The organism is Rathayibacter sp. AY2B3 (genome assembly GCF_002931755.1).
Classification (GTDB): Bacteria; Actinomycetota; Actinomycetes; order Actinomycetales; family Microbacteriaceae; genus Rathayibacter.
Genome location: NZ_PSUG01000013.1, coordinates 1 through 56,884 on the forward strand (window position 1 = coordinate 1; position 56,884 = coordinate 56,884).

The window sequence follows — 56,884 nt, forward strand, 5'->3', positions numbered from 1 at the left end:
GGCGGGGGCGTTCCGGCGGGGACGGACGGAGCGGGCTCGCCCCGCGGCGGCGCCCGCCCCTAGGCTCGACGGCGTGACCGCCTCCGTCCCCGCCCCTCAGTCCCGCCCCCGCGACGTGGTCGGCATCGTCGGCCTCGTCCTCGCGATCGTCCTCGTCCTCGCGCAGATCGGGCGGACCGCGCTCACCACGGCCATCCCGGTCCTCGCGTTCCAGGGCGGATTCGACACCACGCAGATCGGGGCGCTCTTCGCCGCCCTCGGGGTCACGATGCTCGTGCTCGCGACGGCGACCGCGATCGTCGGCGTCATCGGCGTCGCTCGGAAGGACCGCGCCCGGCTGCTCTCGGCCGTCACGCTCGGCGTCGGAGCGAGCGTCGCGATCGTCGAGCTGGGCGCGCTCGTCGTCCCGCCCCTGGTCGGCCTCTCGCTCCAGTACTGACGAGGCTCGCTGAAGCGGATCCGTCCCTCCGCCCTCGCAGGATCCGCACGGCGCCGCGCCCGTTCCTCGGGGTCTCCCGCGCCGCGGCGGCTCCCCCTGCGATGCGCCAGGATGGGGGCATGACGACACGCGTGGACGGCCTCTTCGTCTACCCGGTGAAGGGCCTGACCCCGCAGCCGATCCCCCGCGTCGAGCTCACCGCCGGCCGCGGCGTCCCCTTCGACCGCACGATCGCGCTCGCCCGCCCCGGCGGCGCCTACCGGCCCGGCCTGCGGCACGGCATCTCCAAGCGCGAGTACTTCGTGCTCGTCGCCGAGGCCCGCCTCGCCGGGCTGACCACGCACCTCGACCCCGGCAGCGGAGTGCTCACCGTCGACGTCCGCGGCCACCGGGTCCTCTCCGCCGACCTCGGCACGGAGGACGGACGGGCCGCGCTGCGCTCCTTCGCCGCGCGCGTGCTCGACCTGCCGCCCGGCGTCGAGCCGGTGATCGCGCAGGACGAGGGGCGCCGCTACACCGACACCGCGCACAACTCCGACGTCGAGATGGAGTACGTCTCCCTGATCAACCTGGCGAGCGTCCGCGACCTCGCCGAGCGCTGCGGCCGGAGCGTCGATCCGCTGCGGTTCCGCGGGAACATCCACCTCGAGGGGCTGCCCGCGTGGAGTGAGCTCGAGCTGCTCGGGCGCGAGCTCACCGCGGGCGGGCTGCGGCTGCGGATCACGAAGGCCACCGAGCGGTGCGCCGCGACCGAGGTCGAGCCGGGCACCGGTCGGCGCGACCTGCCGGTCCCCCGGCTGCTGCACGAGACCTACGGCCACGAGCTCCTCGGCGTCTACGCGGAGGTCCTCGACGGCGGCACGCTCGGCGTGGGCGACGAGCTGGTGCTCCGTGGCTGAGCTGCTGCTCGTGGTGGCCGAGCGCGAGGCGCTCACCCCGGCCGTCACCCGCTTCGTGCTGCGGAGCGAGGACGGCGCCCCGCTGCCCGGCTACTCGGCCGGCGCGCACCTCACGCTCACCACCCCCTCCGGCGAGCGCCGCAGCTACAGCCTCGTCGAGCCGGGATCCCCGGAGCCGTCGCACTACGCGATCGCGGTGCGCCGGGAGCCCGAGGGGCGGGGCGGATCGCGGAGCCTCCACGACGACGTCCGCGTCGGCGACGTCCTCGCCTCCGCGCCTCCCGCGAACACCTTCGCCCTCGAGCCCGCCGCCCGGTACCTCCTGATCGCGGGCGGGATCGGGGTCACTCCGATCCGCGCGATGGCCGCCGAGCTCCGGGCGCAGGGATCGGCCGTGCAGGTCGTGTACCTCAGCCGCACCCCCGAGGACACCGCGTGGCTCGACGAGTTCTCCGCCGACGGCTCCCTCCTGCACCACAGTGCGATCCACGGCCGGCTCGACCTCTGGCCGCTCGTCGCCGCGCCCGACGACGACGCCCGGATCTACTGCTGCGGTCCGTCCGCGCTGATCGACGAGGTCCTCGCCCTCACGATGCACTGGCGCCCGAGCCGGATCCACGTCGAGGACTTCGCGGGCGTCGACGCCGTCGGCGACCGGGCCGTCCCCTTCGCCGCCGTGTGGGAGCCGACGGGAGCCGCCGTCGAGGTCGCGGCCGACCGCTCGCTCCTCACCGCGCTCCGCTCCTCCGGGATCGACGTCGACTCCTCCTGCGAGTCGGGCACCTGCGGCACCTGCCGCCTCCGCCTGGTCGGCGGCACGGCGGAGCACCGCGACCTGGTGCTGACCCCGGAGGAGCACGAGCGCTGGATCATGCCGTGCGTCTCGCGCTCGGCCGGCGGCGCGCTGGTCGTCGCCCCGGAGTGACGGGGTCGGTCCCCTGTCCGCGCGCCGGCCGACACTCGTCGGCCGTCGTGTGACGCCGCATGACGCGCACGCGGCGCCCGGCTCGTCGCGAGCCTAGGCTCCCGGACGGGGGACACCGACCGTCACGACCGAAGGACTTCCGATGACCAGCACCTCCGTCCGCACGCAGCTCGACGAGTTCACCGTCGGCTTCGACGACACGGTCGGCCCCGAGCTCGCCGCCGTCTTCTCCGGCGAGCGCGACGACCTCGTCGCCGCCGGCGCTCCGAGCGGAGCCGTCACCGCCGGCGCCGCGCTCCCCGCCGCCTCCGTCGTGACCGTCGACGGCGACACCGTCGACCTCGCGGACGTCCTCGGCGCGGGCCCGGCCGTCCTCGTCTTCTACCGCGGCGCCTGGTGCCCGTACTGCAACATCACGCTCAAGCACTACAACGAGACCCTCGCCCCCGAGCTCGCCTCGCGCGGGGTCGCTCTCGTCGCGGTCAGCCCGCAGACCCCCGACGGGTCGCGCGCGGCCGTCGCGAACGGCGACCTGGGCTTCACCGTCGTCTCCGACCCCGGCAACGCGCTGGCGAGCGCTCTCGGCATCGTCACCGCCCCCAGCGGCGAGGCGCAGGAGGCGCACACCGCGCTCGGCTTCGCCGTGAAGGACAGCAACGCCGACGACACCCCGGCCGTCCCGTACCCGACCGTCCTGGTCGTCGACGCCGACCGGATCGTCCGCACGGCCGACGTGCACGTCGACTACACGACGCGCACCGAGACCGAGGACGTGCTCGCCGCCGTCGACGCGCTCTGACGCCTCCGCTGGCACCCTGAGCACGCGCGGCGGTCGAGCGCACCCCCTCGCCCGCCGCGCCGCCTCTCCCTAGGCTCGACCCGTGACAGCGGAGACGGACGTGCTCGTGGTCGGCGGCGGTCCGGTCGGACTCCTGCTCGGCGCGCTCCTGGCGCAGGCCGGGGCGGGTGTGCAGGTGTGGGAGCGGCGCTCCTCGGTCCCGCGCGGCTCGCGGGCGATCGGCATCCACCCGCCGTCGCTCGACGTGTTCGCCGCGGTCGGCGCCGATGCTCCCGTGCTGGCCGAGGCCACGCGCGTCCGCGAGGGCGTCGCGCGCAGCCGGGGCCGCACCCTCGGCACGCTCTCGTTCGCGCGCGCGTCCGCGACGCACCCCTACGTCGTCACCCTCGATCAGCACCGCACCGAGGCGATCCTCCGCCAGCGCCTCGAGGCACTGGCCCCGGAGGCGCTGCGCCCCGGGATCGCGCTGACCGGCCTGCTCCGCCGCGGCTCCGGCGTCGAGGCGACCGGCACCGGACCGGGCGGTGAGCCCGTCTCGGTCCGCGCCGCCTTCGTCGTCGGAGCCGACGGCGCCCGGAGCACCGTCCGCGACCTGCTCGGGATCCGCACCACCGGCCGCGACTACCCGGACCGCTATGTGATGGGCGACTTCGCCGACCCCGAGCCCGGCGGCCTCACCGGCACCGCGCTCGTCGACGTCGGCCCGGCGGGAGTCGTGGAGTCCTTCCCGCTGCCGGGCGGACGGCGCCGCTACGTCGCGCTGAGCGGGCCCGACCGCTCCCTCGGCGCCCCCGCCTGGCGACCCGAGGAGGCCCCCGACCAGGAGGCCGCGCGCGCCCTGGCCGCCGCGGTCCGCGATCGGACGGGCGCCGACGCCGACCCGGAGACCTGCACGATGCTCAGCGGCTTCCAGGTGCGGCGCCGCGAGGCCGAGCGGATGGGGGTCGGCCGCGTCGTCCTCATCGGCGACGCCGCGCACGAGATCAGTCCGATCGGCGGGCAGGGCATGAACCTCGGCTGGCTCGACGCCGCCGAGCTCGCTCCGCTCCTGGCCGGTGCCGTGCGCCGCGGCGAGGCCGGCCCCTGGCCCGGCTTCGCCCGGCGGCGCACCACCGCGGCCCGGCGCGCGGCGCGGCAGGCGGAGGCGAACATGGCGCTCGGACGACCGCTCGGCACGCTCGCGCACCGCGGCCGCGAGGCGTTCCTGCGCACCGCCCTCACCCTGCCGACCTCGGACCTGCTCGCCCGCGTCTACGCAATGCGCTGGTCCTGAGGTCGCGGGCGGCCGGTCAGCCGACCAGCCGCGCGCCCGCCAGCCCGAGCTCGACCACCAGCACGAGCGACGCCGCGATCACGAGCCGGAACAGGGTGCGCGTCGGCGGGCCGCTCAGCACCAGGCGGACGCCCGCGGCGGCGAGCACGACCACCGCGAGGGTCCCGATCACCGCGAGCACCACGCCCGTCCCGCGCACCGGCTGGTCGCCGACGAGCTGTCCGACGAGCACGAGCAGCGCGGCTACCACCAGCGATCCGAAGGCGACGACTCCGGAGAGCCGCAGGCCGAGGCGGTGGGGGAAGCCGCGGACCCCGGTGGCCTCGTCGTCGACCAGATCGGGGAGCACGTTCGTGCAGTGGATGGCGACGCCGAACACGGCCCCGGTCGCGATCGCCCACCAGGCGGGGAGCCGGCCGTCGCCCGCCGCCACCGCCACCACCGGCAGCAGCCCGAAGGCGACCACGAACGGAGCGACCGACCAGACCGTGCGCTTGAGCCCCGCGTCGTAGGCCCAGCCCGCGGCGACCAGCATCAGATGCGCGACCGCGGCGACCGGTCCGAGCAGCAGCGAGAGCACCACGGCGGCCGCGGCCGTGCCCAGTGCGGCCGCGCGGACGGCGCCTACGCCGATCAGCCCCTGCGCGACCGGCTTGTCGGTGCGCCCCACCGCGCGGTCGCGGTCGGCGTCGATCCAGTCGTTCGCGAGCCCGATCGAGAGCTGCCCGAGGAGCACGGCGAGCGCCACCAGCACGACCTGCCCGAGCGGATGCCCGGACGCCGCCGCGATCACGGTCGCCAGCACGGTGACCGTCACGGTCGGCCCGGGGTGCGACGAGGCCAGCAGGAGTCGCACCCGGGACGTCATCCCGCCAGCCTACGGTCGCCGGCGCGCATCCGCCCGCGACGGGAATGGCCCGGGATGGGGCAGGGTTGCACCACCCGGCATCCCGATTCAGGAAGAAGGCCTCGTGGACCTCGTGCACTGGCTGTTCGACGCGCAGATCGTCATCGGCGAGCAGACCGTCCTCTGGCGGGAGGTCATCGGCAACGTCTTCGGGCTCCTCAGCGCCCTCGGCGGGATGCGGCGGAAGGTCTGGGCCTGGCCGGTCGGCCTCATCGGCAATGTGCTGCTGTTCACGGTCTTCATGGGTGCTCTGTTCGGCACTCCCAACCCCGTCAACCTGCTCGGGCAGGCCGGGCGGCAGGTGATGTTCATCCTGGTCAGCGTCTACGGCTGGTACCGGTGGACCCACCGCCCCGACGACTCCACGACCCTGATCGAGCCGCGCTGGGCGTCGTGGCGCACCCGCGGCCTGCTGGTGCTCGGGATGGTCGGCGGCACCGCGGTGCTGACCCCCGTGTTCCGCGCGCTCGGCTCCTACGAGCCGGTCTGGAGCGACGCGTGGATCTTCGTCGGCTCCGTCCTCGCCACCTACGGCATGGCGAAGGGCTGGACCGAGTTCTGGCTCATCTGGGTGGCCGTCGACCTGGTCGGCGTGCCGCTGCTGTTCTCGGCCGGCTACTACGCGTCGGGGCTGATGTACGTCTTCTACGGCGCGTTCACCCTGGTCGGCTTCTTCGTCTGGATGCGGCAGGGCACCCGTCCGTCCGCCGCTCCGATCACGGTCGGCTAGCTCCAGCAGGCCGCCGCCGCCGGGGGAAGTGGCCGTGCGAGCGGCCCCGTCGGTGGTCCACTGGGAGCGGAGGCGCCCGCCTCCCCCCACCAGGAACGGACGCCGTGCTCTCCCTCGTCTACTCCAGCCGCACCTCCGCCGGCTTCGCGGACGCCGACCTTCCCGCGCTGCTCGCCCAGTGCCGCGCGACCAACGAGCGCCTCGGCCTGACCGGCATGCTCCTGCACCGCGACGGCCGGTTCCTCCAGGTGCTCGAGGGGCCGGACGAGGTCCTGCGGGAGCGGATGGCCGTCATCGCCGCCGACGAGCGCCACGCGCAGTTGCGCACCCTCCTCGCGGAGCCGATCCAGGAGCGCCTGTTCCCGGAGTGGTCGATGGCGTTCGAGTCCGCCGCCGACGCCGAGGCCGCCGGGCTCCGCACGTCCTTCGACGACCTCGACGACACCGAGGCCGACAGCGCGACGCTCCCGGCCCTGCGCGAGCTCATCCGCTTCTTCCGCGGACGGGACTAGGCGGCGCGACTCGGGACGCCGGGATCGCCGCCTCTCCACCACCGGGACACGGCGCCCGTCACTCCTCCGCCGAGGGAGGCGCGAGTCGAGCCCACTCCTCGTCGTCCCCGATCTTCGTGGATTCACGCCTTCTCGAGGTCTTTCTCCACCTTCGGATCCGGCTTGTCGAAGCGCAGAGGAACCACCTCTCCGACTGCTTATCGCTCCCCCGCGAGAAAGGAGCGGACATCGTCTCGGGTCAGCCCCGAGGCGACGGCGAGCCGGTGCTCTCCGGCCCCGAGTCGGGCGGCTCCACGGAGTGCCGATTCCCGCTCCCCGCCTTTCCAGGAAACACCGTTCCGGAATGCCGCGAATTCCGCGGAGACCCGATCGAGAGCGTCGACGACATCGCTGGACACGCTCTCCGGCGGCTTGCCGAGATCGATGTGCCAGCCTCTCCCGGACTTCTCGTCACTGTCGTCCACACGAAGGAGAATTTCCCGGACCGCAGGGCGGCGCCTGTGATCGCTGTGCGATCGTCACGCTCCGGATGACGCGCGACCCGCACGCTGGGTAGTGCCAGGCCCTGCGAGGCACGGCGTAGTGGTCCGCACGGCGACGGACGCGGAGAAGATCCTCACGAACCTCCGGAAGGGACCCTCGCTCGGCGGTCGCGACGCGAACTGCTCGAGGACGCCTCGGAGCACGTCGCGGGCGACGAGTCGGAGCTCGCGCGCTCCTTCGGCGATCCTGTCGAGATCGCCCGCGCCGCACTCGCCTGCGCGGCCCCTCTCGGCGGTCGCCCTCCTCCGGGCCCCGCAGGTCCTCCGCGCCCGCTGACGAGGCGCGTCGGGCAGGATGGGCCGGGTGTCGATCAGCAGGGCGTGGAGAGCAGCGGCGGTAATGGCGTCGATCACGGCGCTCTCGGCGTGCGCGACGGAGTACCACGGCCACGACAGCGGGATCGACGGCAGGCTGTGGCGGCGGATGGCCGCGGTCGAGGATCCGCTCAGCACGAGTGTCTACGGGTCGCTCGACGAGACGATCGGCATACTCCACGGCTTGAATCCGGAGGCTTATCCACCGCCTCTCGAGGACCCGTCCGCCTATCTCTCGGGAATCGACGTCCCCCGCTGGAACGGAGAGGCCGAGTCGGTCGATCCCTCGATGCTCGAGGACGGCGGAGTGGTGCTCTACGACGAGGACGTCACGGACGGCGAGGCCCGCTTCTCGCTCTTCCTCGCGTCCGGTCCGATCCTCGGAGAGGAGGATGAGGGCGGCTGGTTCAGCGGTCCCAGCGAGGTCTACACCTGCTACGGACTCGTCGTCGACTTCGCAGCGGAGACGCCTCCCCAGCCGGAGAGGACCGTCTTCGAGGACTGCCCCGCGGAACTCGTCTCCGTGCTCCGCTCCGACGCGGCCTTCGCCTCGGCCGAGGTCTTCGACGGCTGACCCGACCGCGGCGACCACCCGCGCGACGACCGCGGGGCGGAGATGCGGATCGCGTCGATCCAGCACGCCCGCACCGGCGGCGCCGGAACCTCCAGCCGATCCGGGGGCGGCGCCCCGTCCGAGCCGTCGAGGTTCCGTCGGTGTGCAGGCCCCCGCGCCGAGGGACGTAAAGTGTGCTCACACGCGCCCGCGGACGGGCGAGCCGCCCGTGAGGGCGCCCCGGTCCTGCGTCGGAGGCGCCGATCACAGAGAGCCGCGGTGCCCGATGCCGGAAGACAAGCCCGCGTCGCGGGCGCCGAGCATCTACGACGTCGCCCGCGCGGCCGGCGTCTCGCACCAGACCGTCTCCCGGGTCCTGAACGACCACCCGAGCCTCCGCGCCGAGACGAAGAAGCGCGTGCTCGAGGTGATGGCCGAGCTCGACTACCGCCCCAACCTCGCCGCGCGGGCCCTCGTCACCAGCCGCACCCGCACCGTCGGCGTGCTGTCCTCGCAGAGCCTCCAGTACGGCCCGGCCTCGAGCATCCAGGCCATCGAGGTCGCGGCGCGCGACGCGGGCTACCTCGTCGTCACGGCCAACGTCGACGGCACCGACGGCGCGTCGATCCAGGCCGGGATCCGGCACCTGCTCAACCAGGCGGTCGAGGGCCTCGTGGTCGTCGCGCCGCAGATCCGCGTCTTCGACATCCTCTCCGGAGTCGCGCTGCGGATCCCGCACGTGACGCTGCAGACGAGCGAGGACGACCGCGACGACGCGCTCTACGTCGACCAGATGGCCGGCGCCCGCATCGCCACCGGGCATCTGATCGACCTCGGGCACACCGAGATCGTGCACCTGGCCGGCCCGCAGGACTGGATCGAGGCCGAGGCGCGGATGCGGGGCTACCTCGCCGAGCTCGACCACCGCTCGATCCCGCTGCGCCCGCCGCTGCTGGGCGACTGGAGCGCCGAGCGCGGCCACCGCGTGGGCCTCGAGCTCTCGCGCTTCCTCGACTTCACCGCGGTGTTCGCGGGGAACGACCAGATGGCACTCGGACTGATGAGCGCGTTCCACGAGCGCGGAGTCCGTGTGCCGGAGGACGTCAGCGTCATCGGCTTCGACGACATCCCCGAGGCGGCGTTCTACTGGCCGCCGCTGACCAGCGTCCGCCAGGACTTCGTGGAGCTCGGACGCCGGTGCGTGGCCGCGCTGCTCAGCCTGATCGAGGGCGACCGGCCGGAGAAGGCGGCGCCGATCGCTCCGCAGCTGGTCGTCCGCGGATCCACGGCCGTCCCCCGGAGCGCGAGCGTCACCGCCTCGCGCTGACCGGCGGCCGCGACGCCCTCGCGCCGCGACCGCCCGGGATCACTCGCCGTGAGCGGCGATCGACACGTCGTTCCAGCGCTTCCAGGTCTCGAGGCGCGACTCGTAGTCCGCCGTCGCGATGCCCAGCGGCGCGCGTCCGAAGAAGATGCGCAGCGGCGGCTCGTCCGCGTCCACGACCGCGAGGATCCCGAGGCGCGAGGCCCTCGGATCGCCCTGCTGAGCGGCGGAGGGGCGACGGCTCGCGGCCTCGCGGACCCCGTCGTACGCGGCGATCGGCTCGCTGCGCGACGCGGAGGGACCGGACCAGTCGGTCGAGTACCCGCCGGGCTCGACGAGGGTCACGTGGATCCCGAAGCCGGCGACCTCGGCGGCCAGCGACTGGGTGAAGCCCTCGAGCGCCCACTTCGACGCGTGGTAGGCGCCGATCGACGGGAACGCGCTGATGCCGCCGATGCTCGACACCTGGACGATGTGCCCCGAGCCCTGCTCGCGGAGGATCGGCAGCGCGGCCTGCGTGACCCAGAGGGCGCCGAAGACGTTGGTCTCGAGCTGCGCGCGGACCTCCTCCTCGGTGAGCTCCTCGATCATGCCGAAGTGCCCGTAGCCGGCGTTGTTGATCACGACGTCCAGGCGCCCGAAGCGCTCGGCAGCGGCCTGCACGGCGGCGAAGTCCGCCGCGCGGTCGGTCACGTCGAGGGTCAGCGGGAGGAACGTCCCGGGGTACTTCTCGACGAGGGCGTCGAGGGTCTCGATCCGGCGGGCGGTGCCGGCGACCGAGTCGCCGCGCTCGAGCGCCGCCTCGGCCCACTCGCGGCCGAAGCCCTTCGAGGCGCCGGTGATGAACCAGGTCTTCGTCATGGTGTGCGTCCTTTCGACAGTGCTGGACGCAACGCCGACGGCTCCGGCTCCCTTCCGGGGCCGGGGACCCTTGACAGCACCGCTCCGAGAGCGCACGACGCGCCGTCGATGTCCCGTTACCGAGTCGAGACGTGCGCGTTGACACGAACGGCGCCGTCGGGTCTAGCATGACGCAATGTGATCGCTCACATGGCATCACATCTCCGCCCCGATCCCGAGGGCGGCCCTGCATCCACTGCATTCAATGACGAAGGAATCACAGTGACCACAATGAAGCGCGCTCTCATCGCCGGCATCGCCGGCGGAGCGATGATCCTCTCCCTCGCCGCCTGCTCCTCCGGAACCGGTGGCGGCTCGGGCTCGGGATCCGGCGACGGCGGCCTCGTCGGCGTCGCGATGCCGACCAAGTCGTCCGAGCGCTGGATCGCTGACGGCAACAACGTCAAGTCGCAGCTCGAGGAGGCCGGCTACCAGGTCGACCTGCAGTACGCCGAGGACGACATCCCCACCCAGGTCTCGCAGCTCGAGAACATGATCACCAAGGGCGCCAAGGCCCTGATCGTCGCCTCGATCGACGGCACCACCCTCACGAGCGTGCTCGAGGAGGCCAAGGCCAACGACATCCCCGTCATCGCCTACGACCGCCTCATCCGCGACTCCGAGAACGTGGACTACTACGCCACCTTCGACAACTACAAGGTGGGCGTCCAGCAGGCCACCTCGCTCCTCGCGGGCCTCGGTCTCACCGACCTCACCGGTGCGAAGGCCGCCGACGCCCCCGCCGGCCCCTTCAACGTCGAGCTGTTCGCCGGAAGCCCCGACGACAACAACGCCACGTTCTTCTTCAACGGCGCGATGGACACCCTCCAGCCGTACATCGACGACAAGACGCTCGTCGTGAAGTCCGGCGAGACCGACTTCAACACCGTCGCCACGCTCCGCTGGGACGGCGAGGTCGCCCAGAGCCGCATGGAGGACATCCTCACCAAGACGTACTCCGACGGCTCCAAGGTCCAGGGCGTCCTCTCGCCCTACGACGGCCTCAGCCGCGGCATCATCTCCGCTCTGACCGACGCCGGGTACACCGTCGGCTCCGACTTCCCGATCATCACCGGTCAGGACGCCGAGCTCGACTCCGTCAAGGCGATCATCGCCGGCGAGCAGTACGCGACCATCTACAAGGACACCCGCGAGCTCGCCAAGGAGGCCGTGAAGATGGCCCAGGCCGTGCTCGAGGGCACCGAGCCCGAGGTCAACGACACCGAGACCTACGACAACGGCAAGAAGGTCGTCCCGTCCTTCCTGCTCGAGCCGGTCATCGTCACCAAGGACCAGATCCAGTCCGTCCTCGTCGACGGCGGGTACTACACGGATGCGGAAGTGAACGGCTAGTCCTCTCTCCTCACCCGAGAAGGAACACCCCGGGAGGGCGCCCAGTGGGCGCCCTCCCCCACTACGAAGGAAGGGAGGCGGCGTGACCTCGAACATCCTCGAGATGCGCGGCATCACCAAGACGTTCCCGGGCGTGAAGGCGCTCCAGGACGTCACGCTCAACGCACAGCGCGGCGAAGTCCACGCGATCTGCGGGGAGAACGGCGCCGGCAAGTCGACGCTGATGAAGGTCCTGTCGGGCGTCTATCCGCACGGCACCTACGAGGGCGACATCGTCTTCGAGGACGAGGTGATGCAGTTCTCCAGCATCCGCGACTCGGAGGCCAAGGGCATCGTCATCATCCACCAGGAGCTGGCCCTCAGCCCCTACCTCTCCATCGCGGAGAACATCTTCCTCGGCAACGAGGTGCGCGGCTTCGGCGGCCTGATCGACTGGAACAAGACCAACCAGGAGGCGGCGGCGCTGCTGGCCCGCGTGGGTCTGCGCGAGAACCCGACCACCAAGATCATGGAGATCGGAGTCGGCAAGCAGCAGCTCGTCGAGATCGCGAAGGCGCTCTCCAAGCGGGTCAAGCTGCTCATCCTCGACGAGCCCACCGCAGCCCTGAACGACGAGGACTCGGACCACCTGCTCGACCTGATCCTGCACCTCAAGGAGCAGGGCATCACGTCGATCATCATCAGCCACAAGCTGAACGAGATCAAGAAGATCGCGGACACCGTCACGGTCATCCGCGACGGCAAGACCATCGAGACGATCGCGCACGACGACGTCACCGAGGACCGCATCATCAAGGACATGGTCGGCCGCGACCTGGACCACCGCTACCCGGACCACACGCCGCACATCGGCGAGGAGATCCTGCGCGTGGTCGACTGGACGGCCCACCACCCCCAGGATCCGACGCGCGTCATGGTGGACAAGGTCAACCTGTCGGTGCACCGCGGCGAGATCGTCGGCATCGCCGGACTCATGGGCGCCGGGCGCACCGAGTTCGCGATGAGCCTCTTCGGCCGCTCCTACGGCAGCCGCATCTCGGGCCAGGTCTTCAAGGCCGGCAAGGAGATCAAGATCCGCAACGTCTCGGAGGCGATCGCCCACGGGCTCGCCTACGCGACCGAGGACCGCAAGCACTACGGCCTCAACCTCATCGACGACATCAAGCGGAACATCTCGCTCGCGTCCCTCGACAAGGTCGCCCGCGGCGGACTCGTCGACGACAACCGCGAGTTCGAGGTCGCCAACGAGTACCGCGGCAGCATGAACATCAAGTCTCCGACCGTGCTCGCCAAGACCGGGAAGCTCTCCGGCGGCAACCAGCAGAAGGTCGTCCTGTCGAAGTGGATCTACTCCGACCCGGACGTCCTCATCCTCGACGAGCCCACCCGCGGCATCGACGTGGGTGCGAAGTACGAGATCTACACCATCATCAACCGGCTCGCGGCGCAGGGTAAGGGGATCATCGTCATCTCCTCCGAGCTGCCGGAGCTGCTCGGCATCTGCGACCGCGTCTACGCGCTGTCGGAGGGCCGGATCACGGGCGAGCTGCCCATCGCCGAGGCGACGCCCGAGGCGGTCCTCACCCTCATGACCCAGGAGAAGCAACGATGACCGATCTGCAGAACGAACCGTCCACCGCGGCCGGTGCGCAGGTGAAGCCCACCGAGAACGCCTTCACGAAGCGCCTCAGCCATGTGCTGGGCGACCTCGGCAAGAACGGCATCTTCATCGCCCTCATCGTGGTGGTGCTGCTGTTCGAGGTGATGACCGGCGGCATCCTCCTCCGCCCCCAGAACATCTCGAACCTGATCGTCCAGAACGGCTACATCCTGATCCTCGCCATCGGCATGGTGATGGTCATCGTGGCCGGGCACATCGACCTCTCGGTCGGCTCGGTCGCGGCGTTCGTCGGAGCGATCTCGGGCGTCTTCGCGGTCAACATGGGCCTCCCGTGGTGGCTGTCGATCGTCCTCTCCCTCCTCATCGGCGCACTCGTCGGAGCGTGGCAGGGCTTCTGGATCGCGTACGTCGGGATCCCGGCGTTCATCGTGACCCTGGCGGGCATGCTGATCTTCCGCGGCCTGGCGCTCGTCGTCCTCGGCAACGCGAACATCGGCTCCTTCCCGACCGAGTACCGCGCGCTGGGCAACGGCTTCCTCACCGACCTGTTCGGCGAGACCGACCTCGACCCGCTGTCGCTCGTCATCGGCGCGCTCGCGATCGTCGCCTTCGCCGTGCAGTCCGTGCGCACCCGCCGCGGCCGCCAGAAGTACGCGCAGAGCGTCGAGCCGGGCGCCTGGTTCGTCACCAAGCTCGTCCTCGTCTCCGTCGTGATCGCGGCCTTCTCCTTCGCGCTGGCCACCTTCAAGGGCATCCCGGTCACCCTGATCGTGCTCGCCGTGCTCGTCCTGATCTACGGCGTGGTCATGAACCGCTCCGTCTTCGGCCGTCACGTCTACGCGATCGGCGGCAACCTGCACGCCGCGGAGCTGTCCGGCATCAAGACCCGCAACGTCACCTTCTGGCTGTTCGTCAACATGGGCGTCCTCGCGGCGCTGGCCGGCCTCGTCTTCACCGCGCGACTCAACCTCGCCGGCCCGAAGGCGGGCGACGGCTTCGAGCTCGAGGCCATCTCGGCCGCCTTCATCGGCGGCGCGGCGGTCCAGGGCGGCGTCGGCACCATCGGCGGCGCGATCATCGGTGGCCTCATCATCGGCGTCCTGAACAACGGCATGTCGATCATGGGCATCGGCATCGAGTGGCAGCAGGCGGTCAAGGGCCTCGTGCTCCTTCTCGCGGTCGCCTTCGACGTCTACAACAAGCGCCGCTCGGGCGGACGCTAGGCCCTGCGGTCGTGCCCGACTGGTCGCGGTTCCTGCCGCTGAGCACCGGGCCCTCGGTCGACGAGACGGGCGTCAGCAACGACTGGCGCCCCCTCGTCGCCGAGAGGCTCGACCGCCTCGCCGTCCTGGCCGCCTCCCCCTCCACCACGGAGGGCGAGGCGGCCAGTGCCGTCTCCCGGGACGCCCTGCTCGGAGAACTCGTCGTGCGGCTCTCGAGCAGCACCGGCCAGCGCCTCGCGACGCGGATGGGCGCCCGCGAGGCCTCCTCCCCTCCCCCTCCCGCCGAGATCGCCTCGGCCCTGGCCGCTCTCGCCTCCGCTCGCCGCGCCGGCGAGGGTCCCCGCTCGGTCGCCGAGCTGGTCGAGGTCGTCCGCGTCGAGCTCGCGCTCTCCCCCGACCCGCTCGCCCTCTCCTCCCGCATCACCGGCGGCGTGGCCCTGGACCGCCTGCAGCGCGCGCCGCTCGCGATCCGCGCCGCCGTCCGCGGCCGCACCCTCGCTCCGACCGACGCGGAGTGGGAGCTCGGCTCCGGCCCCGCCCTGCGCGTGCCGGCCGACGCGATCCTCCGCTTCCTGCTCGGCCTCGGGCCCTTCCCGGCCGACCCGGGCGCCTAGGCCGCGCCGCCTCCTGCCCCCGGGCGGAGGCGGCGCCGCCGCGGTCGTAGCATCGGAGGATGTTGCGCTCACTGCCGAGAAGCACCCCGTCCGCCCGCTCCGTCGACGCCGAGGGAGTGCTGGCCTTCGTCGAGGCGGTCGAGGCCGCACCCGGCGTCGAGCTGCACGGGCTGATGATCGTGCAGGGCGGCGACGCGGTCGCCGAGGGCTGGTGGGCGCCGTACTCGGCCGAGCGGCTGCACCTCTTCTACTCGCTGAGCAAGAGCTTCACCTCGACCGCCGTCGGCCTCGCGGTCGCCGAGGGCCTGGTCGACCTGGACGCCACCGTCCTCTCCTACTTCCCCGAGCTCGACGCCGAGGTGACGGATCCGCGCTCGCGTGCGATCCGCGTCCGTCACGTCCTCGCGATGGCCAGCGGCCACTCCGCCGAGACGATCGACCGCGCCGAGGCGCTGGACCCGGTCGACCTGGTGCGCGGCTTCCTCCTCCTCCCGCCGGAGCAGGAGCCGGGCAGCGTCTTCGCCTACAACCAGCCGTGCACCTTCGCCGCCGCCGCGATCGTGCAGCGTGTGAGCGGGCAGTCGCTGACCGACTACCTCCGCCCGCGCCTGCTGGATCCACTCGGCATCGGCGACGTCGCCTGGCAGCGCGACGACTCCGGGCGCGAGCTCGGCTACAGCGGCCTGCACGCCACCACCGAGGCGGCCGCCGCGCTCGGACTGCTGTACCTGCAGGAGGGGCGCTGGGGTGACCGGCGGATCCTGTCGCCGGAGTGGGTCGCCGAGGCGACCCGCGCGCACGTCCCGACCCACGAGGACGGCGGACCCGACTGGCAGCAGGGCTACGGCTTCCAGTTCTGGCGGTCGCTGCACGGCTACCGCGCGGACGGCGCGTACGGGCAGTTCAGCCTCATCGTGCCCGAGCACGAGCTCGTGATCGCGCTGACGGGCCAGAACTCGGACACGCAGACGCTGCTCGCGCTCGCCTGGGAGCACCTGCTCCCCGCGGTCGGCCGCGGATCCTCCGCAGAAGCCGACGCCCGGCTGGCCGACCGGCTGTCGGCGCTCGCCCTGCCTCCGCTCGAGGGCGCCTCCCCCTCGACCGGGAGCTTCACGTCGGCCGGATCGTGGCCCGACGCCGTCGAGGTGACGGCCGACGAGGGCGGCTGGACGCTCACACTGACCGAGGGCGACGAGCGCTTCGCGGTGACGCCCGGCGCGGGAGCCTGGACCGTCGACGGGCCGTTCGCGGCGAGCGCCGGACCCTCGGGCGACGGCGTCCTGGTCGACATCGTGTTCCTCGAGACCCCGCACCGACTGCACGTCGAGCTCGCCCCCGACCGCACCGCCCGCGTCCGCTGGGAGACCGAGCCGCTGCACGGCGGCCCGCTGGCCGGGCTGCGCGCCCCGCGCTGACGGCAGGACCCGCGCCGCTCATCCGTCACGAACGGCCGTCCGCCCCTCGGCGACGGGCCGTGAGTGACGGATCGGAAGGGCCGCACTCGTCCGGGCTGACCGCGCACGTGAGGCGGTGGTCACCGGGGGTCGACTGAAGCCGCTCCTTCCCGTCGATCCGGCCGAGGGCGGCCCCGTAGTGGCGGAACGCGTCCCGCGCGGCGCCCCAGCTCCGCGGATCGACGCCGAGCGCGGTGCGGAGGTAGGCAGTGCTCAGCCGCTGCACCGCGGCGACTCGCCCGGGGTCCGCATCGGTCGTCTCCGCCACCGAGTCCCCGACGATCCCGCCGAGCGAGTGCTCCGCGCCGTGGAGGGTCAGCAGGTCGGAGGCGCCGGGCCCTCGTCACCGGGGAGCTGCGGGCGGACTAGCCGCGGACGGCCCTCGTGGTCCGTGCGACCGCGTCCTCGACCGCCGCCCGCCGGCCCGCCTCGTCCTCACGCTCGGACTCGTGGACGAAGACCGCCTCGCCGCGACGGGCGCCGCAGTAGTCGATGATCCCGTGCTGGATCTGCGTGAGCAGCGCCTGCTCGTAGCCGTGCCGTTCGTACGTGCCGGAGGAGTCGGCCGCCACGAGGACCAGGTGGACGGTGAGCCCGCCGAGCTTCCGCCGCGTGCCGTGGACGGGGTCGATGTCGAAGGCCCAGCCGGCGAGGAAGACGCGGTCGATCCAGCCTTTCAGCAGCGCGGGCATCGACCACCAGTAGACGGGGAAGACGAGCACGAGGTGGTCGACGCCGTCGAGTCGGCGCTGCTCGCGGAGGACGTCGTCGGGAATCGGGGCGACACCGCGGTAGCGGTCCCGGTCGGCCGCGCCGAACCGCGGATCGAAGCCCTCGGCGTCGAGGTCGGCCGTCTCCACCCCGTCGGGGCCGAGCTCCTCCCGCAGCCGCCGGGCGAGGGCGGCGGTGAGGGAGTCGCGGTCGGGATGCGAGGTGACGAGGAGGGTGCTCACCGCTCCAGTGAACCGCACCCGCCCTGCGGCACCCCTGGCAGGATGACCCGGTGACTCCGCACCGCTCCCCCCGCCGCCCCGACGTCGTCTCCGTCGAGCTCGTCGGAGGACCGGAGCCGCTCGAGCTCGCCCTGCACGAGTACGACCCCGAGTGGTCCGCCCTGTTCTCGGAGCACCGGCGGCGCATCCTCGACGCGGTCCCGGGCGTGCGGGTCGAGCACATCGGCTCGACCTCCGTCCCGGGCCTGCCCGCGAAGCCGATCGTCGACGTGCTGGTCGTCGTGCCCGACATCACGGCGGAGGAGGACCACGTCGCACCGCTGCTGGCGGCCGGTTACGTCCTCCGCGTCCGTGAGCCCGGGCACCGGCTCGTCCGCACCCCCGAACGGGACGCCCACGTGCACGTCTACGAGGAGGGGCATCCCGCGATCGACGCGTACCTGCTCCTGCGCGACCGGCTCCGCGCCGATCCGGCCGACCGCGAGCTCTACCGCAGCACGAAGGCGTCTCTCCTCCTCCGGCGCTGGGAGGACGGGAACGACTACGCCGAGGCGAAGTCCGCCGTGATCGCGGCCGTCCTCGAGCGCGCGAGATCCTCACGTCGCTGAGATCGATATCCGGAAGAACTGCATAGCGCTCGCACGCTTCCGAGAGCACGGGTTAGCGTTGGGAAGAGATCGATCTCCGGCCGCGGACCGCCGCGGCGACTCCCCGATGAAGAGGACTCCCGTGAGAAGAAGAATCCTGACCGCCGTCTCCGCCGCGGCCGCCGTCGCCCTGCGTGGCAGTACATCCAGACGATGATGTCGGCGGAGGGTCAGGAGGACCACTTCGCCACCTCCGGCACGTTCCCCGCCGCCACCGCCGCCCTCCAGAGCGACAGCGTCCGCGCCTACACCGATCCGTTCTTCGGCGACTCGGCGATCGGCGAGGTCATCGCGACCTCGGTCGAGGACTTCCCCTCGTTCGTCGACGGCCCCGATACCGGAGCGATCGGCGCCGCGCTCTCGGGCGCACTGGTCGAGCTGGAGGCGGGCAACGTCTCCTCCGCGGACGCCTTCTCGAGCGGGCTCGACAGTGCTCGCCAGGCGGTCGGCGGCTAGGCCGCACCGCACGACCCACCGCCCTCGAGCCCTCCGGCTCGGGGGCGGTCGTCGTCTCCGGGTCCGGCTCATTCGACTAGATGGCAATTCCACTCTAATTGTATTACAGTTTGAAGGAGACGATCCGCCACTGAGAGGATCGCGACCCGGAGGAGCTCCTGTCGAAGCACCTGCTCACCCTCGCCCTCGCCGCCGCGCTCGCCGTCGGCACCCCGCGGCGGGAACCTCGGCCTCCGCGCCGGCCGCCGACTCCGCGCCCCTCCTCCGTCGTCACGCACCCCGGCACGACCGCCCCGACGGGCACTGCGCCGGGCATCCGCCGACCGCTGATCCGAGACGCCCGCCTACGCTGGTGCCATGAACGGCAGCGACGAGAAGGCGAGTACCCCGCGCCCCTACGACTCCCGCAAGCGCCGGGAGAGGGGCGAGGCGGACCGGGCCAGGACTCGAGGACGCATCCTCGACGCGGCCGCAGCCCTCTTCTCGGAGCACGGCTACGCCGCGACGACGATCACGCAGATCGCGCGCACGGCCGGGGTCTCGGTGCAGACCATCTACCTCGCCGTCGGAGCCAAGGCCGACGTCCTGCGGGCCCTGACCGCCGCGAGGACGACGGGCGGGGACTCGGAGGCGGCCGTGACCGACCAGGCATGGGTCGCCGAGATCGCCGCGGAGACCGACCCCGAGCGGCAGCTGCGGCGGCTCGCACGCGAGTCCGTGGCCCTGGCGCACCGGGCGGCGCCGCTCTGGAGCATCATGGCGGGCGCAGCGCAGGACGATCCCGCACTCGCGGAGGACCTCACCCGGCAGAGCTCCGGCCGCCTCGCCGACCAGCAGGCCTTCGCGCGACTGCTGCACGGACCCCTCCGCGACGGCATGAGCACCGAGCGGGCCGGCGACGTGCTCTACGCCCTCGCGAGCCCTCAGCTCTGGAACATCCTGGCCCTCGAGCGCGGCTGGTCGGCGGAGGAGCTCGAGCAGTTCCTCGGCGACGCCCTCACCCGCCTCCTCCTCCCCCCGAGCGATCCCGACCCGACCCCCTGACGCGAGGAGCCGACGTGGCCACCGTCCTGCTGTGCAGCACCCCCCTCTCCGGACACGCCGGACCGCTCCTGGCCATCGGGCGGCATCTGGCCGACGCCGGACACCGGGTGATCGCCCTCACCGGCTCCGGCTTCGCGGACGCGGCGCGGTCCGCCGGCCTCGAGTCCGTGCCGCTGCCGGGACGCGCCGACTTCGACGAGCGCGACGAAGCGGGGCTCCTGCCCGACCTGCACCGCTACCGCGGGCTCGCCCTCTCCCGCTACCAGGTGGAGCAGACCTTCGTCGCGACGATCCCCGATCAGTACCGCGGGGTGCGGGCGATCCTCGATCGCGAGCCCGTCGACGCGATCGTCGTCGACTCCTTCTTCGCCGGCGTCCTCCCGCTCCTCGAGGGCGAGCGCTCCGCGCGACCTCCGATCGTGGGCATCGGGATCGGCCCGCTCGTGCAGGTCAGCCGCGACGTCGCTCCGTTCAACACGGCGCTGCCGCCCTCCTCCACACCCCTCGGACGCCTGCGCAACACGGCTCTGAACCTGGTCGTCGCCCGGGTCCTCTTCGCCAGAACCCAGCGGCTCGCCGCCGCGATGGTCGCCGAGGCCTCGGGCGGGACTCTGCGCACCTTCGTCCTCGACCTCACCGCAGCCTTCGACCGCTTCGTGCAGCTGGGGCCGGCGGAGTTCGAGTACCCGCGGTCGGATCTCAGCGCGGACGTCGTCTTCGCCGGTCCCGTCCCGCCGACTCCGTCCGCCGCCGCCCTCCCCTCCTGGTGGAGCGACCTCGACGGCTCCCGCCCGGTCGTGCACGTCACGCAGGGCACCCTGGACAACCACGACTTCGGCAAGCTCGTCCGGCCGACGCTCGACGCGCTCGCGGAGGAGGACGTGCTCGTCGTCGTCAGCACCGGCCGCGCCCCGGTCGCCGGGCTCGGGCCGCTCCCTGCGAACGCGCGGGCGGCGGAGTTCCTCCCCTACGACCGGCTGCTGCCGCTCACGGCGGCCGTGGTCACCAACGGCGGCTTCGGCGGCACCCTCCTGGCCCTCCGCCACGGTGTGCCCCTCGTCGTGGCGGGCGCTGCGGAGGACAAGCCCGAGGTCGCGGCGCGCGTGGCCTACGTCGGCGCCGGCATCGACCTCCGCACCGGTCGTCCGAGCGCCGAGGCGCTGCGAGCGGCGGTGGCCCGGGTGCTGGGCGAACCGTCCTACCGCTCGCGCGCTCAGGCGATGGCGGCGGCGATCGCCCGCTACTCCCCCCTGGACGTCGTCGACGGAGTCCTGGCCGAGCTCCTCGAGGGCTGTTGACCTCAGGCCTGTAGGTCACTTCCTACGGCTAGTAGGCTGACCTCGTGCCCCGCCGCTCCCTCACCTCCTCCGCCGTGATCGCCCGTGCCGCCGCGATCGCCGATGCCGACGGCCTCACGGCCGTGACCCTGGCCGCGGTCGCCCGCTCACTGGACGTGCAGACGCCGAGCCTCTACACGCACGTCCGCGATCTCGCAGCCCTCCGCGACGGCATCACCGTCCTCGCCCTCGGCGAGCTCTCCGACCGCATCGCCGCTGCGATCGCCGGGCGCTCGGCCCGGGAGGCGCTCGACGGGTTCGCCAGCGCTCACCGCTCCTTCGCCCGCGAGCGGCCGGGCCTCTGGGAGTCGCTGCAGCGCACAGCGGGCCCGGACGCGGTCGCCGCCCCGGCCGCCCGTCGCGTCGTGCAGCTCACCGACGCGGTCCTCCTCGGCTACGCGATCCCCGCCGAGGACCGGGTGCACGCCGTCCGGGTCCTGGGCGCCGCGCTGAACGGCTTCCTCACCCTCGAGCGCCTGGGGAGCTTCGCCCACAGCAGCCCGCCCGCCGCGCAGTCGTGGGGCGAGCTCCTCGACTCTCTGCACTTCCTCCTCAGCCGCTGGACCCGCCGGAAGGACTCCCCCGCATGATCAGCACCCCCCTCACCGAGCGGTTCGTCCACGGCGCGATCGAGCTGGAAGCCGTGCCGCGAGGGGTCCGGCCGCACCGACTCCCCCGCCGGGCCCGCGAGCGCGACGCCGACGCGCAGCTCCTTCTGATGGAGGCGCAGCCCTCGGGCGTCCGGATCTCCTTCATCACCCGGGCCCGGCGGGTCGAGCTCGACGTGCACGCCACGCGCGTCGCCTACCGCGGGCTGCCCCGGCCTCGCGGCGCGATCGACGCACTGGTCGACGGCACGGTGGCCGCCTCGCAGGAGCTGACCGGAGGCGACGCGATCGAGCTCGACCTCGCGACCGGCGGCCGGGACCTGATCCCCGGGCTCCTCGACACCGTCGCGCTGGAGCTCCCCGACGGGCCGTCCCTCGTGGAGCTGCTGCTCCCGCACAACGAGGCGGTCGACCTCGTCGCTCTGCGCTCGGACGCACCGCTCGATCCGGCGCCGCTCACCGGCCCGGTCTGGCTGCACCACGGCAGCTCGATCAGTCAGGGCTCGAACGCGGCGCGGCCGTCCGGGATCTGGCCGGCCGTCACCGCCCGGGCGAGCGGCGCCCGCCTGGTGAACCTAGGCTTCGGCGGGAGCGCGCTCGCCGACCCCTTCACCGCGCGCCTGATGCGGGACACCCCGGCCGACCTGATCAGCGTCGCACTCGGCATCAACCTCGTGAACCTCGACGGCATGCGCCGCCGCACCCTCGGGCCCGCGGTGCACGGCTTCCTCGACACGATCCGCGAGGGCCACCCCGCCACGCCGCTCCTCCTGATCACTCCTGTGTTCTGCGGGATCCACGAGGACACCCCCGGACCGGGTGCCGTCGACCCCGCCTCCTTCGCGACGGGGGCGCCGCGCTTCACCGCGACGGGAGAGCCCGGCGACACCGCGACCGGACGGCTCACCCTGCGGGTGGTCCGCGAGGTGCTGGCCGAGGTCGTCGCGGTGCGCTCCGACGACCCGCTGCTGCGACTGCTCGACGGACTCGCGCTCTACGGAGCCGAGGACGCCGAGCGCCTTCCGCTCCCGGACGGTCTCCACCCGGACGCGGAGACGCACGAGCTGATCGGCCGCCGGTTCGCGGAGCTCGTCTTCGGGCAGGGCGGGGCGTTCGCAGCGCAGGGCTGAGCGGCCGCGGATCCGGCGGCGGCGAGGTCGAGGCCGATCGACGGAGCGCTGCGGCAGCAGCGCGGGGATGTTGACGTCGACACAGGCGCGTGGAAGCCTGATTTTTGCGTGAACATACGCGAAGTCCCCGGTGCAAAGGAGCACAGCATGACGTCTCGACCACGAACGGCCGCCGCAGCGGTGGCCGCGCTGCTCGTCGCAGCACTCCTGGGAACAGGAGCGCAGTCGGCCTCGGCCGCCGTGGCGACGGATCCGAACGACGGAGTGCCCCGCACCTCGACGCCCGTGACCTACACCGACTACCCGGCGGTCCAGGACCCGGGCAGCACCGCGGCCGGCTACTTCCAGCCCTCCTGGTACGACACCGACGGCCGCCACATCCAGGCGCACGGCGGCCAGATCGTCACCGTCGAGGAGGGCGGGCAGCAGGTCCAGTACTGGTACGGCGAGGACCGCACGAAGGGCTACTGGAACAGCCCCGGAGTCGCGGTCTACCGCTCCACCGACGGCCACAACTGGGAGAACGAGGGCACCGCGCTCCGCAGCGTCTCGGCTCCGGCCGACCTCGAGGCCCCCTACTTCGACGCGCTCTACGACACCGTCGACGACTCCGGAGCCCCTCGCGCCGACCGCATCGCGGAGCTCGACCACCACCTCGACACGACGCAGGCCTCGCCGAACACCGCCATCTTCGAGCGCCCCAAGGTCCTCTTCAACGAGAAGACCGGCAAGTGGGTCATGTGGTGGCACTCCGACGGCCGCACCACCCCGGGCGGCAGCACCTACGCGCGCTCGATGGCGGGAGTCGCCGTCTCGGACAGCCCGACCGGGCCCTTCACGCTCCAGGGCGTCTACCGCCTCTACAACCGCACGGACTACAAGGCCTGCACCACCTCCGCCGTGCCCGGGCAGGCGCGGGACATGACCGTCTTCCAGGACGATGACGGCACCGCGTACATCTCCTACTCCTCCGAGGAGAACTACTCGCTCTACGTGGCGAAGCTCGACGCCGACTACACCAACGTCGAGCGGACCACCACGACCGACACCCTCGACGCGGACCAGTACTCGGCGGACGGGACGTACCCCTACGTCTTCGCCGACGGTGCGGCCGGAGCACCGGTGCGCGGCACCGACTTCCAGATCGTCAAGGAGTGCGGACACCTCGAGGCGCCCGCGATCTTCGCCAACGGCGGCAAGTACTACACGATCGCCTCCGGGGCGACCGGCTGGGCGCCGAACCCGCAGACCTACTACACCGCCGACTCGATCCTCGGCGCGTGGACCCGCGGAGTCGAGAAGGGCGACGCGAACGAGAACGTCGCCTACAACGCGATCCCGGAGGGCGGCGACGGCCTGCTCTCGATCGGCGACTCCCGCAAGACGACCTTCGGCTCGCAGTCGACGAACGTCCTCACCCTCGCTCCCGGCAAGTACGTCTACATGGGCGACCGCTGGAACGAGGGGAAGTCGGACTCGACGTACGTCTGGCTCCCGATGACGGTCGGCGAGAACGGCCGCCTCGAGATGCGGAACCCGGCTCAGGAGGACCCGGCGCGCTGGGGATCCGGCTGGGACCTCTCCTACTGGGACGACAAGGGGGTCGGCGAGGGCGTCTGGTCGGTCGTGGACGCTCGACTGCCGAAGCAGGTCCGCCGCGGTGCCGACATCGCCGCCGCGCTCCCCTCGACGGTCTCGGTCTCGAGCAACGGCTCGACCCGCGACGTCGCCGTGACCTGGGCCGCCCCCGGCCCCGCCGAGCTCGGCACGGTGCAGGTGACGGGCACGCTCGCCGCCGACGCCGGATTCTCCTCCGGCCGCCGCTTCACCCGCACGATCGAGGTGGCCGAGCCGGGCATCGCGAACCTCGCTCCCGGAGCGTCCGTCGCGGTCTCGAGCCGCACGGACCTCGCCGGCGAGCTGATCGACGACGACGTGGCGGGCAAGGGCTGGGACGACTGGTCCTCGGCCGGCTACCCGCGCGACAGCCGCCTCTCCTTCTCCTGGGGCTCGGCGCAGAACCTCGACTCGGTGACGGTCACCACCTACAAGGACGGTGCGACCGCCACCTGGCCCTCGCGGATCGAGGTCGAGTACCAGGTGAACGGCGCGTGGACGACCTCCTCGGTCGCCACCACCCTCAGCCAGGTCGCGACCGGATCCGCACCGACGGCGATCCTCGACCTGTCCTCCCTGCCCGACACCACCGGCCTCCGCCTCCACCTCACCAGCGCGGCGAACACGTGGCAGTCGATCTCGGAGGTGCAGATCTGGGGCACCGCGCCGCCGACGAACCTCTGCCGCGTCCCCGGAGCCGCGGTCTCGGCGTCGTTCAGCCAGACGAAGTACGCGACCCTTCCCGCGAAGAACGCCTGCGACGGCAACGTGAGCACCCCCTGGTCGACCTGGACCGACGGCACCTTCGCCGGCAGCGCCGAGTTCACGCTGACGAACACCGAGGCGCACCGCGTCGCCGGGCTCACCTTCACCAACGCCGAGGGCACCCTGGCGTCGGTGAGCGTCGCCTACCGCGCCCAGGACGGCACGTGGAAGCCGACCACCGCGCAGAACATCGCTCCGGCGGCGAACGGCTCGCTGACCACGATCCCGTTCGCGGCGGTCTCGGCCACCGGCCTGAAGCTGACCTTCTCCACGCCGGGCTCGTTCCTCAAGATCGGCGAGATCGTCGTCCCCGAGGCGGCCGCGCCGGCGCTGACGGCGCCGGTGACCGTGACGTCCCGCTGCGTCGCCGGGAAGGCGGTGCTGACCGTCCTCGCGAAGAACGGCGGCACCGCTCCGATCGACGTCGCGATGACCTCGGCCTACGGCTCGAAGACGGTCACCGCGGTGGCTGCGGGCGCGAGCGGATCGGCCGCGTTCACCACCCGCCTGGCGAGCATGCCGGGCAGCCAGGTGACGGTGACCGCCACGGCGGGCTCCGAGACCCTCACGCAGACGGTGGCCTACCCGGCCCGCGTCTGCTGAGCACGCGGCGACCGGTCGACCGGTCGTGACGGAGGAGGGAGTGCCCGCGGGCGCTCCCTCCTCTGCATCTGCGGCGCATCATCCGGCGCGCAGGGCGAGTGCGGGCTCGATGCGCGCGGCCCGGAGGGCGGGGGCGACTGCCGAGACCGCGCCCGCTCCGATCCCCGCCACGACTCCCGCCGCGGCGCTGAGCGGGTCGAGCACCGGCGCCCAGCCCTGCGCGGCGCTGAGCACGGCGGTCGCGAGGACCCCCAGAGCCAGGCCCGAGACGGCGCCCGCGGCTCCGATCACCGTCCCCTCGGCGAGGAAGAGCGCCCTGATGTCGGACCGTGTCGCTCCGACGGCCCGCCGCAGCGCGATCTCGCGGGTGCGCGCCGAGACGGCGAGGAACATCGAGGTCGCACTCGTCAGGCAGACCAGCACGAGCAGGAGCAGCGACACGAGGAGGAGGTTCGCGGCGAGGTCGCTGCTCACGCCCCGGCTGAGCAGCCGCAGGTCGGCGACCGTCTGGACGACCGAGCGCTCGGGGTGGGCGGCGTCGACGGCGTCCGGATCGCGGCCTCCGGATCATCCGGGATCTCGGGCCCCGAGGCGTGCGGCTCCGCAGGATCGAACCGGTGTCCGTGCTCTTCCGAGCACCAAATCCATTCGGAGCGGGCCTCCTCCCATCGGGGGTCGGCCGAGGAGAGCATTCCTGCGTCGTGAAGGACGTCGTAGGCCGGCCCTGCGACCGCTCGGGCGGCGTCGCTCCCGGAAGAGCGTCCGAGATGGGGCAGGCGCTCGATCGACTCGTCGCAGGCATCCGTCGCCGCACCCCACCCCGGATCGGCGTCTCCTCGAGCGATGGACGCCTGGTTCGCCGCTTCCAACGGTGCATCCCCAGAGTCGTCGAAGCCGTACCCCAGCCTGGCCGCCCGCTCGGGGCTCCAGATGCCGAAGGACGTGTCGGGGCGGGGTGGGAGCGCCGTCAGGTCGACCTCCGCGGGCGGGAAGGAACGGCCGCTCGCCCGGAGGCACTCCCTGAAGAGGAGGTTGTTCGCCTGGTCGATCCGGTTCAGCGCCTTCTCGTCGAGGAAGTACGCGTCCATCGGCGTCCTGATCGACTCCGTCGCAGGGTCGAGGACCGCGTGGACGTCGGCGTAGGGGCCGAGGTCGAGATCGGGCGCCGGCGGAGGTCCACTCTGAGAAGCACACCCGGCGGTGAGGAATGCGGTCGCGCACGCGGCGATGATGGCCGCCCCGCGGAAGGACGGTCGGACGACGGCCATGGAACTCTTTTCAGGAGGCGCTGAGGATGTGTCGGATCTTACGCCCATACGGGGATGGCCGGGCCCGCTGGCGCGCTCCGCGGCGCTCCACCCGGAAGCGGGGGTGCAGAGCTCTTCGCGCTCCTGGTAGGAATCACATGCGGGCGCATCGCAGAGCCCGCAGAACTGGACCGTCCGTGACCCGCACCACCCGCGCTCTCGCCGCGTTCGTCCCGACGACGGCCCTCGTGCTCTCCGTGGTGTTCGCCTCCGCCGCACTCGCGCCCGAGGCGATGACCGCTCCGGAAGCGGCGTCGACCCCGACCGCGACCTCGCCCGCGGACGACACGGGGTCGACTGCGGACCCCTCCGTTCCCGGTGCGGGATCCGGCGCCTCCGACCGCCGCTCCTCGAGCCCCTCCTCCGCGGACCCCGTCGAGCCCGCGCAGCCGACGACAGGCTCCTCCCCCGCGGACCGGCCCACCGCAGACCTGCCCGCCGACTCCCCCTCCGCCACCGCGCCCGACGCCGCCGATCCGCTCACCGGCGAGGACTTGGCTCGCACCCCACCCCTGCTGCACGACCTCGACGGCGTGGACGTCGACGTCGACATCACCCCTCCCGCGCAGCCCGGCTCCCTCTCGCTCTCGGTCGCCGCCGACGCCGTCGACCTCGTCGAGGCCGGATCCACGGCTGTGCAGCGCCGATTCACCGGCGGGCTGCCCCAGGTCACCGTCACCGACTCGCGGAGCGGCTCCCCGACGGCCTGGTACGTCCTGGCCTCGGCGAGCGCCCTCACCAGTGCGAGCGCGTCGATCGGAGCAGACCACCTCGGCTGGACCCCGCGGGTCCTCACCGGCACCGGCGCCGCCGCCGGCGGGCCGGTCGCCTCGGCACTCGAGGGCGGCACGGGCCTGCGCGACGCGCTGCTGCTCGGAGCCGCCGGCGGAGCCGGCACCTGGAGCGCCGACGCCGAGCTGCGGCTGCTCGCCGAACCCGACGTGGAGCCGGGCTCCTACCACTCGACGATCACGCTGTCGCTGTTCGCCTAGGCGCCGGCCGGCGCATCGCCCGGGGACGACGCTCCGCGGTCACTCCTGAGCGACCGCGACCGCCACCACGAGCGCCGAGTGGACCGTGGGCTCCGAGACGGCGAAGTACCGGCTCGAGCCCTCGATCCACGCCTCCGTCGCGCCCTCCCGGGTGCGGAAGCGGATCGGCTCGTCGCTGGACGTCCCGCGCCCGTCGGCCTTCGCGACCGCCTGCGAGCGCAGATCGGCGAGCACCTGCTCCGCCGTCGTCACCCCGGAGGCCACCCGATCGCGGACGCTGCGGGCGCGCACCGCGTCGATCCCGATGTCGCGGCCGGTCGCCAGCGCCGCGACGACTGCGCCGTCGCAGTGCGCGATGCTGATCCGCATCCGCTCCAGCGCCGGATGCTCGCCGCGGAGCGCCGGCCGGCCGTGCGGACCGGAGCAGCGCTCGCAGCGCGCGTCCACCGCGACCTCGAGCGGGTCGATCCCGAGCGTCTCGGCAGCGAGCTCGCGCACGAGCACCCGGCCCAGGAGGAAGCTGTCGCGGACCTCACGCCGCCCCGTCGCCTCGTACCGGAGGCGCTCGGCGAGGGTGAGCAGGCGCAGCATCCGGTGGCGGGCGGAGTCGAGGACCTCGGGCCGCGCCCAGCGCAGCTGCACGTCGTCGGTGGCGAGGAGGGGGAGTCCGGTCATGCCCCGGACGCTACGCACGCCAGGCGACATCGGCGTGACGGGAGGGTGGCCGGAGGGAGACGGGCCGCTGTTGACTGGGAGGCGTGCAGACCTTCCTCCCCTACCCCGACTTCCACCGCAGCGTCCGCGCCCTCGACAGCAAGCGGCTCGGCAAGCAGCGCGTCGAGACGCTGCAGGTCATGCGGGCGCTGACCGTCCCGGGGTACGGCTGGCAGAACCACCCCGTCACGCGGATGTGGCGGGGCTACCGGCCGGCGCTGATGACCTACCAGCGCGAGACCTGCGCGGAGTGGACGGAGCGCGGCTTCGCCGACACGTGCCTCGTGAAGACCGAGGAGGCCCTCGCCGCCGCCCCGGAGGATCTCGCCGCCTACCTGACCGGTGACCACCCGCTCCCGCCGTGGTTCGGCGACGAGCGGCTGCACCTCTCGCACCGCTCCAAGCTCGTGACCAAGGACGAGGACCACTACGGCCCGCTGTTCCCCGGCACGCCGCCGGGCCTCGACTACCTCTGGCCCGTCGGCGCCTGAGCTCAGGCCGCGGGTGGGCGCAGGAACGGGATCGCGATGCGCGGCCGGAACACCTCGCGCTGGTTCGCCTTCACCAGTCCGCAGATGATCAGCACGAAGTGCACCAGCCAGAGCACGGCGAACAGCGTGATCGGGATGCCGATCGGGTAGAAGTCCTTCGCGAGCGGGGTGTCGGAGGCGGCGAAGAGCAGCACGACGTGCGCACCGAGCGTCACGACTCCGATCAGGATCACGGTCAGCCCCCAGTTCGCCGCGTTCCGCGCGTTCTCCGCGGCGAGCCCGCCCTTCCTCCGGGCGGAAGGGTACACGGACGCCATGACGATGCCGCCCACGATCAGGCTGAGGAACGGGATCCCGATGAACGCGAGGAAGCCGAGAGCGTACGAGAGGGCGCCCGTGGGCGGTGCGGGGACGACCTGCGGGGGCGCGACCGGAGCGGCCTCCGAGGTCGTCGCGTCGGCCGGTCGGGGGTCGGAGGAGGGGCTCGCCATGCCGACAGCCTAGGGAACGCCGTCGCCCGGGTGGCGGTCAGGGTCTTTTCAGGCCTCTGGCCGGGCCTTCGTCTTCGGGGGCTCTCGGGTTAGTCTGTCGAGGTTGACCTGCCGCACGGAGCGTGCAGGGCGTCGGCCGCGGTCGTCGCAGCATCCGGGGGGATTCGCGAAGGAGAAGGTTTGGCGTCCGACAGAAGGACCACCGGTGGTGTGGTCAAGGCGATCGTGGGCTTCCTGGGCATGAGCGTCGTGGCCGGAGTCCTCGTGACCGTCACCGTCACCCCCGCCGTGGCGCTCGCCGGAGTCGCCGCGAACCAGTCGATCGGCGTCTTCGACGGCCTGCCCGACTACCTCGAGGTCGACAAGCTCTCCGAGAAGAGCAACATCTACGCGACCGGCTCCGACGGATCCCCGCAGCTGCTCGCCTCCTTCTACGTCGAGAACCGCGTCGAGGTGCCGCTCGACCGAATCGCCCAGGCCGCCAAGGACGCCGCCGTCTCGGGCGAGGACCCCCGCTTCTACGACCACGGCGGAGTCGACCTCCCCGGCACTCTCCGCGCCGTCGCGCAGACCTACGTGCTCGGCAACGACGTGCAGGGCGGTTCCTCGATCACCCAGCAGTACGTGAAGAACGTGCTCGTCGAGAAGGCCGTCCGCAACATCTCGGACGACGCCGAGCGCGCGGCCGCGATCGACGAGGCCACCCGCACCTCCCCCGAGCGCAAGCTCCGCGAGATGAAGCTCGCCATCGGCCTCGAGAAGCAGTACACGAAGGACCAGATCCTCCAGGGCTACCTCAACATCGCGTTCTTCGGAGGCACCACCTACGGCCTCGAGACCGCCGCGAACTACTACTACGCGACCTCGGCCGCGGATCTCTCGATCGCTCAGGCCGCGAGCCTCATCGCGATCGTCAACAACCCGGCCGTCCTGCGGATCGACCAGCCCGACAATCCGGACAACGGCGCCGCGAACGGCTACGCCCGCAACAAGGACCGCCGCGACTACATCATCGGCAAGATGCTCGAGGAGGGGAAGATCTCGCAGGAGGACCACGACGCCGCCGTGGCCACTCCGATCGAGCCCCGCATCACCCAGCCCAGCACCGGCTGCTCGACCGCGGGCAACGCCGGCTTCTTCTGCGACTACGTCACCAACGTCCTGAAGAACAACGAGATCTTCGGCGCCGACGAGGACACCCGCTGGACCAACTTCCGCCGCGGCGGCCTCGACGTCTACACGACGCTCGACGTCGGCCTGCAGGACGCGGCCGTCGCCGCCGTCGACGCGCAGGTCCCGCAGACCTGGAACTTCGACGTCGGGGCCGTCTCGGTCAGCGTCGAGGTCGGATCCGGGCGCGTGCTCGCGATGACCCAGAACAAGAAGTACTCGCAGGATCCGGACGTCCTCACGACCGACCCGTCCTACAGCGCCGTGAACTACAGCACCGATCAGGCCAACGGCGGATCCTCCGGGATCCAGCCGGGCTCGACCTACAAGCTCTTCACCCTCGTGGAGTGGCTGAAGGAGGGCCACAGCATCAACGAGTCGGTCGACGGCACCCGCAAATCCACCTGGGGCACCTTCACGGACTCCTGCGTCGCCGGCGGCACCGACACGAGCAACGAGACGAGCGCCAAGAACGACGAGGGCGGCACGGGCGAGGTCGGCACCCCGGTGTCCTTCACCAAGACCTCCCTCAACACCGGCTTCGTCGGCATGGCCCGTGAGCTCGACCTGTGCGGCATCCGCGACACCGCGGTCGACATGGGCGTGAAGCAGGGCAGCGGCGAGGAGCTCGAGCACAACCCGTCGTCGGTGCTCGGCACCAACTACGTCTCGCCCCTCTCGATGGCCGGCGCCTTCGCCACCATCGCCTCCGGCGGCACGACCTGCGACCCCGTCGCGATCGACCGCATCACCGACTCGGCCGGAGCCGACCAGCCGGTGCCCCCGGCGAACTGCCGCCAGTCGATCGACCGCAACGTGGCCGCCACCGCGGCCGTCGCCCTGCAGGCGACCTTCACCGGCGGAGGGACGGCCGTGGCCTCCCGCACCGGCGACGGGGTGCCGCTGATCGGCAAGACCGGCACCACCGACGACGCGAAGGCCACCTGGATGACCGGAGCGAGCACCCGCGTCGCGACCGCCGTCGGCGTGTTCAACGTGAAAGGCGACGCGAACCTGCGCCTCGGCCGCTACTCCTTCGACTCCGGATCCGCCGCCACCGCGCGCCACCGCATCTGGCCGGTCGTGATGCGCGCCGCCGACGCGAGGTACGGCGGCACCGACTTCCCGGAGGCCGACGGCTCGCTGCAGGTCGTCCCGAAGGTGGACATCCCGGACGTCGTCGGGCTCTCCTCCGCCGACGCCGAGGCCAAGCTCGAGGCGGCCGGCTTCGGCGTCGTCCAGGGCGGCACGGAGGCGAGCGACGCAGCGGTCGGGACGGTCACCCGCGCCGACCCGTCGGGCTCGGCCCCCCGGGGCACCGCGATCACCGTGTTCACCAGCTCCGGCGACCAGAAGATCGTGCCGAACGTGACGGGCCAGGATCTGGAGGCCGCGAAGAACGCCTTCGGCGCCGCCGGCTTCACGAAGATCACGCTCGCCTGCGCCGAGGACCCGAAGGCGCCCGACGCCGGCCAGGTCACCGGGCAGGAGCCGGCCGGCGGCTCCCCCGTCGCTCCGGACGCCACGCTGAAGGTGACGATCACCGCGAAGAAGTGCCCCTGACCGGCGCCTGACGGCTCGCGAGAACGCGTCCGGCCCACGAGGATCCTCGGATCCCGCGGGCCGGACGCGTTCTCGTCGGACGGCGGCGTCGGAGCCGGGGGCTACTGCCCGCGGCCCCGGATCGCGCCGACGATCGCGACGGTCGCGAAGTAGACGATGAGGGCCAGCACGCCGAACGAGGCGAGCGCCCCGCTGGCCTCGGCCCAGGGCCGCCGCTCGTCCGTCATCGTGCCGGGCATGACGATGTCGAGGGCGAACATGCCCACCGCCAGGGCGAAGCAGACCAGGCTCAGCACGAGCAGCGCCCGGACCGCCTTGCCCACGGGGTCGTAGTAGCGCGGGTTCGACATCGTGCCTCCGGTTCTCGTGCTCTCGTGTCTATCCCGCCCGGACCGCTGTGGCAAGCCGTGGGGATGCGAAGACCCCCGTCCCTCCCCCGCCGCGGGCGCTGCTCGCGGGAGGAGGAGGGACGGGGGTCCGAGCGGGACCGGCTACGCGGCCAGCGGGAGTGCGGCGGCCGAGGTCACCAGCAGCTCGCCGCCGACGGCGTCGACGCGGACCGCGCCTCCGTCGGAGACCTCGCCACTGACGAACAGGTCGGCGATCCGGTCGTCGATGGAGCGCTGCACGAGCCGGCGCAGGGGCCGGGCACCGTACTGCGGCTCGTAGCCGTTCTCGGCGAGCCAGTCGACGGCCGCCTCCGTCACCTCGAGCGTCACCTCGCGGGGGGCGAGGCGGGAGCGCGTGGTGTCGAGGACGATGCCGACGATCTCCCGCAGCTGCTCGCGGCCGAGGCGGCGGAACAGGACGATCTCGTCGATCCGGTTGAGGAACTCGGGCCGCATCGCCTCGCGGAGACGGCCCATGACGCGGTCGCGCAGGTCCTTCTCCGAGGCGAAGCCATCGGCCGACGCGTCGCTGTGAGCGACGAAGCCGAGCGCACCCGACCGCGAGGCCAGGAACTCCGACCCGAGGTTCGAGGTCATGATGATCACCGTGTTGCGGAAATCGACCGTCCGGCCCTGGCCGTCGGTCAGGCGTCCATCATCGAGCACCTGCAGCAGCAGGTTGAACACATCGGGGTGCGCCTTCTCGATCTCGTCGAAGAGGACCACCGAGTACGGGTTCCGGCGCACGCGCTCGGTCAGCTGACCGGCCTCGTCGTAGCCGACGTACCCGGGAGGGGCGCCGACCAGCCGCGAGACCGTGTGACGCTCGCCGAACTCGCTCATGTCGAAGCGGATCACCGACTGCTCATCGGCGAAGAGCGAGCCCGCGAGGGTGCGCGCCAGCTCCGTCTTGCCGACACCGGTCGGGCCGAGGAACAGGAACGAGCCGACGGGACGTGAGGAGTCGCCGAGGCCGGTGCGGCTGCGGCGGACGGCCCGGGCGACCGCGGTGACCGCGTCGTCCTGGCCGATGACCCGCTGGTGCAGCTCGGTCTCGAGGTGCGCGAGGCGCTCGCGCTCCCCCTCCGTGAGCCGCGACACCGGGATGCCGGTGGCGCGGGCGATGACGGCCGCGATCTCGGTCTCGCCGACCACCGCCTCCGCGGGGGCGCTGCCGGTGGCCGCGTCGAGCTCCGCCTGCACGGCGGTGATCTCGTCGCGGACGCGGGACGCCTCCTCGTAGTGCTCGGCCGAGACGGCCGCGTTCTTGTCGGCCTCCAGGGTCGCCAGACGCTCGAGCAGAGCGCCGGTGTCGACGCCCGCTCCCAGGCGGAGGCGGAGGCGCGCGCCGGCCTGGTCGATCAGGTCGATCGCCTTGTCCGGCAGCACGCGGTCGGTGAGGTACCGGGCCGAGAGCTCGACCGAGGCGCGCAGGGCGTCGTCCGTGAAGCGCACGCGGTGGTGCTCCTCGTAGGCGGGGCGCAGACCGTGCAGGATGGCGATCGCGTCCTCGATGCCGGGCTCCCCGACGCGGACCGGCTGGAAGCGCCGCTCCAGTGCCGGGTCCTTCTCGATGGTGCGGTACTCCTTGAGCGTGGTGGCGCCGACCAGGTGCAGCTCGCCCCGGGCCAGACGCGGCTTGAGGATGTTGCCCGCGTCCATGCCGCCCTCGCCGCCTCCGCCCGCACCGACGACGGTGTGGACCTCGTCGATGAAGACGATCAGCTCGCCGGCGTGCGCCGCGATCTCGTCCATGGTGCCGGTGAGGCGCTCCTCGAAGTCACCGCGGTAGCGGGTGCCGGCCAGCATGCCGGGGAGGTCGAGCGAGATCACGCGCTTGCCGCGCAGCTGCTCGGGGACCTCTCCCGAGACGATCGCGCGGGCCAGGCCCTCGACGATCGCGGTCTTGCCGACGCCGGCCTCGCCGACGAGCACCGGGTTGTTCTTGGTGCGGCGGCTGAGGATCTCGACAGTCTGCTCGATCTCGTCGGTGCGCCCGATGACCGGGTCGAGCCGGCCCTCGCGGGCGAGAGCAGTGAGGTCGGTGCCGAACCTGTCGAGCATCGGGGTGTCGGAAGAGGGCTCCCCCGCCTCCTGCTGCTGCGGGGCCTCGGCCTCGCGCATGCCCTGGGTGAGGGCCTCGGCGGTGACGCCGGCCCGGGCGAGGACCTGCCCGGCGGGGGCGTCCTGGCCGAGCACGAGCGCGAAGAAGAGGTGCTCGGGCTCGATGTAGGTCGAGCCGCTGGAGCGGGCGACCTGGTAGGCGTGGAACAGCGCGCGCTGCGCGCTGGGGGTGATGGTGGCCGCGTTCTGCGAGGCGTGGGCCTCGTCGGCCTGCGGGAGGCGCGCCTCCGCGGCGGTGGCGATGGCGGCGGGGTCGACGCCGATGCGGCGCACGGCCTGCGAGACGGTCTCGTCGTCGATGAGCACGCGGAGCACGTGCAGGGCGTCGAGCTCGGTCTGGCCGCGCTCGAGGGCGAAGCGTCCTGCGGACTGCAGGATGTCGCGGGTACGGGCGGTGAGGAATCGGCTGAGGTCGATCGACCGCGCCGCGCGGGCGCGCTCACCGTCGAGGTAGCGGGCGAGGAAGTCGTCGAACGAGCTCGCTCCGGCCTCGCTGTAGTTGTCGGGCACCTGTCCTCCTGAGGAAGTTGAGTCGGTTACGCTCAAGTTCAACGCAGGGGTGCCGTTCCTATTCCCGGACCAGGCTCACGTCCGCGAGATGCCACCTGTGGCGCTCCGGGACGGCGTGTCGCCCGTACAGGTGGCATCTCGCGGGGCGCACGAGAAGGAGGCACGCGCCCTCGCGGGTGCGTGCCTCCTCTGCGCCGACGCGCATTTCCTCCGGGGTGGGAGCTCTAGGGGACGAGGTAGCCCGCCGCGCGGAACAGCTCGTACCACTCCGGCCGCGTGAGCGGCAGATCGGAGCCGAGGGCCGCATCGCGCACGCGCTGCTCGGTGGTCGTGCCGAGCACGACCTGCATGCCCGCCGGGTGGCGGGTGATCCAGGCGGTGGCCACCGCGATCGCCGGGACGTCGTACTTCGCGGCAAGCCGGTCGATCGCGGCGTTCAGCTCGGGGTACGCCGGGTTGTCGAGGAACACGCCCGTGAAGAACCCGGCCTGGAAGGGCGACCACGCCTGCACGGTGATGTCGTTCAGGCGGCAGTAGTCGAGGATGCCGGCGTCGCGCATGACGGACTGGTCTTCGCCGACCATGTTCGAGGCGACGCCCTGCGCGATCAGCGGCGCGTGGGTGATCGAGAGCTGCAGCTGGTTCGCCACGATCGGCTGGTTCAGCGACTTCTTCAGCAGCTCGATCTGGTACGGCGTCTGGTTGGAGACGCCGAAGTGCTTCACCTTGCCGGACGCGTGCAGCTCGTCGAACGCACGCGCCACCTCGTCGGGCTCGACGAGCGCGTCGGGCCGGTGCAGGAGGAGGACGTCGATGTAGTCGGTCCGCAGCGCCTTCAGCGAGCCCTCGACCGAGGCGATCAGGTGCTCGTAGGAGAAGTCGAAGTACGGGCCGTCGCCGACGATGCCCGCCTTGGTCTGCAGCACGATCTGCTCGCGCTCGGAGGAGGTCAGCGCCATCGCCTCGGCGAAGCGCTCCTCGCACTGGTGCAGCATCTTGCCGTAGACGTCGGCGTGGTCGAAGAAGTCGATGCCGGAGTCGCGTGCGGCGCCGACGAGACCACGGATCGCCTCGTCGGTCATGTCGGGGATGCGCATGAGGCCGAGGACGACGTTCGGGGAGTCGAGACCGGAGGTGCCGAGGGGGACGTGCTTCAAGGGAGTGCTCCTTCGTTGGATACCTCGTCCACGGTAGGCGCCCCGCCTGGGCGCCGTCCAACAGGGGGTCGGGGTTGCATTCATCCGGCGGAGTGGTCACTGGTCCGCGTGCGCGATCGAGGACGGGACGACCTGGCGGTGCGCTGAGCGCCCGGATCCGTCTCTCATCCTCGGTTGCGTACCTTGTCGGCCCGAGCCCGCAGTGGAAGGCTTCCGGCATGACGATCGAGGTGCGCCCCGCGACCGTCTTCGACGAGGTCGCGACGATGGTCGGCCCGAAGAAGCCCGACTCGAACGTGTGCTGGTGCCTGAGCTACCGCCTCCTCTCGTCGAAGGAGAACCGCGAGCTGAAGGGGCCGGCGCGCGGGGACCGGGTGCGCGAGCTCGTGGCGGAGGACCCGCCTCCGGGCGTCGTCGCGTACGACGGCGACGAGGTGGTCGGCTGGGCGGCGGTGCACCCCCGGGCCGATACGAGCTTCGCGACGAACCGGCGCATCCCGCACGTGGACGGCCTCGACGTGTGGAGCGTGTGGTGCCTCCGCGTGCGGCCCGGCTTCCGCGGGCGCGGCATCTCGCATCCGCTGCTCCAGGGCGCCGTCGAGTTCGCCCGAGCCCACGGGGCCCCGGCGATCGAGGGCTACCCGGTCGACAACGCCGGCGCGGAGGTCGACCCGACGATGGCGTACGTCGGCACGCGCTCGCTGTTCGAGCGCGCGGGCTTCGAGAAGGCCGCGGACACGACCTCGGTGCTGAACGGCTTCCCGCGCGTGCTGATGCGGCTCGCCCTCTGACAGCGCCCACGACAGCCGCTCCGGCCCAGCTCCTGCGTCCGGTTCAGCTTCGGTGAGACCCTGCCGTGCCGCCCGAGGCGCCGCCGGCAGTACGGCGTCTCGCCGACGGGGCGGTGTCTCGCCGGGTGCGGCGTCTCGGCGCCCGACCGCCGCCCGGAGACGAGGAACGGCCCCTCACCCGCGAGGGGAGGGGCCGTTCGCCGTGGAGGCCGGGACGTGGTGTCGACGCCTAGAAGTCCCAGTCCTCGTCCTCGGTGTTCACGGCCTTGCCGATCACGTAGGAGGAGCCGGAGCCCGAGAAGAAGTCGTGGTTCTCGTCCGCGTTGGGCGAGAGGGCCGACAGGATCGCGGGGTTCACATCGGTGACCTGCTTGGGGAACATCGGCTCGTAGCCGAGGTTCATCAGCGCCTTGTTGGCGTTGTAGTGCAGGAACTTCTTGACGTCCTCGGTCAGGCCGAGCTGGTCGTAGAGGTCCTGCGTGTACTGCGCCTCGTTGTCGTAGAGCTCGTAGAGCAGCGAGAACGTGTAGTCCTTGATCTCGTCGCGCTTGGCCTGGTCGACCCGCTCGAGTCCCTTCTGGAACTTGTAGCCGATGTAGTAGCCGTGCACGGCCTCGTCGCGGATGATCAGGCGCACGAGGTCGGCCGTGTTGGTGAGCTTGGCGCGCGAGGACCAGTACATCGGCAGGTAGAAGCCCGAGTAGAAGAGGAACGACTCCAGCAGCGTGGAGGCGACCTTCCGCTTCAGCGGGTCGTCGCCGCGGTAGTAGTCCATCACGATGGACGCCTTCTTCTGCAGGTTCGGGTTCTCCATCGACCAGCGGAAGGCCTCGTCGATGTCCTGGGTGTTCGACAGGGTCGAGAACACCGAGGAGTACGACTTGGCGTGGACCGATTCCATGAACGCGATGTTCGTGTAGACGGCCTCCTCGTGAGGCGTGATCGCGTCCGGGATCAGCGAGACGGCGCCGACGGTGCCCTGCACGGTGTCGAGCAGGGTGAGGCCGGTGAACACGCGCATCGTGAGCTGCTGCTCCTGGTGCGTGAGCGTGTTCCACGACTGGATGTCGTTCGACAGCGGGACCTTCTCGGGCAGCCAGAAGTTGCTCGTGAGGCGGTTCCACACCTCGACGTCCTTGTCGTCCTGGATCCGGTTCCAGTTGATCGCCTGGACGGAGTCGACGAGCTTGAGCTTCTCGGGGGGAGTCATGATTCCTTCTCGCTGCTGCGGATGGGTCGTGCGGAGGGGGGTGGGGCGGCGTGCTCTAGAGCATGCACGAGACGCACTGGTCGAGCTCGGTGCCCTCGAGCGCCAGCTGACGGATGCGGATGTAGTAGATCGTCTTGATGCCCTTGCGCCAGGCGTAGATCTGGGCGCGGTTCACGTCGCGGGTGGTCGCGGTGTCCTTGAAGAAGAGCGTGAGCGAGAGGCCCTGGTCGACGTGCTGCGTGGCCGCGGCGTAGGTGTCGATGATCTTCTCGTAGCCGATCTCGTACGCGTCTTGGTAGTACTCCAGGTTGTCGTTCGTCATGAACGGCGCCGGGTAGTAGACGCGGCCGAGCTTGCCCTCCTTGCGGATCTCGATCTTCGACGCGATCGGGTGGATCGAGGACGTCGAGTTGTTGATGTACGAGATCGAGCCGGTCGGCGGGACGGCCTGCAGGTTCTGGTTGTAGATGCCGTGCTCCATGACCGAGGCCTTGAGCGCGCGCCAGTCGTCCTGGGTGGGGACCGCGATGCCCGAGTCGGCGAAGAGGCGGGCGACGCGCTCGGTGGCCGGCGCCCACTCCTTCTCCGTGTAGGTGTCGAAGAACGCGCCCGAGGCGTACGTCGAGTCGGCGAAGCCCTCGAAGGTGGTGCCGCGCTCGATGGAGAGGTTGTTGGAGGCGCGCAGGGCGTGGAACAGCACCGAGTAGAAGTAGATGTTGGTGAAGTCGATGCCCTCCTCGGATCCGTAGTGGATCCGCTCGCGGGCGAGGTAGCCGTGCAGGTTCATCTGGCCGAGGCCGATGGCGTGCGACTTGTCGTTGCCGTCCTCGATCGAGCGGACCGAGGTGATGTGCGACTGGTCGGACACCGAGGTGAGGCCGCGGATCGCGGTCTCGATGGTGCGGCCGAAGTCGGGCGAGTCCATCGTCAGCGCGATGTTCAGCGAGCCGAGGTTGCAGGAGATGTCCTTGCCGATCTGCGCGTAGGAGAGGTCCTCGTTGTAGGTCGTCGGGGTGTTGACCTGGAGGATCTCGGAGCAGAGGTTGGACATGTTGATGCGGCCCTTGATCGGGTTCGCCTGGTTCACCGTGTCCTCGAACACGATGTAGGGGTAGCCCGACTCGAACTGGATCTCGGCGATGGTCTGGAAGAACTCGCGCGCCGAGATCTTGGTCTTCTTGATGCGCGGGTCGTCGACCATCTCGCGGTACTTCTCCGAGAGGGAGATGTCACCGAAGGGGATGCCGTAGACGCGCTCGACGTCGTAGGGCGAGAAGAGGTACATGTCCTCGTTGTTCTTCGCGAGCTCGAACGTGATGTCGGGCACGACGACGCCGAGGGAGAGCGTCTTGATGCGGATCTTCTCGTCGGCGTTCTCGCGCTTGGTGTCGAGGAAGCGGAGGATGTCGGGGTGGTGCGCCGAGAGGTACACCGCTCCCGCGCCCTGGCGCGCGCCGAGCTGGTTGGCGTAGCTGAAGCTGTCCTCGAGGAGCTTCATCACGGGGATGATGCCCGAGGACTGGTTCTCGATCTGCTTGATCGGGGCGCCGGCCTCGCGGATGTTCGAGAGCGAGAGGGCGACGCCGCCGCCGCGCTTGGAGAGCTGGAGCGCGGAGTTGATGCCGCGGGCGATCGACTCCATGTTGTCCTCGATGCGCAGCAGGAAGCAGGAGACGAGCTCGCCGCGCTGGGCCTTGCCGGTGTTGAGGAAGGTCGGGGTCGCGGGCTGGAAGCGGCCGGCGACGATCTCCTCGACGAGGGCGGTCGCGAGCGTCTCGTCGCCCTGGGCGAGGCCGAGGGCGGTCATCACGACGCGGTCCTCGAAGCGCTCGAGGTAGCGCTTCCCGTCGAACGTCTTGAGCGTGTACGAGGTGTAGTACTTGAACGCGCCGAGGAAGGTCGCGAAGCGGAACTTCTTCGAGTACGCCAGGTCGTTGAGCTGCTGGATGAACTCGAACGAGTACTGGTCGAGCACGGCCTGCTCGTAGTACTCCTTCTCGACCAGGTAGTCGAGGCGCTCCTTGAGCGTGTGGAAGAACACCGTGTTCTGGTTGACGTGCTGCAGGAAGAACTCGCGAGCGGCCTCGCGGTCCTTGTCGAACTGGATCTCTCCGTTCGGGCCGTAGAGGTTCAGCATCGCGTTGAGCGAGTGGTAGTCCATCTGTGCGGCGTCGCGGGGAGCGTCGATCACTGCTGCGTCCAAAACGTGTCCAATCCTTCGTCGACGGCGCGGACGTCGTCGGGTGTTCCGAATACTTCGAATCGATAGAGGTGCGGCACCTCGCACTTGCGGGCGATGATGTCGCCGGCGAGGCAGTACGCCTCGCCGAAGTTCGTGTTGCCGGCGCCGATGACGCCGCGGATCAGGGAGCGGTTGCACGGATCGTTGAGGAACCGGATGACCTGCTTGGGGACCGCCCCTCCGCCGTTGCCCCCGCCGTAGGTGGGGAGGACGAGCACGTACGGCTCGTGGACGTGGAGCGTGCCGAGGGCGGCTCCGTCGCGGCGGGCGTGGAGCGGGATGCGCTGCGCCGGCCGTCCGAGCTTCTCGATGAACCGGTGCGTGTTCCCCGAGCTGCTGGAGAAGTACACGAGCCCGCTCATCCTCCGGCCCCTCTCCTCGTCAGCTGCTGTCTCGGTCCCGCCTCTGAGGTGCACGGGTGGTGAGCCGCAAGGCGGAGAAGGAAGCCGTAGCGGCGCTACGGCGCCCGCCGACAACGCCGCGGATCGCCGCTCGTGCGCCTCAGAGGGTCGCGATCTTGTCGGGGCGGAAGCCGGACCAGTGATCGTCGTCCGTGATGACGACCGGCGCCTGGAGGTAGCCGAGGGCCTTGACGGCCTCGAGGGCCTTCTCGTCCACGGAGAGGTCGAACACCTCGTAGTCGATGCCCTTGCTGTCGAGGGCGCGGTACGTCGCGGTGCACTGGACGCAGGAGGGCTTGGTGTAGACCGTCACAGCCATGGGTGTCGCCTTTCGGAGGGGGGTGTCCCGGTGCCGCTCCCCGACCGGCGGCTCGCGATGCGGGCGGGGTCGGAGGATGGTCCGGGTGAGTTCTGGGTGCCGGTGGGGCTCTCGCTCCGACCTGCTCAGCAATACTACATATAGGGGGCGGGCCGGTGTCAGCCCACTAGACGTAGTAGTTACAGCCGTGTAGTTATCCACCGGTTCCTCCCCCGTTCATCCACAGGCCGGAGCCCGTGGAACCGCGGAAGGACGCGGATCCGGACGAACCGTCCACAGGTGTGGACAGAAGGATCCCGTTCACTGTGTACAACGCGCCACGGCGTGTCGGCATGCCCGACCGGTGGGGTCCGCGCGGCGGCCCGACCACACGATGTGGGGGTCGGATCGCATCACGGGGCATGCCCGGACGGTACGCCCGACCACCGACACCGCGAGTGGTCAGAGCAGCCGTGCGGCCCACTCCCGGGCGACGGCGCGCAGGTGCGGGAGCGGGTCCGCGAGGGCCGCGGACGAGGAGCCCGCCGCCTCGGTCAGCGACGCCGCCGCGGAGAAGCCGGAGGTCGGCGCCGCGATCGCCCCGGCGACGAGGAGCGTCCGCGCCCCGACCGCCTCGGCGAGTGCGAGGACGTGCACAGGGACCTTGCCCGAGGCGGACTGCGCGTCGAAGCGCCCCTCCCCCGTGATCACGACGTCCGCGCCCGCCAGGAGAGCCGGAAGCCCGATCGCCCGTCCGACGGCGCCGGCGCCGGAGGTCGGGCGCGCGCCCCAGGCGAGCAGCCCGAAGCCCGTCCCGCCCGCCGCCCCCGAGCCGGGCGCCTCGGGATCCGCCTCCAGATGCGCGGACAGACGGCGGAGGCCGCTCTCGAGGAGGAGGACGTCCTCCGGGCCGGCCCCCTTCTGCGGCCCGAAGACGCGGGCCGCCCCGGAGTCGCCGAGCAGCGGGGTCGTGACGTCGCTGAGCACGACCGCGCCTCCGGGCGGCGGAGGACGGAGCCCGCGGAGGTCGGCGGCGGCGAGCGCGGGCAGCGCACCGCCTCCGTCGCCGAGGTCGCGGCCGGAGGCGGTGGTGAAGCGGGCGCCGAGCTCGCGGAGCGCCCCGACTCCGCCGTCGGTCGAGGCGCTGCCGCCGATCGCCAGCAGCAGGGCGTGCGCCCCCGCGTCGAGGGCGGCGGAGATCGCACGGCCGAAGCCGCGGGTGTGCGCGGTGAGCGGGCGGAGCGGGTCGAGCAGCGTGATGCCGCTCGTGGAGGCGAGCTCGACGACGGCGGTCCCGTCGGGGAGCAGCAGCCACCAGGCGCGGACCGGCCGGTCGTCCGGGCCGGGCACGACGACCGGCAGCCGAAGCGACCCCGGGACCGCGAGCGCGAAGGCGTCGACCGTGCCCTCTCCCCCGTCGGCCATCGGTGCGAGGACGACCTCGTCCCCCGAGCGCGCAGCGCTCCAGCCCTCGGCGATCGCGCGCGCGACCTCGACCGCGCTCGCCGACCCCTTGAAGGAGTCGGGCGCGACGACGACCCTCAGCCTGCTCACGCGCTCAGTGTGGCACCGCGCCCGGCGCGGCCTCGAGCGGTCGCCCGTCCGCGACGGCGCGGAGAGGGCCGCAGCCGCACCGCGCCGCCGCTCAGAGCGGAGTCGCTAGCCGGTAGCCGCGCTTGATCACCGTCGCCACGAGCCGCGGTTCGGGGAGGGCCTGACGGAGGCGGCTGACGGCGACGTCGACCGCGTGGTCGTCCAGAGCCTCCGGCGCGGAGGCCGCGAGGACGTGACGCGCGACGGTCGCGCCCTCGGCGGCGACGAGAGTCCGGAACAGTGCGAGCGCGACCGGGGTCAGCGCCACCCGGATCCCGCCCAGGACGGCGTGCCGGCCGCGGAGCTCGAGAGTGCCGAAGGCCGTCTCGATGCGGGGCGACGCCTGCTCGAGGTGCTCGCAGGTCAGGCGGATGAGCGCGCCCATCCGGAACCGGTCCGGCACGACCGGGAGGATCCCTGCCTCGACCAGGGGTGCCGCGGTCACGGGGCCGACGGCGGCGGCGACCACCGTCTCGCGGAACGCCGCCTGGAGGTCGTCGAGGCGGCCCGCGGCCTCCGCGACCGTGAAGAGCGCCTCCACCGCCGGCGCGCTGGTGAAGGTGACAGCGTCGATGCCCCCTCCGCAGACCGCGTCGATCAGCCGCAGCACCCGGGCCGAGTCCTCGTGCACGCTCCAGCGGTAGGGCGCGGCCGTGAGCACCCGGGCGCCGGCGTCGCGGAGACGCTGCAGCTGAGCCGGATCGGTGAATCCGTGCAGCTGCACCGCGATCGTGCGGCCGGCGACGCCCTCGCGCAGGGCCAGGTCGACGAGGGAGGTGGTCGTCTCGCGCTCGCTCATCCCGTGGTCGTCGAGACCCGCCGCACGGATCGCTCCGCGCGCCTTGGGTCCGCGGACGAGGATCCGCGCGGAGGACAGCGCGTCGGCCAGCTCGATACCCGCGGCGTCCGCGGCCTCGAGCCAGCGCCGGAGGCCGTAGGAGGTGGTGGCGAGGAGCACGTCGGGGCGGGCGGCGACGATGGCGCGGGTCTCCTCCTCGAGCGCGCCCTCAGTGTCGACGCCGCGCATGCGGATGGTGGGGGCGTGTGTGACGGCGGCACCGCGGCGCTCGAACGCGGCGATCAGGTCCTCGGAGCGGCGGTCGGAGGTGACCCCGATGCGGAAGCCGTCCAGCTGGTCGGGTCGGAACCCCACGGCGGCGTCGGGATCGGTGCCGGTCATGCTCGGCCCCCTCGGGGTCTCACGCGGTCAGTGCATCGACCGCTCGGGCGATGCTCTCGGGGTCCCCCGCATCATGGCACGCGGCCTGCCGGACCACCTCGCCGATGACGATCACGGCGGGCGAGCGCGGTGCCAGCTCGGCGAGCAGGCCGAGCACTGCGCCGACCGAGGAGACCGTCGTGCGCTGGTCGCGCGACCAGCCCCGCTCGACGATCGCGAGGGGCATGTCGGCGCGCATCCCCGCGCGCTGCAGCCCGGCGACGAGGTGCGGCAGCGTGTTCACTCCCATCAGCACCACGATCGTCCCGCCCAGCCCGGCCAGATGGCCGAGCTCCTCCTCGCTGAACGGCGCGTGGCCCGAGACCACGGTGAAGGCCCTGCTGACCTCGCGGTGGGTGACTGGGATTCCGGCGGCGGCGGGCACCGAGATCGCGCTGGTCACTCCGGGGACGACCGTGGAGCCGACGCCGGCGAGCCGGCACGCGCGCACCTCCTCCGACCCGCGTCCGAACACGAACGGATCGCCGCCCTTCAGGCGCACGACGTCCAGGCCCGCGAGGGCCCGCACGATCATCAGCCGCTCGATCTCGTGCTGCGGCACCGCGTGATGCCCGGGCGTCTTGCCGACGTCGATCAGCTCGGCGCCGGGCGCCCACTCGGCCAGGCCTTCGTGCGGACCGAGCCGGTCGTAGAGCACCACGTCCGCGTCGCGGAGGGCGCGGCGGGCGGCGAGGGTCATCAGATCCGGATCGCCGGGGCCGCCGCCGACGATGCTGACGTGCCCGACCGGCCGGGTCGGCGCGGGGGCCTCGTCGACGATCCAGGGGCAGAGGTCGGCCGCCGCCGCTCGGAGCGGTGCCGGCCCCTCCACCCACACGATCAGGGCCGGGGGCGCCTGGGTGAGCGCGTCCTCCGCCTCGTGCCGCTGGACGAGTGCGCCGGCGGCACGGTAGCGGGTGACCACGCGGCGGGTCCCGGAGGCGGTGCCGATCACGAGCACGCGGCGTCCGGCGAGGTCGAGGGAGAGCTGCATCACGAGTCCGATCCGATCCCGGCCGGACCGACGGGGATCCTCGGCCCCGCGACCAGCACGGGTCCGTCCGGTCTCTCGTCCCGGCCTGCGGGCCGGACCTGCCCGCGCTCGCGCACGGTCGCGACGCGCGGATCCGCGGTGTCCGGGGCGTTCACGAAGGAGCGGAACCGGCGGAGCCGGTCCGGATCGGCGAGCGTCGCCGCCCACTCGTCGACGTAGGTGTCGACGTGCGTGGCCATGGCGGCCTCCAGCTCGGCGGCGATGCCGAGCGAGTCCTCGCAGACCACCTCGCGAACGTGCTCGAGTCCGCCGGGGAGCTCCTCCTGCCAGCGGGCGGTCCGCTGGAGCCGCTCGGCCGTGCGCACGTAGTACATGACGTAGCGGTCGATGTAGCGCACCAGGGTCTCGTCGTCGAGATCCTGTGCCAGCAGCTGGGCGTGCGCCGGCTGGTAGCCGCCGTTGCCGCCGACGTAGAGGTTCCAGCCGAGGTCGCTCGCGATGACGCCGATGTCCTTCCCCCGCGCCTCGGCGCACTCGCGGGCGCAGCCGCTGACCCCGAGCTTGAACTTGTGCGGCGAGCGGAGACCCCGGTACCGCTCCTCGAGGAAGACCGCCATCCCGACCGCGTCCTGGACTCCGAAGCGGCACCAGGTCGATCCGACGCACGACTTGACCGTGCGCAGCGACTTGCCGTACGCCTGACCCGACTCGAAGCCGGCGTCGACGAGGAGGCGCCAGATCTCGGGCAGCTGCTCGAGGCGGGCGCCGAACATGTCGATCCGCTGCCCGCCGGTGATCTTCGTGTAGAGGCCGTACTGCTCGGCGACCTCGGCGATCACCTTGAGCTTCGCCGGCGTGATCTCGCCCCCGGGGATCCGCGGGACGACGGAGTAGGTGCCGTCCTTCTGCATGTTGGCCAGGGCGCGGTCGTTGGTGTCCTGCAGCGGCGCCTGGCCGCCGTCGAGGATGTAGGCGTTCGTCTGGGTGGCGAGGACGGAGGCGATCACCGGCTTGCAGACGTCGCAGCCCAGCCCGGAGCCGAAACGCTCCATCACCTGCTCGGCCGAGTGCAGCCCGAGGATGCGGACCGACTCGAACAGCTCGCTGCGGCTGAGCGCCACGTGCTCGCAGAGGGCGCGGGAGACCTCGACGCCCGCACGGATCAGCTCCGTGTCGAGCAGCTTCTTCACCAGGGGCACGCACGATCCGCACTGGGTGCCCGCGCGGGTGCAGGCCTTGAGCGGCCCGAGCTCGGTGCACCCCTCGCCGATCGCGTGGCGGACCTCGCCGACCGAGACGTTGTTGCACGAGCAGACCTGGGCGTCGTCCGGAAGATCGCCCGAGGGCGCCTCCGCCCCCGCCGCCGCGAGGTAGGCGCCGGGCTCGGCCGGCAGCTCGCGCCCCAGCAGCGGGCGGAGGGAGGAGTAGGGGCCCGCGTCGCCGACGAACATCCCGCCGAGCAGCGTGCGCGCATCGTCCGAGACGACGACCTTCTGGTAGAGACCGCGGGCCGGATCGGCGTAGACGACCTCGAGCGCTCCCTCCGTGGTGCCGAGGGCGTCGCCGAAGCTGGCGACCTCCACGCCTGAGAGCTTGAGCTTGGTGGCGTCGTCGACGCCCGGGAAGGTCGCGTCGCCGCCGAGGATCCGGTCGGCGACCACCTCCGCCATCGCGTTGGCGGGTGCGACGAGCCCGACGGTGCGGCCGTCGATCGCGGCGACCTCGCCGATGGCCCAGACTCCCGCCCTGCTGGTGCGGCACGCCTCGTCGACGACCACGCCTCCGCGCGGTGCGACCTCGATCCCGACCGCTCGGGCGAGCTCGTCGCGCGGCGTGATCCCGATGGAGAAGACCACGAGATCGGCGCTGATGCTGCTGCCGTCGGTCAGCGCGACGCCGAGCACCGTCCCGGTCGGCGAGGTGAGGATCGCGGTGGGCCGGTTGCCGAGGTGCAGCGCGATCCCCTGCGCCGAGATGATGCGGCCGAGGGCCTGCCCGGCGCCCTCGTCGAGCTGCGCGCTCATCAGCCAGCGGCCGGAGTGGACGAGGGAGGTGCGCGCACCGAGCCGGTGCGCGCCTCCCGCCGCCTCGAGGCCGAGCAGACCGCCGCCGACCACGGCCACGATCGCGGGGCGGCCGCGCCGGGCGCGGAACGCGGCGAGCTCGGCGACGAGCCCGTCCACGTCCTCGAGCGTGCGGTAGACGCGGCCGTGCTCAGCGCCCTCGATCGGCGGGACCGTGGCGGAGGAGCCGGTCGCGAGGACGATCTCGTCGCCCTCGAGGGAGCGGCCGTCCGCGAGCTCGACGCGCAGGTGGTCGGGATCGATCGCGACGACGCGGGAGGAGGTGATCAGCCGCGCCGACTCCCACAGAGCGCCGTCGCCCAGAGTCAGGTCGTGCTCGCCGTCGAGGCGCTTCGAGAGTGCGACGCGGTCGTAGGGACGGTGCACCTCCTCGCCGAGGACGGTGATCTCCAGCGCCTCGTCGCCGGCCCGGGTGACGAGCGCGTCGACCAGGCGGTGCGCGGCGGGTCCCGCTCCGACGACGAGCACGCGTCGGGGCCGGGCGGCGGTGTTCGCTCCAGGAGTCATGACGTCCACCGTAGGGACGGTCCGTTTCCCCGTCGTTGCCCCGGTGTAACAGCGTGTGACGCGCGCCTCTCGGCGAGCGCCGCCGGCCGTGAGGGCTTCGTTACGCCCGTGACACCGGAGGCGTGCTCGCACGAAACGCGCGATCCCTACCGTTGCCTCATCGCGACCGACCGGACGCGGTGGCCCACGTGCAGGAAGAAGGCGCAGCGATGACCCTCCTCGATCGGCTCGCCCCCACGACCGCCACCACCTGGGTGCCGGTCTGCGCCGTCGGCGACCTCGAGCCGCTCTGGGGCGAGGCCGCCCTGGTCGGCGGTGTGCAGCTCGCCCTGTTCCTCCTGCCCGACGGGCGGGTGCGGGCCGTCTCGAACCTCGACCCCGCGACCGGCGCGGCCGTGCTCTCGCGCGGCATCGTCGGCTCGCGTCTGGTCGACGGCGTGCAGCGGCCCACGATCGCCTCGCCCCTGCACAAGGACGTCTTCGACCTCGAGACCGGCGCCTGCTTCACACGAGCGGAGCTGCACCTCGCCACCTGGCAGGTGCGCCAGAGGGAGGGGAGGATCGAGGTCGCCCAGCGGACCGCTCTGGTCGCCGCGTCCCACGGAACCTCCGATGACGACGGGAGGCGTGCCGTCGCCGCACTGGTCGATGCGGTCCGCCGGGCCAACCCGGCGCTGGACGTGCTCGACTCCTTCGTCGACGTGCAGCAGCCCGACGTCCCCGCGACCCTGGGCGCTCTCGAGCCGGGCCGGCCGGTGGTGGTCGTGCCGCTGCTGCTCTCGGCCGGCTACCACGTGCACGTCGACCTCGCCGAGGCCGCGGCGGAGGCGGAGCGGCCGGTGCGGGTGTCGGGCGCGCTCGGACCCGATCCCCGCCTGGCGCGCGTGCTCGCCCGCCGGCTCCACGAGGCGGGGCTCGACGACGGCGACCGCGTCGTGCTCGCCGCCGCCGGCTCGAGCGACGCCGGCGCCGTCGCGGACTGCTGGACCACCGGCCGCCTCCTCGCCGCCGAGCTCGGCCGCGAGGTGAGCACCTCGTTCATCTCGGCCGCTGAGCCGCGGGTCGCGGAGGCGGTCGCCGCCGAGCGCACCGCCCACCCCGGCGCGCGCGTCGTGGTCGCCACCTACCTGCTCGCGCCCGGCTACTTCGCCGGCCTGGCCGCCTCCGCGGGGGCCGACCTCGCCTCCGCTCCCCTCCTCACCGCCGTCGATCCGCCCGCCCGCGAGCTGGTCGACATCGTCTCGGAGCTGTTCGGGCGCAACGCCTGACGCCTCCTCCCCGCACCACCACCGCTCCACCTCCCCGTCCCGAGCGCGCCCTCGCGCGCGCCACCCACCCTCCGGAGGACCACGATGACTGCTGCACCCCCGACCACCGCCCCCACGACCGCCGCCGCTTCCACCGGCATCATCCGACGGCCGGGCCGCTGGATCGACGGCTGGAACCCCGAGGACCCCGCCCAGTGGGAGGCGGAGGGACGCTCCGTCGCCGCCCGCAACCTGAGGTGGTCGATCTTCGCCGAGTTCCTCGGCTTCGTCGTCTGGCAGCTCTGGTCGGTCGTGGTCGTCTCGCTGCCGGCGGCCGGATTCGCCTTCGACACCGGGCAGATCTTCTGGCTCATCTCGATGCCGAGCCTCGTCGGCGCCACCCTGCGGATCCCGTACACGTTCATGGTCCCCCGCTTCGGCGGCCGCAACTGGACGATCGTGTCGGCGGGCCTCCTGCTGATCCCCAGCGTCGGACTCGGCATCGCGGTCTCGAATCCGGAGACCCCGTTCGGCGTCATGCTCCTGGTGGCCGCGCTCGCCGGCTTCGGTGGCGGCAACTTCGCCAGTTCGATGGCGAACATCACCTTCTTCTACCCGCATGCGCAGAAGGGCTGGGCTCTGGGGCTCAACGCCGCGGGCGGCAACCTGGGCGCCTCCGTCGCGCAGCTCGTCGTGCCGATCGCGATCACCGTCGGCGCCGCGGCCACGCTGAACCTGCCGATCGCCGGCTTCCTCTGGGTCCCCCTGATCGTCGTGGCGATGATCGGCGCCGCCAAGCGCATGGACAACCTCTCGACCGCGAAGTCCGACGTCGCCGCCTCCCTCGCCGCGCTCCGCGAGCCGCACCTCTGGCTGCTGGCCGTGCTCTACATCGGCACCTTCGGGTCCTTCATCGGATTCGCCGGCGTGTTCCCGAAGCTCATCGCCGACACGTTCCCCGAGTTCTCCGGCTTCGCCGTCGGCTCGGCGACGGTCGGCCTCGCGTTCCTCGGCTCCCTGGTGGGCTCGCTGTCCCGCCCCTCCGGCGGCCGTCTGGCCGACCGCTTCGGCGGAGCGCCTGTCACGGTCCTCGCCTTCGTCGCCATGGGCGCCGGGATCCTCGGCGTGATCGCGACGCTGCCGCTCGGCAGCTTCTGGCTCTTCCTCGCCTGCTTCCTCGTGCTCTTCTCGGCGGCCGGCATCGGCAACGGCGCGACCTACCGCATGATCCCCACGGTGTTCGCCCTCCGCGCCCGCCAGCGCGGTGACGACGGCATCGGCGCCCAGCGCACGTCCGCCGCGGCGCTCGGCCTGATCTCGGCGATCGGCGCCTACGGCGGCTTCGTGATCCCCCAGCTGCTCGGCTTCTCCAAGACCGAGTTCGGCGACTACACGACGGCGCTGGGCTGGTTCGTCGGCGCCTACGCGGTGATGCTCGCGATCACCGCCGGCGTCTACCTCCGCCTCGCCGCGAAGACGGGGACCCGGATCTGACGATGAGCGCCCCCGCCCCGACCGATTCCCACTGCCCCTACTGCGCCCTGCAGTGCGCGATGACGCTGACACCCGCGACGGGCCCCGTACCCGTGGCGGTCGAGGGGAGGGAGTTCCCGACGAACCGGGGCGGGCTCTGCGCGAAGGGCTGGACCTCCGCCGAGCTGCTGGCGAGCGGACAGCGCCTGGTCTCCCCGCTGCTGCGCGGTGCCGACGGCGTCCTCGCGGAGGCGTCGTGGGAGGAGGCGCTCGACGCGGTCGCCGGAGCGGTGCGCGGCGTGCGGGCGCGGCACGGCGCCGACGCGGTGGCCGTCTTCGGCGGCGGGGGCCTCACCAATGAGAAGGCCTACCAGCTCGGGAAGTTCGCTCGGATCGCTCTCGGCACCTCCCGGATCGACTACAACGGCCGCTTCTGCATGTCCTCAGCCGCGGCGGCCGGCAACCGCGCCTTCGGCGTCGATCGCGGACTGCCGTTCCCGGTGTCCGACCTCGACGACGCCGACACGATCCTGCTCCTGGGCTCGAACGTCGCGGCGACGATGCCGCCGCTGCTCGCCCACTTCGCCGGTGCCCGCTCGCGGGGCGGCCTGGTGGTCGTCGACCCGCGCCGCTCGGCCACCGCCCGGCTGACGGAGGACGGCGCCGGCACGCATCTGCAGCCCGCCCCCGGGACGGATCTGCCGCTCCTGCTCGGGCTGACCCACCTGGTCTTCGCCGAGGGCCTCGCCGACACCGCCTACCTCGCCGCGCGCACGACCGGCGCCGATGCGGTGCGCCGCAGCGTCTCGGCGTGGTGGCCGGAGCGCACCTCCGCGGTCACGGGCGTGCCGACCTCGCTCCTCCGCTCCCTCGCGCGCCGGCTCGCCGAGGGGCGGTCGTTCGTGCTGACCGGCCGCGGGGTCGAGCAGCATGTCGACGGCACCGACACCGCGACCGCCGCGATCAACCTCGCTCTCGTGCTCGGCCTGGTGGGCCGCGAGGGGTCGGGGTACGGCACGCTCACCGGTCAGGGCAACGGCCAGGGCGGACGCGAGCACGGCCAGAAGGCCGATCAGCTCCCGGGGTACCGCTCCATCCGCGATCCGGAGGCGCGGCGCCACGTAGCCGCCGTCTGGGACGTGACGCCCGAATCGATCCCGGGCCCGGGGCTGCCCGCCACCGCCCTGCTCGCCGAACTCGGACGCTCCGTGCACTGCCTGCTGGTGCACGGCTCCAACGTGGTCGTCTCGGCCCCGGACGCCGACGCCGTCCGCGCCGGGCTCGAGGCCCTGGACACGCTGGTCGTCTGCGACTTCTTCCTCTCCGAGACCGCCGCGCTGGCCGATGTGGTGCTCCCGGTGCCGCAGTGGGCGGAGGAGGAGGGCACGATGACCTCGCTCGAGGGCCGGGTGCTCCGCCGCCGCCGGGCGATCGACCCGCCGGCAGGAGTGCGCAGCGAGCTCTGGATCATGAGCGAGCTGGCGCGCCGTCTCGACGCCCCCTCGCGCTGGTCGACGGTCCCCTCGGAGGTGTTCGACGAGCTGGCCCGCGCGTCCGCGGGAGGCGTGGCCGACTACTCCGGCCTCTCGCACGCCCTGCTCGACACCGGGATCGCCGCCCACTGGCCTTACCCCGCGGGCGGCACGGGGACGCCGCGCCTCTTCGCGGAGCGCTTCGGGCACCCCGACGGCCGGGCGCGACTGGTCGCCGTCATCCCCGCCGTCCCCGTCGTCGTGGACCGCGGCGAGGAGCTGACCCTGGTGACCGGCCGCTACCTCCAGCAGTACCAGTCGGGCACCCAGACCCGGCGGGTCGCGGAGCTCGATGCGGCCCGCCCCGAGGCGCGGCTCGAGATCCACCCGGCGACCGCCTCCCGGCTCGGCGTCCGCGACGGAGCACCTGTGGCGATCGGGAACGAGCGCGGCGTGGTCCGCGCCCGCGCGAGCGTCACCGCGGACATCCGGCACGACACGGTGTTCCTGCCCTTCCACTACGCGGGTGAGCAGTGCGCGAACCTCCTCACCGAGGCCGTCGTGGACCCGGTGTCGTCGATGCCCGAGTTCAAGCGCACGCGGGTCTGGGTCCGCGCGGAAGGGACGGCACATGCCTGAGACACCTCCCGAGCGGATCGTCCTGATCGGCTACGGACCCGTCGGCTCGCGCTTCGTCGAGGAGCTGCTGCCGGCCGTGCGGACCGGTCTGGTCGCTCTGACGGTCGTCGGCGCCGAGAGCGACGACCCCTACAACCGCGTCCTGCTCGCGGAGTACGCCGTCGGCCGGGCGACGCGCGAGCGCCTCGACCTCGGCGACCGGACGGCGGCGGAGGCGGCGGGCGTCGTCCTGCGCCTGGGAGCGGCCGTCGTGGGGATCGATCGCGCGCGGAACGTCGTGCGGCTGCACGACGGTGAGCGGCTGCCTTACGATCGCCTCGTCCTGGCGACCGGTGCCCGCGCGAACGTGCCGACCCTCGCCGGGATGGAGCGGGCACGACGCGAACGGACGGTGCGCGCCGCCGATCCGGGCTCGCTCGACACGGGCTCCCGGCCCCTCCCGGAGCAGGTGGTGGCGCTGCGCGACCTGGCCGACGCCCGGGTGGTCCGCGAGGCCGTGCGCTCCGGCGCTCGCCTCGTCGTGCTCGGGGCGGGAGTGCTCGGTATCGAGTTCGCCCTCGCCGCCGCGGAGCAGGGCGCGGAGGTGGTGGTCGTCTTCCACGGGGACATCCCGATGGCCCGCAATCTCGACACGGGCGGGGGCCGGATGCTCGCCGCGGCCGCCCGCGCGGCCGGCGTCGAGATGGTGGCGCACGCCCGGTCCGAGAGCGTCCTGCTCGCGCACGACGACCGCGGCCGTGCGCACTTCCAGGCGCTCGTCTGCGCTGACGGCAAGCAGATCGAGGGGGATCTGCTGGTGCTCTCGTGCGGTGTCGGTGCGCGGGTCGAGCTGGCTGCGGGCGCGGAGCTCGCCGTCTCGACGGGGATCCTGGTCGATGAGCAGCTGCGCAGCTGGAGCGACCCGGACGTCTTCGCGATCGGAGACTGCGCGCACGTCGCCTCCCGCGGCTCGGCCCTGCCCGACGGCCGCGTGCCCGGCGGACCGAGCGGACTGATCGGTCCGGGATGGGAGCAGGCGGATCGGCTCGCGGCACGGATCCGGGCGGAGGCGGAGGGCCGCTGCGCCGAGGAGCGCGTCTCCGACGCCCGACCGGCGGTCGTGATGCTGAAGGCCGAGGGCGTCGACCTCGTGGCAGGAGGCGACGTGGCCCCGGAGCCGTGGGACCCGCACCGCCCGGGCGAAGAGCACCTCGAGGTGACCCTGTGGGCGGACCCCGCCCGCGGCGGCTACGCCAAGCTCGTGACCGCAGGAGGAGTGCTGCGCGGGTTCGTCTCGGTGGGTCTGCCCCGGGTCGGCGCCGAGCTCAGCCTCCTCTTCGAGCGGGGCTCGGAGCTGCCGGCGGACCGGACGAGCCTGCTGCGTCTGGACGCCCCCGATGCGGGTGCCGCCGCGACCGGCGATCCGTTCGCCCCCGATGCCACGGTCTGCTGGTGCAACGGTGTGACGGCGGCGGTGATCACGGATGCGGCTGCCGCGGGGCACGGGACGGTCGCCTGCGTCGGGCGGGCGACCCGCGCCGGCACGGGCTGCGGCGGCTGCACCGGGCGCATCGCCGAGCTGCTCGCGCGGACGGCGGTCCCCGCCTGATCGCCGCCGGTACCGGGCCTCGCCGCCTCAGCGGTCGAGCGCCTCCGCGACGCGCCGGGTGACCGCGCGCAGCTCGAGCTCGGTCCCGCGGACACGTTCGTCGAGAGCCGCTGCCGCGTCCGCGGCCTGCTCGGCGGCCGCCGCACCCGCCGCCTCGGACGAGACGCGCTCGGCCGCGACCGACGCGCTGAGCTCGTCCAGAGCCGCCCGGAGGCCCGCCGACTCGTCCCGCAGCACGGAGACGTCGCCCTGCACCGCGCTCAGCTCGCCGCGGAGCCCGGCCACCTCGTCGCGCAGGGCCGCCGTCTCGGCGCGCAGCTCCTCCGTGCGCAGCCGCGCCTGCTCGAACCAGGGGGCGACCAGACGGTGCACCGCGTCGCGGAGCACGGCGCCGCCGCGGCCGAACCGGGTGGGCGCGGAGCCCGGGTCCTGGAGGAAGTCGTGGTCACTGGTCATCGTCGTGGTCCCGTCCGGAGAAGCGGCGGTGGAGCACGTCCATCGCCCGCAGATCCTTGTCCATGATGTCGGCCTCGAGGGTGGTGTCGGCGAGGCGGTCGGCGAGGCCCGGCCGGGAGCGGCGCTCGAGCGAGGCCTCGATCAGCTCGACGGAGCGCTCGAAGGAGAGCGGGCCGCGTGCCGCCTCCCGACCGCGGCGGCCGAGCGCCTCGAGGTCCACCGCCCCGCTGACCACGTCCCGCATCGCCTCGAGGAGCGCCGGGGCGGAGCGGGTGATCTTGATGCAGTCCACCCCGTCGATGAGGAACTCCGCGACTCCGCTGGCCGCCGTCACGATCGGCACGGCGCCCGCCGCGGCGGCCTCGACCGGCGCGACGCCGAACGCCTCTCCGGCCCAGGTCGGGAAGAGGAACGCGTCGGCCCGGCCGTGCGCCGCGAGCACCTCGGCGTGCGGAGTCGCTCCGTGGAACTCGACCAGGCCGGCCAGGCCCGCCTCGTGCGCCCGCGCACGCCAGCCGTCCACGTCTCCGTCGCCGTAGAGGTCCACGCGGAAGTCGCGGGTCTCCTCCGCGAGAGACGCCGCCGCCTCCAGTACCAGCCCGACGCCCTTGTGCTCGCCGAGCGACGCGGCGAAGGTGAACCGGGTCGTCCCGCCCTCGCGGTAGCGCCGCGGCTCGGCGGTGTCGGGGGGAACGGACACTCCGCGTCCGATCACCTCGACCTCGCCCAGGCTCAGCCCGCCGGCCTCGATCGCGTCGACGAGCGAGCGGCTGACCGCGACGATCTCGCCGCGGTCGAAGTGGTCGGGGGCCTGGGCGCCGTAGACGCGGAGCACGCGCTCCGGCAGCCCGTCGACCAGGGCGTTCGGGATGCGGTCGCCGAGGTTCCACATCCACGGGGCCTCCACCGCTCGCAGGAGGTCGATCAGCGCGAGGCCGCCGATCCCGAGCAGGTTGAAGGCCACCACGTGGGTGGGTGCGAAGTCCCGCAGCTCCTCGAGCAGGATGCGGGTGTTCTCGAATCGCGAGACGGCGCTCTCGTGGTGCATCAGCTGAGCGATCTCGCCGCCCGTCTGCGGCAGCGGGAAGTAGGTGCGCAGGCTCAGCGTGCGGTGCACCTCGACGCCGGAGGGCTCCGGCGGCAGGTACGTCGGCGTGGTCAGCACCCGCACGGTGTGGTCGCGGGCGGCCATCGCCTCCGCGACGCGCGCACAGGTCATCTCGTACCCGCCGAGCACCTGCGGCGGGTAGAGGTTGCTCACGAACAGCAGGCGCATCAGGGCATCTCCCCTCGCGCGGAGGCGTCGGCCGCGATCCGCGCCGTCACCTCGGGCGTGTAGGCCGCGCGGGCCTGGCGGTCGTTGCCGCCGTCCCAGTAGTTGACGAGGTAGAGCCCGGACTGCTGGGTGCGCGGCACGAACGGGAACAGCTGGGCGCGGGGCTCGATCTGCGCGATCCGGTAGCCGGCGTCGACGGCTCGCACGTGCAGCCAGATGTCGTCGGCGTCCGGGGCGATCTCGCGGAACGCGTCCCCGTGAGCGGCGATCTCGCCGAGGAGCGGGGCGGGCAGCAGCTGCCCGGAGACGGAGGTGCCGAAGACGTCGGACGATGCGCGCGTGTCCGCGACCGGGGTCCAGCTCGTGTACGGAGCGACCGCGCCGTCGACGATCCCCACCCGGTGGGCGCGGTAGCAGAGCACGGTCTCGCGGGGATAGCGCGAGCGGGCGTCGAGCAGGCCCTTCAGCCAGGTGCGCGGGTACACGATGTCGTCGTCCGAGGTGACGAGGTCGCGCTCCCCCGCCCGGCCCGAGAGCAGGTGCGGGTAGTACTTCGTGTGCACGCGGTAGCCGTCGACCAGGCGGATCTCGACGCCGCGGCGGCGGAGGCGGCGCAGCGGCGCGGGCAGGTCGGCGTGCAGGGCCGGGTCGTCGAGCCAGAGCACCAGGCGCGCGGGCCGGGCGTCGCCGCGGGCGATCGACTCGAGCGCCACGTGGACCCGCTGCAGCCGCTCGCCGTGCGTGGTCATCGTCACCACGACCTCGCCCGCCGGATCGACCGCGGAGCGGCGGGAGAAGCGGTTGGCCAGGGCGAGCAGCAGCAGCTCGCGCCGGAGCGCGGGCGAGGGGTGGTCGATCGGCCGGGCGGCGATCACGGCGGCGCGGCGCTCCGAGAGGCGTTGCGGGGCGGTGCGGACGACCCGGGCCGCGGAGCGCAGCCGCG

General features: G+C 72.5%; 50 protein-coding genes (1 of these 50 cut by a window edge). 29 read left to right on the top strand and 21 right to left on the bottom strand.

Going from position 1 to position 56,884, the window contains the following annotated elements:
* The first annotated feature begins 73 nt into the window (after window positions 1-73).
* The 5 genes from C5C24_RS05980 (at window position 74) to C5C24_RS06000 (ending at window position 4,335) form a co-directional block, all read left to right on the top strand.
* The gene (locus C5C24_RS05980) at window positions 74-439 is read left to right on the top strand and encodes a hypothetical protein (RefSeq protein ID WP_104296217.1); all 366 of its coding nucleotides are present in this window, start codon (window positions 74-76) and stop codon (window positions 437-439) included.
* Between the two features lie 119 nt (window positions 440-558).
* On the top strand, window positions 559-1,338 hold the full coding sequence (locus C5C24_RS05985; RefSeq protein WP_181110339.1) for an MOSC domain-containing protein: 780 nt from the start codon (window positions 559-561) through the stop codon (window positions 1,336-1,338).
* Window positions 1,331-2,263, top strand: a complete 933-nt coding sequence (locus C5C24_RS05990; protein WP_104281738.1) for a PDR/VanB family oxidoreductase — start codon at window positions 1,331-1,333, stop codon at window positions 2,261-2,263. Before C5C24_RS05985 ends, C5C24_RS05990 begins: the two co-directional genes overlap by 8 nt.
* Window positions 2,264-2,405: 142 nt before the next feature.
* Entirely contained in the window at window positions 2,406-3,062 is a 657-nt protein-coding gene (locus C5C24_RS05995; protein ID WP_104276694.1) for a peroxiredoxin-like family protein, read from the top strand.
* Between the two features lie 82 nt (window positions 3,063-3,144).
* Window positions 3,145-4,335: an NAD(P)/FAD-dependent oxidoreductase gene (locus C5C24_RS06000; protein ID WP_104281739.1), complete on the top strand. Its 1,191-nt coding sequence runs from the start codon at window positions 3,145-3,147 to the stop codon at window positions 4,333-4,335.
* A gap of 16 nt (window positions 4,336-4,351) precedes the next feature.
* Here C5C24_RS06000 and C5C24_RS06005 read toward each other — a convergent pair whose 3' ends face one another.
* Window positions 4,352-5,203, bottom strand: a complete 852-nt coding sequence (locus C5C24_RS06005) for a UbiA family prenyltransferase (RefSeq protein WP_104281740.1) — start codon at window positions 5,201-5,203, stop codon at window positions 4,352-4,354.
* A gap of 103 nt (window positions 5,204-5,306) precedes the next feature.
* On the opposite strand from C5C24_RS06005, the gene pnuC reads away from it, so the two are divergent.
* From pnuC to C5C24_RS06030, 4 genes are all read left to right on the top strand, one after another.
* On the top strand, window positions 5,307-5,972 hold the full coding sequence (gene pnuC / locus C5C24_RS06010) for a nicotinamide riboside transporter PnuC (protein ID WP_104227403.1): 666 nt from the start codon (window positions 5,307-5,309) through the stop codon (window positions 5,970-5,972).
* A 104-nt stretch (window positions 5,973-6,076) separates the two neighbouring features.
* Entirely contained in the window at window positions 6,077-6,484 is a 408-nt protein-coding gene (locus C5C24_RS06015; RefSeq protein WP_104281741.1) for a BLUF domain-containing protein, read from the top strand.
* 882 nt (window positions 6,485-7,366) lie between these two features.
* Window positions 7,367-7,915: a hypothetical protein gene (locus C5C24_RS06025; protein WP_104304540.1), complete on the top strand. Its 549-nt coding sequence runs from the start codon at window positions 7,367-7,369 to the stop codon at window positions 7,913-7,915.
* Between the two features lie 265 nt (window positions 7,916-8,180).
* Window positions 8,181-9,221: a LacI family DNA-binding transcriptional regulator gene (locus C5C24_RS06030; RefSeq protein WP_104234510.1), complete on the top strand. Its 1,041-nt coding sequence runs from the start codon at window positions 8,181-8,183 to the stop codon at window positions 9,219-9,221.
* Between the two features lie 39 nt (window positions 9,222-9,260).
* Here C5C24_RS06030 and C5C24_RS06035 read toward each other — a convergent pair whose 3' ends face one another.
* The gene (locus tag C5C24_RS06035) at window positions 9,261-10,079 is read right to left on the bottom strand and encodes an SDR family oxidoreductase (protein WP_104276702.1); all 819 of its coding nucleotides are present in this window, start codon (window positions 10,077-10,079) and stop codon (window positions 9,261-9,263) included.
* Window positions 10,080-10,349: 270 nt separating this feature from the next.
* Between C5C24_RS06035 and chvE the strand changes: the two genes are divergently transcribed.
* The 5 genes from chvE to C5C24_RS06060 all read left to right on the top strand — a co-directional run bounded on the left by chvE (window position 10,350) and on the right by C5C24_RS06060 (window position 16,344).
* Entirely contained in the window at window positions 10,350-11,471 is a 1,122-nt protein-coding gene (chvE, locus tag C5C24_RS06040; protein WP_104276703.1) for a multiple monosaccharide ABC transporter substrate-binding protein, read from the top strand.
* A gap of 82 nt (window positions 11,472-11,553) precedes the next feature.
* Window positions 11,554-13,083 (top strand): multiple monosaccharide ABC transporter ATP-binding protein, encoded by a 1,530-nt coding sequence (gene mmsA, locus C5C24_RS06045; protein ID WP_104256398.1) that lies wholly within the window; start codon window positions 11,554-11,556, stop codon window positions 13,081-13,083.
* Entirely contained in the window at window positions 13,080-14,315 is a 1,236-nt protein-coding gene (gene mmsB, locus C5C24_RS06050; RefSeq protein WP_104224982.1) for a multiple monosaccharide ABC transporter permease, read from the top strand. The genes mmsA and mmsB overlap by 4 nt, the downstream gene beginning before the upstream one ends.
* Before the next feature lie 11 nt (window positions 14,316-14,326).
* The gene (locus tag C5C24_RS06055; RefSeq protein ID WP_104304541.1) at window positions 14,327-14,929 is read left to right on the top strand and encodes a hypothetical protein; all 603 of its coding nucleotides are present in this window, start codon (window positions 14,327-14,329) and stop codon (window positions 14,927-14,929) included.
* Between the two features lie 59 nt (window positions 14,930-14,988).
* Entirely contained in the window at window positions 14,989-16,344 is a 1,356-nt protein-coding gene (locus tag C5C24_RS06060) for a serine hydrolase (protein ID WP_104304542.1), read from the top strand.
* Between the two features lie 404 nt (window positions 16,345-16,748).
* On the opposite strand, the gene C5C24_RS06070 is transcribed toward C5C24_RS06060, so the two are convergent.
* A complete protein-coding gene (locus C5C24_RS06070; RefSeq protein WP_104304543.1) occupies window positions 16,749-17,336 on the bottom strand; it encodes an NAD(P)H-dependent oxidoreductase in 588 nt (195 codons plus the stop codon).
* Window positions 17,337-17,386: 50 nt separating this feature from the next.
* Between C5C24_RS06070 and C5C24_RS06075 the strand changes: the two genes are divergently transcribed.
* From C5C24_RS06075 to C5C24_RS06105, 7 genes are all read left to right on the top strand, one after another.
* Window positions 17,387-17,944, top strand: a complete 558-nt coding sequence (locus C5C24_RS06075; RefSeq protein WP_104304544.1) for a GrpB family protein — start codon at window positions 17,387-17,389, stop codon at window positions 17,942-17,944.
* A gap of 192 nt (window positions 17,945-18,136) precedes the next feature.
* A complete protein-coding gene (locus tag C5C24_RS06080; protein WP_146082536.1) occupies window positions 18,137-18,439 on the top strand; it encodes a hypothetical protein in 303 nt (100 codons plus the stop codon).
* Between the two features lie 357 nt (window positions 18,440-18,796).
* Window positions 18,797-19,483 (top strand): TetR/AcrR family transcriptional regulator, encoded by a 687-nt coding sequence (locus C5C24_RS06085; RefSeq protein ID WP_104276709.1) that lies wholly within the window; start codon window positions 18,797-18,799, stop codon window positions 19,481-19,483.
* A 14-nt stretch (window positions 19,484-19,497) separates the two neighbouring features.
* The gene (locus C5C24_RS06090) at window positions 19,498-20,781 is read left to right on the top strand and encodes a glycosyltransferase (protein WP_104304545.1); all 1,284 of its coding nucleotides are present in this window, start codon (window positions 19,498-19,500) and stop codon (window positions 20,779-20,781) included.
* A 44-nt stretch (window positions 20,782-20,825) separates the two neighbouring features.
* Complete coding sequence (locus C5C24_RS06095; RefSeq protein ID WP_104304546.1) at window positions 20,826-21,410, top strand: TetR-like C-terminal domain-containing protein; 585 nt, start codon at window positions 20,826-20,828, stop codon at window positions 21,408-21,410.
* Window positions 21,407-22,558, top strand: coding sequence for a GDSL-type esterase/lipase family protein (locus C5C24_RS06100; RefSeq protein ID WP_104304547.1), 1,152 nt, complete (start codon window positions 21,407-21,409; stop codon window positions 22,556-22,558). Before C5C24_RS06095 ends, C5C24_RS06100 begins: the two co-directional genes overlap by 4 nt.
* A gap of 147 nt (window positions 22,559-22,705) precedes the next feature.
* On the top strand, window positions 22,706-25,543 hold the full coding sequence (locus C5C24_RS06105) for a discoidin domain-containing protein (protein ID WP_104304548.1): 2,838 nt from the start codon (window positions 22,706-22,708) through the stop codon (window positions 25,541-25,543).
* 78 nt (window positions 25,544-25,621) lie between these two features.
* Here the strand turns inward: C5C24_RS06105 and C5C24_RS06110 are convergent, their stop codons facing one another.
* A complete protein-coding gene (locus C5C24_RS06110) occupies window positions 25,622-26,017 on the bottom strand; it encodes an ABC transporter permease (RefSeq protein WP_181135489.1) in 396 nt (131 codons plus the stop codon).
* A complete protein-coding gene (locus C5C24_RS06115) occupies window positions 26,014-26,811 on the bottom strand; it encodes a hypothetical protein (protein ID WP_104304550.1) in 798 nt (265 codons plus the stop codon). The genes C5C24_RS06110 and C5C24_RS06115 overlap by 4 nt, the downstream gene beginning before the upstream one ends.
* Before the next feature lie 176 nt (window positions 26,812-26,987).
* Here C5C24_RS06115 and C5C24_RS06120 point away from each other — a divergent pair, with 176 nt between their 5' ends.
* Window positions 26,988-27,842 carry a hypothetical protein gene (locus C5C24_RS06120; protein WP_104304551.1) on the top strand — a complete coding sequence of 285 codons (855 nt, stop codon included), beginning with the start codon at window positions 26,988-26,990 and terminating at the stop codon, window positions 27,840-27,842.
* A gap of 39 nt (window positions 27,843-27,881) precedes the next feature.
* On the opposite strand, the gene C5C24_RS06125 is transcribed toward C5C24_RS06120, so the two are convergent.
* On the bottom strand, window positions 27,882-28,517 hold the full coding sequence (locus C5C24_RS06125) for a 4'-phosphopantetheinyl transferase superfamily protein (RefSeq protein ID WP_104281756.1): 636 nt from the start codon (window positions 28,515-28,517) through the stop codon (window positions 27,882-27,884).
* Window positions 28,518-28,600: 83 nt separating this feature from the next.
* Here C5C24_RS06125 and C5C24_RS06130 point away from each other — a divergent pair, with 83 nt between their 5' ends.
* Window positions 28,601-29,047, top strand: a complete 447-nt coding sequence (locus C5C24_RS06130) for an MSMEG_6728 family protein (RefSeq protein ID WP_104281757.1) — start codon at window positions 28,601-28,603, stop codon at window positions 29,045-29,047.
* A gap of 2 nt (window positions 29,048-29,049) precedes the next feature.
* Here the strand turns inward: C5C24_RS06130 and C5C24_RS06135 are convergent, their stop codons facing one another.
* Complete coding sequence (locus C5C24_RS06135) at window positions 29,050-29,538, bottom strand: DUF4870 domain-containing protein (RefSeq protein WP_104281758.1); 489 nt, start codon at window positions 29,536-29,538, stop codon at window positions 29,050-29,052.
* Between the two features lie 180 nt (window positions 29,539-29,718).
* On the opposite strand from C5C24_RS06135, the gene C5C24_RS06140 reads away from it, so the two are divergent.
* The gene (locus tag C5C24_RS06140) at window positions 29,719-32,271 is read left to right on the top strand and encodes a transglycosylase domain-containing protein (RefSeq protein ID WP_258065062.1); all 2,553 of its coding nucleotides are present in this window, start codon (window positions 29,719-29,721) and stop codon (window positions 32,269-32,271) included.
* 101 nt (window positions 32,272-32,372) lie between these two features.
* On the opposite strand, the gene C5C24_RS06145 is transcribed toward C5C24_RS06140, so the two are convergent.
* From C5C24_RS06145 to C5C24_RS06155, 3 genes are all read right to left on the bottom strand, one after another.
* Window positions 32,373-32,621, bottom strand: a complete 249-nt coding sequence (locus C5C24_RS06145; RefSeq protein WP_104224361.1) for a hypothetical protein — start codon at window positions 32,619-32,621, stop codon at window positions 32,373-32,375.
* Window positions 32,622-32,762: 141 nt separating this feature from the next.
* On the bottom strand, window positions 32,763-35,294 hold the full coding sequence (locus C5C24_RS06150; RefSeq protein ID WP_104304552.1) for an ATP-dependent Clp protease ATP-binding subunit: 2,532 nt from the start codon (window positions 35,292-35,294) through the stop codon (window positions 32,763-32,765).
* A gap of 224 nt (window positions 35,295-35,518) precedes the next feature.
* On the bottom strand, window positions 35,519-36,451 hold the full coding sequence (locus tag C5C24_RS06155; protein WP_258065063.1) for an aldo/keto reductase family oxidoreductase: 933 nt from the start codon (window positions 36,449-36,451) through the stop codon (window positions 35,519-35,521).
* Window positions 36,452-36,669: 218 nt separating this feature from the next.
* On the opposite strand from C5C24_RS06155, the gene C5C24_RS06160 reads away from it, so the two are divergent.
* A complete protein-coding gene (locus C5C24_RS06160; protein WP_104273423.1) occupies window positions 36,670-37,242 on the top strand; it encodes a GNAT family N-acetyltransferase in 573 nt (190 codons plus the stop codon).
* Between the two features lie 229 nt (window positions 37,243-37,471).
* Here the strand turns inward: C5C24_RS06160 and nrdF are convergent, their stop codons facing one another.
* The 8 genes from nrdF to nirB all read right to left on the bottom strand — a co-directional run bounded on the left by nrdF (window position 37,472) and on the right by nirB (window position 47,790).
* Window positions 37,472-38,452 carry a class 1b ribonucleoside-diphosphate reductase subunit beta gene (nrdF, locus tag C5C24_RS06165; protein ID WP_104224358.1) on the bottom strand — a complete coding sequence of 327 codons (981 nt, stop codon included), beginning with the start codon at window positions 38,450-38,452 and terminating at the stop codon, window positions 37,472-37,474.
* A gap of 55 nt (window positions 38,453-38,507) precedes the next feature.
* The gene (gene nrdE / locus C5C24_RS06170; RefSeq protein WP_104281774.1) at window positions 38,508-40,613 is read right to left on the bottom strand and encodes a class 1b ribonucleoside-diphosphate reductase subunit alpha; all 2,106 of its coding nucleotides are present in this window, start codon (window positions 40,611-40,613) and stop codon (window positions 38,508-38,510) included.
* A gap of 26 nt (window positions 40,614-40,639) precedes the next feature.
* Window positions 40,640-41,056, bottom strand: coding sequence for a class Ib ribonucleoside-diphosphate reductase assembly flavoprotein NrdI (gene nrdI / locus C5C24_RS06175; protein ID WP_104304553.1), 417 nt, complete (start codon window positions 41,054-41,056; stop codon window positions 40,640-40,642).
* Window positions 41,057-41,195: 139 nt separating this feature from the next.
* Entirely contained in the window at window positions 41,196-41,414 is a 219-nt protein-coding gene (gene nrdH / locus C5C24_RS06180) for a glutaredoxin-like protein NrdH (RefSeq protein WP_068255139.1), read from the bottom strand.
* Between the two features lie 441 nt (window positions 41,415-41,855).
* Window positions 41,856-42,938 carry a glycerate kinase gene (locus C5C24_RS06185; protein WP_104276752.1) on the bottom strand — a complete coding sequence of 361 codons (1,083 nt, stop codon included), beginning with the start codon at window positions 42,936-42,938 and terminating at the stop codon, window positions 41,856-41,858.
* Between the two features lie 100 nt (window positions 42,939-43,038).
* Complete coding sequence (locus tag C5C24_RS06190) at window positions 43,039-44,166, bottom strand: uroporphyrinogen-III synthase (RefSeq protein WP_104276725.1); 1,128 nt, start codon at window positions 44,164-44,166, stop codon at window positions 43,039-43,041.
* Window positions 44,167-44,185: 19 nt separating this feature from the next.
* Complete coding sequence (cobA, locus tag C5C24_RS06195) at window positions 44,186-45,199, bottom strand: uroporphyrinogen-III C-methyltransferase (RefSeq protein ID WP_104304562.1); 1,014 nt, start codon at window positions 45,197-45,199, stop codon at window positions 44,186-44,188.
* Window positions 45,199-47,790 (bottom strand): nitrite reductase large subunit NirB, encoded by a 2,592-nt coding sequence (gene nirB, locus C5C24_RS06200; protein WP_104304563.1) that lies wholly within the window; start codon window positions 47,788-47,790, stop codon window positions 45,199-45,201. The genes cobA and nirB overlap by 1 nt, the downstream gene beginning before the upstream one ends.
* A 209-nt stretch (window positions 47,791-47,999) precedes the next feature.
* Here nirB and nirD point away from each other — a divergent pair, with 209 nt between their 5' ends.
* The 4 genes from nirD (at window position 48,000) to C5C24_RS06220 (ending at window position 54,209) form a co-directional block, all read left to right on the top strand.
* The gene (gene nirD / locus C5C24_RS18555) at window positions 48,000-49,058 is read left to right on the top strand and encodes a nitrite reductase small subunit NirD (RefSeq protein ID WP_104304554.1); all 1,059 of its coding nucleotides are present in this window, start codon (window positions 48,000-48,002) and stop codon (window positions 49,056-49,058) included.
* 84 nt (window positions 49,059-49,142) lie between these two features.
* Window positions 49,143-50,531 (top strand): MFS transporter, encoded by a 1,389-nt coding sequence (locus C5C24_RS06210; RefSeq protein ID WP_104276727.1) that lies wholly within the window; start codon window positions 49,143-49,145, stop codon window positions 50,529-50,531.
* Between the two features lie 2 nt (window positions 50,532-50,533).
* Window positions 50,534-52,621, top strand: a complete 2,088-nt coding sequence (locus tag C5C24_RS06215) for a molybdopterin oxidoreductase family protein (RefSeq protein WP_104304555.1) — start codon at window positions 50,534-50,536, stop codon at window positions 52,619-52,621.
* Window positions 52,614-54,209 carry an NAD(P)/FAD-dependent oxidoreductase gene (locus C5C24_RS06220; RefSeq protein ID WP_104276729.1) on the top strand — a complete coding sequence of 532 codons (1,596 nt, stop codon included), beginning with the start codon at window positions 52,614-52,616 and terminating at the stop codon, window positions 54,207-54,209. Before C5C24_RS06215 ends, C5C24_RS06220 begins: the two co-directional genes overlap by 8 nt.
* Window positions 54,210-54,236: 27 nt before the next feature.
* Here C5C24_RS06220 and C5C24_RS06225 read toward each other — a convergent pair whose 3' ends face one another.
* The 3 genes in view from C5C24_RS06225 to C5C24_RS06235 are tightly spaced (each overlapping or abutting the next) and all read right to left on the bottom strand, a layout consistent with a single transcriptional unit that may run on beyond the window.
* Window positions 54,237-54,665, bottom strand: coding sequence for a hypothetical protein (locus C5C24_RS06225; protein WP_104281766.1), 429 nt, complete (start codon window positions 54,663-54,665; stop codon window positions 54,237-54,239).
* Complete coding sequence (locus C5C24_RS06230) at window positions 54,655-55,941, bottom strand: glycosyltransferase (protein ID WP_104304556.1); 1,287 nt, start codon at window positions 55,939-55,941, stop codon at window positions 54,655-54,657. Before C5C24_RS06230 ends, C5C24_RS06225 begins: the two co-directional genes overlap by 11 nt.
* Window positions 55,941-56,884: the 3' portion of a glycosyltransferase gene (locus tag C5C24_RS06235; protein ID WP_104304557.1), read on the bottom strand. 85 nt of this gene lie beyond the right edge of the window; the window shows 944 of its 1,029 coding nt (coding positions 86-1,029); its start codon lies off the right edge, out of view; it ends in the stop codon at window positions 55,941-55,943. Before C5C24_RS06235 ends, C5C24_RS06230 begins: the two co-directional genes overlap by 1 nt.

Bases quoted from the DNA above. Each gene is read 5' to 3' on its own strand.
- C5C24_RS05985 (WP_181110339.1), top strand. From the start codon at position 559: ATGACGACACGCGTGGACGGCCTCTTCGTCTACCCGGTGAAGGGCCTG.
- C5C24_RS05995 (WP_104276694.1), top strand. From the start codon at position 2,406: ATGACCAGCACCTCCGTCCGCACGCAGCTCGACGAGTTCACCGTCGGC.
- C5C24_RS06005 (WP_104281740.1), bottom strand. From the start codon at position 5,203: ATGACGTCCCGGGTGCGACTCCTGCTGGCCTCGTCGCACCCCGGGCCG.
- C5C24_RS06025 (WP_104304540.1), top strand. From the start codon at position 7,367: ATGGCGTCGATCACGGCGCTCTCGGCGTGCGCGACGGAGTACCACGGC.
- C5C24_RS06030 (WP_104234510.1), top strand. From the start codon at position 8,181: ATGCCGGAAGACAAGCCCGCGTCGCGGGCGCCGAGCATCTACGACGTC.
- C5C24_RS06035 (WP_104276702.1), bottom strand. From the start codon at position 10,079: ATGACGAAGACCTGGTTCATCACCGGCGCCTCGAAGGGCTTCGGCCGC.
- chvE (WP_104276703.1), top strand. From the start codon at position 10,350: ATGAAGCGCGCTCTCATCGCCGGCATCGCCGGCGGAGCGATGATCCTC.
- mmsB (WP_104224982.1), top strand. From the start codon at position 13,080: ATGACCGATCTGCAGAACGAACCGTCCACCGCGGCCGGTGCGCAGGTG.
- C5C24_RS06060 (WP_104304542.1), top strand. From the start codon at position 14,989: ATGTTGCGCTCACTGCCGAGAAGCACCCCGTCCGCCCGCTCCGTCGAC.
- C5C24_RS06080 (WP_146082536.1), top strand. From the start codon at position 18,137: ATGATGTCGGCGGAGGGTCAGGAGGACCACTTCGCCACCTCCGGCACG.
- C5C24_RS06085 (WP_104276709.1), top strand. From the start codon at position 18,797: ATGAACGGCAGCGACGAGAAGGCGAGTACCCCGCGCCCCTACGACTCC.
- C5C24_RS06100 (WP_104304547.1), top strand. From the start codon at position 21,407: ATGATCAGCACCCCCCTCACCGAGCGGTTCGTCCACGGCGCGATCGAG.
- C5C24_RS06105 (WP_104304548.1), top strand. From the start codon at position 22,706: ATGACGTCTCGACCACGAACGGCCGCCGCAGCGGTGGCCGCGCTGCTC.
- C5C24_RS06115 (WP_104304550.1), bottom strand. From the start codon at position 26,811: ATGGCCGTCGTCCGACCGTCCTTCCGCGGGGCGGCCATCATCGCCGCG.
- C5C24_RS06125 (WP_104281756.1), bottom strand. From the start codon at position 28,517: ATGACCGGACTCCCCCTCCTCGCCACCGACGACGTGCAGCTGCGCTGG.
- C5C24_RS06135 (WP_104281758.1), bottom strand. From the start codon at position 29,538: ATGGCGAGCCCCTCCTCCGACCCCCGACCGGCCGACGCGACGACCTCG.
- C5C24_RS06145 (WP_104224361.1), bottom strand. From the start codon at position 32,621: ATGTCGAACCCGCGCTACTACGACCCCGTGGGCAAGGCGGTCCGGGCG.
- C5C24_RS06160 (WP_104273423.1), top strand. From the start codon at position 36,670: ATGACGATCGAGGTGCGCCCCGCGACCGTCTTCGACGAGGTCGCGACG.
- nrdF (WP_104224358.1), bottom strand. From the start codon at position 38,452: ATGACTCCCCCCGAGAAGCTCAAGCTCGTCGACTCCGTCCAGGCGATC.
- nrdE (WP_104281774.1), bottom strand. From the start codon at position 40,613: ATGGACTACCACTCGCTCAACGCGATGCTGAACCTCTACGGCCCGAAC.
- nrdI (WP_104304553.1), bottom strand. From the start codon at position 41,056: ATGAGCGGGCTCGTGTACTTCTCCAGCAGCTCGGGGAACACGCACCGG.
- nrdH (WP_068255139.1), bottom strand. From the start codon at position 41,414: ATGGCTGTGACGGTCTACACCAAGCCCTCCTGCGTCCAGTGCACCGCG.
- C5C24_RS06190 (WP_104276725.1), bottom strand. From the start codon at position 44,166: ATGACCGGCACCGATCCCGACGCCGCCGTGGGGTTCCGACCCGACCAG.
- cobA (WP_104304562.1), bottom strand. From the start codon at position 45,199: ATGCAGCTCTCCCTCGACCTCGCCGGACGCCGCGTGCTCGTGATCGGC.
- nirB (WP_104304563.1), bottom strand. From the start codon at position 47,790: ATGACTCCTGGAGCGAACACCGCCGCCCGGCCCCGACGCGTGCTCGTC.
- nirD (WP_104304554.1), top strand. From the start codon at position 48,000: ATGACCCTCCTCGATCGGCTCGCCCCCACGACCGCCACCACCTGGGTG.
- C5C24_RS06210 (WP_104276727.1), top strand. From the start codon at position 49,143: ATGACTGCTGCACCCCCGACCACCGCCCCCACGACCGCCGCCGCTTCC.
- C5C24_RS06215 (WP_104304555.1), top strand. From the start codon at position 50,534: ATGAGCGCCCCCGCCCCGACCGATTCCCACTGCCCCTACTGCGCCCTG.
- C5C24_RS06220 (WP_104276729.1), top strand. From the start codon at position 52,614: ATGCCTGAGACACCTCCCGAGCGGATCGTCCTGATCGGCTACGGACCC.
- C5C24_RS06225 (WP_104281766.1), bottom strand. From the start codon at position 54,665: ATGACCAGTGACCACGACTTCCTCCAGGACCCGGGCTCCGCGCCCACC.
- C5C24_RS06230 (WP_104304556.1), bottom strand. From the start codon at position 55,941: ATGCGCCTGCTGTTCGTGAGCAACCTCTACCCGCCGCAGGTGCTCGGC.